Source organism: Rhizobium aethiopicum, assembly GCF_900094625.1.
In the GTDB taxonomy this organism is placed as follows: Bacteria; Pseudomonadota; Alphaproteobacteria; order Rhizobiales; family Rhizobiaceae; genus Rhizobium; species Rhizobium aethiopicum.
On the sequence record NZ_FMAJ01000009.1, the window covers coordinates 114,738 to 170,657 of the forward strand.

Below are 55,920 nucleotides of genomic sequence, written 5' to 3' on the forward strand. Positions count from 1 at the left end.
TTTAAAGTGGTTCACGAGATGCCGGTCACGACCGTCGGACGGACGGCCGCGACAGGCCTCCCCGCTTCTTATTTCTTATCCTTCAGATACGCCTGATAATCCTTGTCCATGGCGTCGACAAAGGCTTCGGGCGTGATATTGCCGGACAAGAGAAGTGGCGTGTTGTCGTCTATTGTCTTCAGCATCGTCGGGCTCGACCAGTCGGGATAATGGCCGAGAGCATCGTTGGCATTGAGGTTCTTCCACAGTTCGATGCCCGACGTAAGCAGTGGCGTGAGCTTCGGCTTTGCGTCCGGCGCCAGCGAAGTTGCCGGGAGGTAGCCGGCATTGGCCCAGGTTTCAGCCGCCTTTTCCGAGACCATATAGTCGATATAGTCCCCGGCCAGGTCCTGCTTGGTCTTGTCGTTGGCAAGGCTGGTTATTGCCCAGGCAAGATCGACGCCGCCGACGCTGAGCGGCTTGGCGATCCCTTTCGGGGCGGGAATGGCCATGAAGCCGATATCGGGATTGTGTTGCATGTCACCGAAATACCAGGTGCCGGAGATCAGGAAGGCGCCCTGCCCTGATATGAAGAGCTGGACGGCGTCATCACCTGAAATGCCTTCGAAACCGGGGAAGAAGTAACCGCCCTGCGCCCATTTTTGTACGAGTTTGGCGGATTCGATATTCCCCTTGGTGTTCCAGGAGCCGCCCCGGCCGTAGATCAGATCATCGAGCTCGGCGCGGTTGCTCGCATCGATATGCGCCTGCTCGATGGCGCCGATCATGTGCAAGGCGAGGTGCTGCTTGGCCGAGCCCATCATGAACGGCGCGACGCCCTTTTCCTTCAGCTGATCGAGACCGGCCAGAAGCTCCTCGAAGGTTTGCGGCACCGCGACTCCCGCGTCGGCAAGAATCTTCTTGTTGTAATAGAGGCCGACAATCTCGGCGAGGCCCGATATGCCGTAGGTCTTGCCGACCCCGAATTTTCCATCTTCCCAGCGGTCTCGGGCAAGCACGGAATCGGACTGCCGCTTATCCCAACCGTATTTCTTGATGTAGTCGTCGACGGGCAGGAGCAGTCCTTCCTTGACCATCGCGCCCATGTCGCCGGCACCCTGGTTGACCTTGGTGACGACGGGGCCGTCACCTGCAGAAACCGCAAGTTTCAGCGTCAGCTTCATGTCGTCGAAGGTGCGGGCGGTGCGTTTGATGGTGACACCGGGATGGGCAGCTTCGAACTCCTTGTTCAGTTGTTCGATGACTGCGCTCTGACCTTCGTAGGTCTGGTCGTCCCATACCGCCAGGTCGTCGGCGCGGGCGGCAGAAAGGGAAAAACTCACAAGCGCCGCGCCGACAAGCGCGACAGCTGCTTTCAATCGGTATGCAGGCAGTATGCTGATCGATTTCACGCTTCTTTTCATCTGCTCCACCTCACTTGGTTTATTCTCCACTCCCCGCTCAGGCCGCGTGCCAGGCACCGGCCGAACGTTTCCTTCCCCAGAGCTTTGCCTGGCCGGCGAATCTGAGGTAATCGTCAATGCATCAACTCTCCTCGCGACCTAAAACGACAAAGCGCCACGCAGGAGGTGGCAAAGTGATGGACACCAGCTGCTTCATCCGTCCCGCGATTGAAGCGGATATCGAAGCCTTTTTTGAAATCTGTCTGAAAACCGCGAATGGCGGCCACGATGCCAGCGCGCTCTATAGCGACCCGCGTCTTCCCGGCTACATCTGGTCGGTGCCATACCTGAACTTCGCCAAAGACTTTGCCTTCGTTCTCGTCCATGACGACCGCCCGGTCGGCTATGTCGTGGGGGCACCCGACACCAGCCAGTTCGACCAGGATTTGGCGGCAAACTGGTGGCCGCTCGTGCGCCGAGAGATCGGTGGACTGGCGCCTAGCCGTCCGCGCGACGGCGACGTCTTGGAACGAATTCAAAATCCGCGCAGCGGGACGGTCTGGCTTCAGGACCAGTACCCGGCGCATCTTCACATCAACATCCTTCCCGGGCTTCAGGCAGGCGGCTGGGGACGAAGGATGATCGACACCGAGCTGCAGGCTCTTCGAGATCATGGGGTCACGGCCGTGCATCTCGGCGTCGACCCCGCCAACGAACGCGCCAAAGGCTTCTACCGTCACCTTGGCTTTTCCGAATTCGAACGCGATGGCGCCGTGGCCTTTGCAATGCGGATCGATGAGGGATCCCGCTAAAACCGCCGACGCCAAGCCGCTCATCACATCGGCTCCGAATTTGCGGCGTCAAGCCCGTATTTCAAAACAACGGCCGCCGGCATCGCGCTCCAGCCCTGAAGCAGCGAGCCGCGTCCATAGGGCGGCGAGAAATATTCCACCGCGCCGATCCAGCCATTGGCGAGGCAGGTTTCCCACCAGCGCGTCAGCGCGTAGCGGGCGCCTCCAAGTCCGAGACGCAGGCGTTCCTCGGCATAGACGCCGTCCCAATAGGGCCAGTCCGAGCCGTTGTGATAGCGGTAGGGAAAGGCGGTTTTTGATCGCAAATCGCCCTGCCGTTTGAACGGCGGATAGGCGCACATCACACCCCAGCTGCCATAGGGCTGCTCTTGATTGTGACGCGTTTCCAACCTGGTTTCAAACGCTCTGAGCAGACCGATGGCCTTCTGCCGCGGAATAGCACCGAAACGCGACAAGGTCAGGCTGTCGAGGGCCAAATGATCTTCGACAAAGGCGCCTGATGTCCCATAGTCGAGATATCCACCCGTTGCCGGCACAAACAACCTGGCCTCGATTTCTGCGCGGGCGAGTTCTGCCGTTTGGCGCGCGCGCTGGGCAAGCGCCGGGTCGAGTTTCTCGCCAAGCCGCGCTACCGCATCCATGGCGCCGACGAAAAGACCAAGATCGTACGAGACAAGCCCTTCGCGAAAGACGTTGTCCGCCCAGTCCCGATCGTTGCGCGGTTTCAGCGGCAGAACGCTATCAGGACCAGCCAGACGGAGGTACCGGTCAGTGATTGCCTTGACTGTTGGCCAGTGCAGCTGCGCCTCGGCTAAATCTTGCGTTGCGCTGACATAGTCATTCAGGAAAAGAATGAAGAACAGCGGGCTGTCGAAGTGGTCGCTCCACCAGTCCTGCGGACGGTTGTGGTATTCCGGAACTGCCCTTTTGTGGGTTTTGGGATTGGCCTTGCAATCCGCGACGAAGCGTTGCCAAGCGTCCGACTGCGCAGGTCCGGTCAAGATTACGCCGCTTGGCGCTTCTCCATCCGGCTGCACCCCCTTGGCGAGAAGGCGAATCTCCTCGCGCACGGCCTCAGGTGCAAGCGTCAGCAGCGGCTGCATCGTCCAGTAGCCGTCACGGTAATAGGTCCGCGCCGGAGCGCTATAGGCCTGTCCGGCGGCAAGACCGGCGAAGGCGCCATTTTCCTCGCGCCTTATGCTTGAAAGGGCTGCATGTATCCCCTGATTGACCATGCTGCGCATCAGCGGGTCGGCGCCGGGCATCATATCGCAACGCGTTACATATTCCGCGGCTTCGGCGATGATGGTTGCATTAGTGAGGTCGAGCGCTTTCTCGGCTTCGTCTCTCGAGGCGCCGACGGCAATCCGCAGGCCGGAATCGAGAGCTTCCACGATAAGGACGCCCCAGCCCATTTCGAAGGCCTGCCAATGATCGCTCCGAGAGACCTTCGCCCTCGCGTCCCGCCCATCCGGCTCGTGCCACCAGGCGCAGCGGCGCGCTGGGTAGATGCCCTGCAGGCTCACTCCGCTGATCAGCATCACAGGCCGCGACTGCGCGACAAACACACCGCCCTGATTCGAGACGAACCGGTTGGGCGCGTAGGTATACGGGCCGGTTATCGGAGAAAACCGCACACGCCCCAGGCTGCCAACGCCCCAAAGGGCGAGATCGGCATATCCGTCCGGATGAACATCCGCCTGAAGACGAGGCGCCATGATCGGCAGCAAGACGGCTGCATCGGCTGAAAGCTGTCCATCCGCCGCGGCCTTTATCATGGGCATGACCCTGGACGGCGGCGTCGACGATCCAGCAAAATGCGAAACGGAAAAATAGCTGAAGCAGCTTGGGCCGGTTGCTCCATGGGCGATCTTGGCGCGTGCCAGGCGACCCAGACAATATGTATGACGCATACTTGTCCTCGACCCTCTTTCAATCGCGCATTTTCATTGCACGTTGATCCCAGCCTACAGGCGGCTCCCCTTTTGTCAAGGACGTAGACAAATTACAGGCTTCCGTGTAGTGAACTCGGCTGAGGAAACGAGCTTTATGACCCCGGCCGATCATTTCATGGTGGTTGAGCCCCAGTGCCCGTTCATCGTTAGGTACAGGCTTCGAACTAATTTGGAGCAGCGGATGGCAATGACGTCCTCTATCACACAGACTCCCATCGCACGGAAAATCTCGACCAACGCAGTCATCCGCACCGTATTAGCCAACGGAAAGATCTCTCGGGCCGATATCGCCAAGCTGACCGGCCTGTCGAAACAGACGATTTCCGATGTCGTGCGCGATCTTGAGGATGATGGGTGGCTGAAACCTGTCGGTCAGACCGATGGTCGCCCCGGTCGGAACGCCATCATCTATGAAATCAACGCAAGGGCTGGCTTGGCTGTCTCCATAGATCTGGGGGGCACCAAGATCGCTGCGGCGATTTGCGATCTCTTAGGAAACGTGGTTGCCGAAACCAAAGTGCCCACCGACCCGCGCGGCGGACCGCATCTCGTCAACCAGTTCAGTGACCTCATCGCTCAACTCGCGCTTGCGGCCGGGACGACCGCCGACAAGCTGCGTCTCGTCGTTCTCGGCAGTCCCGGCGTGCTGGATCCGGCCACCGGACATATCAACGTCGCGCCGAACATTCCCGGCATTGATGCAATGGATCTGCGGCAGGTTTTCAGCGACAGGATGGGCATCCCGGTGGTCGTCGAAAATGACGTCAACCTCGCTGCACAGGGCGAGAGATGGCGGGGGCACGGTGTCGAGGTCGGCAATTTTGCTTTCGTGGCGCTCGGGACGGGAGTCGGCATGGGCATCATCGCCAATGGCGCGCTGCTGCGCGGCGCGCGTGGCGCGGCCGGCGAAATCGCCTATCTTCCACTCGGCGGCGATGCTTTCGATCCCGGCGGTTTTACGCTGGGAACCTTTGAGAGCGCGGTCGGCAGCGTCGCAATGCTGCGCCGATATGCCGGTTTCGGCGGACGCAACGCCTCTACCGTGGCCGATCTCTTCGCTGCGTTCAATGCGGGCAAAACGAGCGCCATCGCCGCAATCGAAGAGACGGCAAGGCTGGTGGCAGTCGCCATTGCCGCCATCGGAGCAACTCTCGACCCTGAACTGGTGATCACCGGCGGCAGCATCGGCGCAAGGCCGGAGCTCGTAAATGCCATCCGGCGTTTTCTCCCACGGTGCACGCCTTACCCGCCGCGCATCGAGATCAGCCGCTTCGGCAACCGCGCCGCCCTCATGGGAGGAATGGGGATCGCCGTCGAGCGCATGCATGACGATCTGTTCGGAGTAAAATTGCGGGAAGCCTGAAGACTGATAGAGGGCGCGAGTGCATTCGCCGTGGCGAACGATCCGCTCCAAACGAGGCGTCCGCACAAGGCAGATCATCCCGCCTGATGAGTCCGCAATCAACTGCCGGGCCACTTGCGCAGCGCGGCAAATGCGCTAGATTTTCCATCATGATAACAGCAACGCAGATACGCGGCGCGCGCGCCATGATCGGAATGAGCATCGAAGAGCTCGCCGCTGCAAGCGGCCTGCCGGTCGATACCGTGACGGCGCTGGAAAAGGGCGAGTTCGAGGGTGAGCCGCATGCGCTGTTCGACGTGCGCAGCACGCTCGAGGCGCACGGCATCATTTTCCTGTCGAGCGGCAACCAGGATGAAGGCGGCCCCGGCATCCGATTGCGGGCACGCACGTCAACGGATGACGGCATTCGGCCGGAAAATCTCAACGCCGCCAACGACGACTGACTGAACAGATCCGACGTCGCGGGAACCGCATGTCAGAGATAGGTCTTGGCAAGATCGGCGAGTTTGCCGCCGTCTCTCACGCCCTGCCTGTAAAGCTGAATAATGACCGCACCGATCCTCTCGGCCTCCGGCGTCGTCCTGACGAGGCCGCGTTCGTCGCAGACCTTGTCGAGCACTTGCGAAAGCAGATCGAGATCTTCCGAAAAGAGCGGTAAATCATGCGGATGAATTGATGATCGTAACATCACGCCGCACATCCCTCCGAGGGCAAACGCATCCACGCTTGCATCGCCGGACGCCCTCCGCAACCGACAATGAAAGTATTATGCGCGAGGGTCCGAATTTTAGCAACTGCGCAAATTCCTGCGGAACAATATTTCCGCACGCACGTTACCGCCGCGTTTCGTAACAGGAATTAGCGAGTGCAAACGTTGAGCGAAAAACGCTTTCCCTCACCCGTCCGAGTCTCTTCTCCAACCAGCAGTCTGATCGTTTCCACCGCCTGGGATGCCGTCGAATATGTGAAACGATGGCCGGGCAAGCGCGGGCGCGATTATCGCGTGGCGCTCCAGCATTGCCTTGATGCGCTCGACGGACTGCGCAGTCCACGCGCCGCACGGGCTTCCTTTGTCACCGCGGCGAAGACGGCCGGGTTGCTGTTGTGAGATGGTTCAAAAGCGTCGCGACATTTCATTTTCGCTTCGCCATTCAATCTTGATCCAACGCGCTTCAGCTGTTGCGGCCACCGCCGGCGACGACGAACGGGGGTGGACCGAAGCCTTCCATGATCACCTTGGCGGCCATTTCGATCACGCGCTCCTCGGCAAGTTCGGCAAGCGCAAGGGCGACGTCGCCCTCCGGCCAGCCGGCCTCGACTGCCTCGTCCGACAGAGCCTGAAAAGCGCCGGCGAGAGCCTGCCGGCAAGTTAGATTCTGGTTCATATCCGCCATGCGCTCGCACCAGGCTATCTTCAAGAGGGAGAATGCTAGTCTACACCTGTTCGCAAAAATGCGAAGCGGTAGAAGGTTCTTTTCAGTTCAAAATCAGGCAATTCAGCGTACATTTCGGTATAGTGTTAGAAAATGAACGATTAATCATCCATCTATTTGACGAACCATCCAAAAGACCGAGAAGAGTTGCTTATCAACGCCCCCTTTTAACGGGCAATTTCATCGCATCATTACTTCAAATGGTCAAAGCCGAAGCCGATGCACCGACCATTTTTCCGCCACAACAGCGCGGTTCCGAATTTCGCCCGTTTCAGCATCTGCACGGCAGCCTGTCAATCAGCTTCGGGAGTATTGCCGGCGCGAGCATGACCATCGATCGCATCGTGATGAAGAGGAGCTTAAAGGATGCGGGCCGATCGGCATCGGAAGATGGCGCTGAAGCGCCGCAAATGATCGACCGCAGCATCAACGGTTGCCGGCTTTAATCACCTTAATACCATAACTGCACCACACTGCAGTCAAACTCCCCCGTACCATTGGCTCCGGCGCGCTCACTTTTTTCAGGAGGTAAAATGTCTGTCGAACTGGACGCTACTAGCTATGTTCACGCCAAGCCAGCGACCGCTCATTCCTATATCTTGCCCACCGTCGTCGATGTTCTTGAAAACAGTTTTAACGAGGCGAACGAAACGGCGGTCTTCGACCTTGGTTGCGGCACCGGCGGCGCGGCCTCCCTGCTTGCGGCGAAGGGCTACGATGTCGTCGGCGTCGATCCGTCAGAAGACGGCATCGCGAAAGCGAAAACGGTGCATCCCGATCTACCGCTGGAAATCGGTTCCGGCTACGAAGATCTTTCCAGCCGATATGGGACCTTCGATGCGGTGATCAGCCTGGAGGTCGTGGAGCATGTTTACGACCCCAAGGCTTTTACTGCGACCATGTACGATCTGGTGAAACCCGGGGGGATCGCGGTCGTATCGACGCCTTTTCACGGTTACTGGAAGAATCTGGCTTTGGCGGTAAGCGGGAAAATGGATGACCACTTCATGCCTCTCAAGGACCACGGCCATATTAAATTCTGGTCCCCTGAGACACTCAGTACGCTGCTGCTCGACACAGGCTTCGAAGACGTCGACTTCGAATATGTCGGCAGAATTCCGCTCCTGGCAAAATCGATGATTGCAATCGCGCAGAAACCGCACTGACGAGCCGTTCTCTACCACGGCCACGCACGCGCGGCACTCACCGTTAGCGTAAAGTTCTGACTGGGATTTCAAGGGGATAAATGGTCGGGGCGACTGGACTCGAACCAGCGACCCCTTGACCCCCAGTCAAGTGCGCTACCGGGCTGCGCTACGCCCCGACCTGCCGAAACGGCTTGCTTCGTTTAGTTTTTCGGCGCGTGCAATGCAAGCAGAAAAAACCTGCTTCCGACAAAAAGCAAGCAGTTCGCCCGTAACGGTCAAATCGCGGCGAGCTTCAGCCGACCTTCGGCGGTCTGGCGGGGTTGCCATGATCGGTAGTTGGCAATCGAAAAATGCGGTGTTTCGAAAGGCGTGGCGTGGGTTTCGGTGATGACGGTGACGTCGGCGCCAGCGGCTTCGCCAGCGAGGATCCCGGCGACCGCGTCTTCGAAGACCAGGCATCTGGTGGGATCGACCCCGAGGCGGCTTGCACCGAGCAGATAACCTTCGGGGCTGGGCTTGCCGGCCCGGACCTCCTGACCGCTGACCATCACCTTCGGCGTCGGAATGCCCGCTGCTGCCATGCGGCGCCTGGCGAGTTCGATCGGCGCCGAGGTGACGATCGCCCATCTGCCATCGGGAATGGCGTCAAGGAAGCGGACGGCATCGGGGATTTCGACGATGCCGGAAACGTCTTCCATCTCCTCGGCCAGCAGCAGATCCGCCTCGTGAGCCGGATCGACGCCCGGCAAGCCGAGGCCGCGGATCACGTCGGAGGCACGGATGCCGTGAATCGTCTTCAGGAAAACCTCGGGCTCGAAACCATAACGTCTCGCCCATTCGCTCCAGACGCGTTCGACGACGGCAATGGAGTTCAGCAGCGTTCCATCCATATCGAAGAGGAAGGCATCATAGGATCTGTCGAGGACGTCATGGCGATCGGGCACGGTTGTTTCCTTGCGAGGACGAGGCAATCGGCAGCCTCTCCGGCAGCCGACTAACCGAGAGCGGCCACCGCGTCAACGTCAGTCGTTGGCGTCCGGATGCGTGACGGCGCGAACATCGGCCAGACCGCGGACGGCGTCGCGGTTGCCGGTCGCGGCGGCGGCTTCGAAGATACGCGTCGAGTCGCCGTACATCTTCAGATTGAGGTAGCAGTAGCCGCGCAGAACCATCAGGTCGATGCGCTCCTGCTGCAGCTGGGCGCGCTGATCGAGATAGATGAGGGTTTCGCGATAACGTCCCGCGTCGAAGGCCGACAACGCACGATCGGCGAGGATTGCCACCTGCAGTTCGGCGGCGCGCTGGCGGGTCTGTGGCGCCTTGGTTGCCGCAACGGCGGCATTGTTGGAAAGGCCAGCGCGCAGATAGGCGAGGCTCTGACCATAGGCTGCGTCCTCGCGGATCTTGCGGACCGGGCTCTGCAATGCCGTCTCGAAGGCTGAGATCGCCTCCATCGGCCGGTTGATATCCATCAGGCACCACCCCCGCGACAGCGCCTCGCCTGGCCCGAGCTGTCCGGCGTCGATGGTCGTCGAGCAACCCCATGCCCGGCGCGAACCACGCTCGACAGTCACCGTCTGCATCGCCGGCCTTAAGGCGCGGACTACGACCTCCGGTTCTGGCGGCCGCACAGCGCGCGGCTCGGTCGTAAGCGGCTCCGTGGCAGCCGCCCGACGCTGCTGCGGCACTACCGGCTGGGCCGGCTGCTGCGGGGCAAGCGGCGGCCTAGAAGCCTGCGTGTCGGCATTCGACGCCGGCAAGGAGGTGTCCCTGAGATTGGCTATCCGCGCCGACCGGCCGGCCCAGGCGCGCTGGAGGTCGAGTACGCCGTTTCGGTCGTTCAGCTGTTCGCGGGTGACGGCAAGGCCGTAGGCGGATGGTTCGTCGTCCGATTTCCAGGCAAGCGCGGTTTCGAACCAGCGCACGGCGGTCTGGAACTGGTTGAGGGAGCGGGCATACCAGCCGAACTGCTGCGCTGTCGGCACATATTTCCGAGCGATGATCTCGGCGGCGATCCGATGAAGCACGTCCTCGGTCAGATCGGCCGGCGGCTGCAACGCCATCAGATTGGCGGTGGCGGCAAGATAGGTCGCCGTCGCCTCATCGGAATCGGCGCGCCAGCGGAACATGACGTCCTCGGCTTCCTGAGGCGCCTTGCGGGCGATCAGCGCCAGCGCCAGCCCCTGCGAGGCGGCCGCCGTATCCTCGTTGGTCCGGGCGGCGCGAAACCACTTCTCTGCATCGGCAGGGTTGTTGCGGCGAAGCTGGTACCAGCCGAGCAGCAAAGCATCGGAGGCAAGCCCCTGGCTCTCGGCGAGCTTTTCGAGGCGAGCAATATAAGCCGGCGCTATGGCGAGCTTCGGGTCGCCATTGCCCTCGGCGACGAAGCGCCGGGCAAGATTGTCGCGGACCGCATCGAATTCCCTGCCGCCGTCGACAACGGGCTTTTCCAGCGCAAGCAGTGCCTGCATCGGCTGGTAGTCGAGCAGCGCCGAGGCTTTTTCGACCGTCGCCTGCCGCTCGGCGGCATTGGTGCAGTTCTTCAGGATGTAAGTGTAGGCATCCTGCCCGCGTTGCGTCCTCTCCGTCCGGATAAAGGCTTCTGCGACGCGCCAGAGCACATCGATCTCGCTGCAGGTAAGCAGGCTCGGCGTCGCAGCCGCGATGTCGACCACCGTTGCATATTGCTTGAGATCCGACGCGTTGATCAGGCGGGAGCGGGCTTCGGCAACACCAAGCCGGTCGATGAGATCGGGCGGCGGCTGCCATCCGGCATCGGCGGCCTGACGGTCGGCGATCGCTTTGCGCAGTTCCGCGTAGCGGCCATCGGAATAAAGTTTCCACATGGCCTCGAGCTGCTTGTCGCCGTTTTGCGGCACGGCGAGTGGATCGGCCGGCGGAACCCAGTCCGGATAAAGCGCCTGCAGCCGAGAGATTTCAGCCTGCAGGCGCACCTTGTCGCCGCGGCTAGCGAAATAGCGCAGCGCGCTTTCATCGACGGCAGGAGGTGGGGCGGCGGCCTGTTGAGGCGCCGGCGGTTCGGAAACGACCGCCGGTGGGACCGCGGCCGGCTCTGCAGCTGTCTGAGGCGCGCCAGGCTGCGGCGCTGCAGGCTGCTCCGCGGCGGCATTCGGCGCGCGCGCGTCCGGTGCGGATTGCGGCGCAGACGTAATCGCTTCGATCTTGTCGGCGACTGTCTCGGCGTTGAATTCGGAATTGCCCGCGGGAGCATCACCAGGCTTGATGCCGCCCATCATCATCAACTCCGGCTTAGCTGCGGAGCCAAGGCCGAACTTTTCCTGCAGGGCGCCACGATCCTTCAGCCCGGTGATGAGGGTCGCCACCACGACTGCCGCTGAAATCGCCACGAGAGAAGATTTCACAGACACTCCGGATGCTTCTCCCCGATATAGGCCAGCCCCAGCAGCTGAAGCGTGGACGGATAATAGAGTGCCGGCGCAAATTGCAGCGCCGAGACCGGCAGCTTGGTCCCGTCGACTACACAGGCCACAACATCGTTAACAATCCTATAACCAGGATCCGGCAACGGCGTCTTCGGCCGGCCGGTGGTCAGATCGATGGTGGCGGGAATGCCGTCCTGGGACATCCCCTTTCGCAGGCGGTTCAACAGCGTCTTGTCCGTGATGCCCCCGCGAGCGAGGTAGAGTGGAATGCGCAGGGCATTATAGGCAAATTCGGCGTCGAAACCCTCTGCCGGCCGCGGCGCGCCGCTGAGGCTGACCCACTCGGCAGGGAGCTTGCGCGGACCGAATTGCATCGTCTTCAGCAGCGCCACGCCATCGTCCGACAGCTCTTTCCAGGCATCGGAGGGAGCTAGCGCCGCCATGACAGGCATCGCCTCGTAAATCCAGTAGGAAGGATTGACGACAGGGCCGTCATCACGGTCGGCGGCGCCAAAACCCTCGCTACCCGGCATCAGCAGCGTCCGGCCCGCCGAGCGCACGACGGTCTCGGCAAGCAGCGCCTGCGCTATACGGGAGGCGGCGAGGATGTAGTCGTTGCGCTTCCATGCGGTGCCGGCAAGCGCCAGGGCATAGGCGATCAGAATGTCGCCATCCGTGGCATTATTGGTGTCGGTCACGTGCGGTTTGACGTTCGGATCCCATTTCCAGACGGCCAGGCCGTCGTCGCGCAATAGTAGTTCGGTGCGCGTAAAATACCAGATCTGCTCGAAATCCGCCGGGCTTGCCGAGAGATAAGCGAGCAGCATGCCATAGCCCTGCCCTTCGCTGTGGCTGATATTGCCATTGCCGTTATCGATGATGCGGCCGCTCGCATCGAGAAACTTTGCCTTGTAGGCGGCCCACGCATCGGCGTTGATCATCGCCTGCTGTGCGATGGCGGACGGGCTCGCGGGGGCGAACGCAGCCGTCGCCGCAAGCAGGAACACGCGCCACCACCTCATTTCGACCGACCCAGCGTTTTGAGCATCCGCGAGGTCGCGACGCCGATCAGCAGCAGGAAGACGACAAGCAGCGAGGCATATGAAAGGATATTCGTCGACAACCAGTTGGCGGCGATCAAGCGGTAGTTGGCGATCGACCAGGGAGTAGACGGGACGAATTCAAAACGAGTGACAGGCACCGTATCGATCTTGCCGGTCTTGCTCGAATAGGTGGTGATATGGCCGGATATTTGCGGCCAGTTCAGCTGACCGGTCAGCACCTCGAGCCCTTCACGCAGGTCCTTGGCCGAAGGCGCCGCCACCACGGTCCACGAGCCATCTCCCAATGGGCTGGAGCCTTGCGCAACCATGAGTGTGTCGACGTTTGACGGGGTGAAGACCTTCTCGGCGCCGGGGATGAATTGCAGCGAACTGCGGGTAATATCGAAATTACGCCCCAGCCATTCACGCAAGGCGGTGATGCGGCTGCGCAAGATACCGCCGCTCACCTTGGAATTCCACTCCTCGAAGGCCGTACCGGTATCGACGACACCGGGCTGGGTGTCGGCCACGGGACGCCAGGAGGCTTGGCTCGCGGTGGAGACATTGGCCTGCGTCAGCGCCGTTGCCGGCATCTGCGAAATCGAGCCGATGAAGATGGCGTCGCGATCCCCGATCGTGTTCGGCGAAGCGACGGTTTCGACGGCGACCGGGTGACCGGCCATCACCGCCATCTGGCCGAGCAGCGTGGCGGCGGCCGAAAGCGTATCGGCATCGACGCGATCGATGAACAGCGGCGTCGGTTCCGTCGTCCGGCCATAGGGATAGGCCGTGCCGGACATCGCGGCCAGGTTCGGACGCTGCCCGACACGTGCAAAATCCGGAATGTGCACCTCGGAGGTATCGAATAGGGCAAAACGAGGATTGGCACCGGCGGTCGCACCGGGAGCGCAAGCGGCATCGTCCTTCGTCATCAGGATCGTCTCGATCGCGACCGTATTGAGACCGGGTTTGAAATGGCGCATCGTCACGCGGATCGGCAGATGGCGGAGAATGCCGCCGGTGGTCGAGGTCAGCGGCACGGTGGAGGCGATGTTATCGTTGACATAGATATCGATGTGGCTGCCGGGCAGCACATTGTCGGTATAGGCGGCATCGAGCAGCACCTTCGCCTCGCCATAGGCATTGGCATAGAAATCAGCCGGCACTGCGATATTGAAACTGGTGCGGAACCGCCGGCCAGAAAATTCCGTGGTCTTCACGCCCAGTTGCGAGAGGGCGATACGGGTGTCGGAAAAGACCAGCGGTGCATTCGGAGCGCTCCAGCGCTCGGTGGTCAGCGCGTCGCGGCGGACGTCCGCCGACCTGTCCGTCGGCGAAACGATCGTGTCGATCGCCGAGGAGACTGCCTGCCAGGACGGGCCGCTGATCAGAAGCACCGGCGAGCCGCCGCGCGGATCGGTCACAAAAGCTGCGAGCGGCGCAGTTTCGGCGCCGGCCGGCAGGCCGGGAAAGAGCGGCCGCAGCTCCGCGGCGGTCCCGACGAGCACCCCGAGCTTGCCAGGACCGGCGGCCGGAAGCGAAGTGGTGCTGAAGGCAAATACCTGGTTCGGCATGCTGCTCAGCACCGACAGACCCTGTGCCAGCCGTAACAGCGGCATGGTCGTCCCCGGCTGCTCCAGCGCCGGCACGACGATGTCAAACTCCGTCCTGCCGGCACCGTCGACGCCGATGGCGCGGATCGCGTCGGCGCTCGAGAGCTCCGCGGCATTGCCGCCGGCAAAGCTCAGATAGGTTCCGGCCGGATCGATATTCGACCATAATTCATAGGTGGACTGGATGCTGCAATCGGTGCGATGGCGTTGCTCTGCCTGGAAGGTCACCAGGTTGGCGCCCGGCTGCAGCAGGCCGGAGGGAACTTCGAAGGTGACGGCGGAGGTGCCGTCCGCCGAGCTGATCCGCTGCTGGCCGATCGGGCGATTATTGAGATAGACGGTCAGCGCCGAGGCTTCAGGCGCGACAACGATCGAATTCTGGTAGGCGAAGGTGAAACTTGCCTTGGCGGCTGCCTGCTCGGGCGTCAGGTAAACAGACCATGACCGGCGGTCATATTCGCCGCCGAGGCTGAATTTCGAAAAGGGCACAAGATAACGTCGGACATCGCTTGAGCGCGGCTGCGAAGCGGCGTTTGCCGCCGCGCCAGACCGAGGTGCCGGCGCCGCGGCCTGCGGCTGGACGGTGATCGGCGCAGGAACGGGCGCACGCGCTGACGGCCCCGCCGGTGCGGGCGTTACCGAGATGGCGGGCGTGACAGGAACCGGCGCGGTCGCTGCGGGCGGAGCGGGCGGCGTCAGCCTCGGGGCCGTGGACGCACCGGGCGGCCGCTCGCCGGACATATCGAAGGGCGCCGTCAGCGCCTGGGCGACAGCGGTAGCATGCAAAAGGAGAAGCGAGGCGGCGACGATCTTTCTCATCCGGCATTGACCTTTGCCGCCTGCTGCTGCGCCTCCCGTTCCGGCCGCATGCTGCGGAAGAGGTAAACAAGGCCGCGGCTGGTCTGATAGAGCGACATGCCGAGGAACCAGATGGTGCCGCGGATCAGGCCGGGATTGCGGCGCCGCGATTCCTGGAACTGTGTCCACTGATCGGAATTGGCAAACATCAGATCGGCAATCAGGCGATGGTCGAGCGCACTTTTCGGTACATACTGGCAGCCGACATTGCTGATATCGCCTGATGGCTCGATGTTGCGGACGATGAGCGGCAGGGTTTCCAGTTCCGCGCCGCTATAGGGTCGGAAGCGCATCTCGCCGGCGGCGCCGACCATCAGCTCATCGAGATGCTTGTTGAAGATATGCAGCCTTGCACCGTGGACGGAGACATCCTCGATCGAGGCCGCATACCACTTGCCGTTGGCGTAGAACTCGCAGCGCCGGTTGACGCGGACGCGGCGCGACAAGGCGCGCTCGCCACGTTCCGACACGACACCGAGCGCGCAGCCGGCCATGATCAGATTGATAATGTTCCACGCGCCGACGACAAGCGTGACGTCGGCCTTATAGGGCTCGGCATAGATCCTGTAGAAGGTGATGACGAGCGCGATGATCTGCACCGCAAAGATCACGAAGAACGGCCGACTAATCTCCGAGAGGCGGCTGACGGCAATCGATTCGTCCTTGGCGGTGACCTTGAAGCTCGGTTTTCTCGGGTTGAGCATGACCGAGACGACGGCCGGCAGCAGATGCACGGTCTGAACATATTCGTAGAGCTCGGAAATCCACGGCCAGCGGAACGACCCGTAAAGGTAATTCTGCATCATCAGATTCACAAGCATATAGGCTAGCGTATAGGCGAGGAACTCGCCGCCGGAGGCCGTGAAGATTTCCAGATCGAAGAACAGGTAGAAGAGCGGCGCGAACAGGAAGATCGTGCGCGGGAACGGGAAGAGCCAGAAAAGCGTGGATGACATGTAGCACAGGCGTTGCGGGATCGACAGACCGCGCTTCAAAAGCGGAAACCGGAAGCGCAGGATCTGCATCATTCCCTGCGCCCAGCGGCTGCGTTGGCCGATGAAGCTTGCGAAGGTAGCGGGCTGCAGGCCGGCGATCAAAGGCTTGTCGACATAGATGCTGTTCCAGCCGCTGCCGTGCAGCGCCAGCGCCGTCTCACAATCCTCGGTAATGCTGATACCGGAAAAGCCGTTCTGGGATTCCAATGCCCTGCGGCTCAGCACCGCGGCCGAGCCGCAAAAGAAGGCCGCGTTCCATTTATCGAGGCCACGCTGAATGATGCCGTAGAACATCTCGTTCTCGCTCGGCATCTTGTCGAAAGTGCGCAGGTTGCGCTCCAGCGGATCGGGATTGATGAAGAAATGCGGGGTCTGGACGAGAAAGAGCTTCGGATCGTCTTCGAAGTAGCCGACGGTCTCGAGCAGGAAGTCGCGGGCCGGAGCGTGGTCCGCGTCGAAGACGGCGATGAGTTCGCCGGTCGAATGTTTCATGCCGTTGTTGAGATTGCCGGCCTTTGCATGCTCGTTGCGGTCGCGTGTGAGATAAGTGACGTCGAGGTCGTGGCAGAGCTGCTTCAGCTCGACGTGGCGAGCCGCGGCCGCCTGGGCCTCCAGCAACTTGCCGGAATTGCGCTTCTGCAGGGTGCCGCCATCGTCCAGCAGCCAGACATGCAGCTTGTCGGCCGGATAGTCCATGGCCTTGGCGGCAGCCAGCGTGTTCCCCAGCAGGCCGGCATCCTCATTGTAGGATGGCACGAAGACGTCGACGTGAGGTAATCGCCCGGGATTGGCGGCGCGCGACGGGCGCGACGGAAGCGGTGTGGCGACGATGAAAAGGCTGAGCGCAAGCATCGCGACGCTGTACATTTCGGCAAGGTAGAGCAGCAGGCCGGGAATGAAATTCTCGGGCTGGTTCAGAGGCGGCAGCGTGTTGGTGGTGCGCCAATAGACGTAGCGCAGCACGATCGACGTGCCGAAGGCCAGCGCCACCAACCGCCACGTCCCCTCGCCCCTCAGAATCTTGATCAGCGCCATCACCGTGACGACCGTGATGCTGGTGATGAGCTGGGTCTGCAGATTAACCGGCAGGGTGATCAGCACGATCATGCAGAGCGTAACCACGGCCCATATGAAGACACTGCGGGCTTTGCGCATCTACGTTCCTTCGAAATTGCTCCACCGGGGCACGGTCAGGCACCCCGGCACGCTCGTTATCTCCGGCAGACGGCCGTCATGGCCGCGTCGCCCATGCAGTCCGGCGAGGGTACGGTGGCGCCGATCGCTCTTGCCGATTGTTCCAGCGGGGCGGCGGCCGCGTCCGGCGCTGCACTCGTCTGTGGCGCCTCGCTCGGCAGCGGCACGCGCGGACCGATGGGCGCGGGCAAGGGTGCGGCGCCTTGAGCCGGTTGCGGGCTCGGGGCGCTGCGAACAGGTGCCTTCCGAGGCAGACGGACTGCGGCGGGCGCCGGCTCATAACCGATCGGCATCGGGCTCGGGCGATATCCGCCCTCATCGGGATAGATCGGTTCACCGGTACGCCCGAGCGCCGCGTCGGCAGGCGGCGGGTTACCGTACGGATTCCAGGTCAGGCCGTCGAAGGTGCCGGTGATGGTATAGCCGTAGACGATGCCGAGCAGCTGGCGCTCGGTTGCGCGGGCATCGCACAGGCGCAGGCGCAGCTGGATCATGCCGAAATTGCGTGCCTGGGTATTGGCGGCCGCGCTCGAGCGGATCTGCTGCCAGGCATAGATGCAGGTGTCCCCGGCGCGGCTGCGGCCGGAGGCATAGCCGAAGGGACCATAGGCGTTCTGCAAGAAAGTCGCCGATGTCGCCATCGGCACGCCCGGGGCCGAACGGGCGACCTCGCGAGCAATGCCGCTCTCGTTGATCATGCTGAATTTGGCATTGCCCATCCCGGGATTGGCTCCCGAAGCGCCAAGGAACTGGGCCTTCAGAAAATTCTGGCCGGGAACGGACGATGAGGTAAACAGCGAGATCGTCTGTTCGACGCCATTGCCGCGCTTGCGCTCGACGACGCTGATAATCGACGGGCCGCCCGGCGGCGGCAGGACCAGCGCCTTCTCAGGCGCCACCATCTCCGGCCCTGAAGGCTGTCGCACACCGCCTGTCGACGTGCAGCCGGACATTACGCCCGCCACGGCCACCAGCGATATCGTCTTCCCCAGGCGCATGTCTCGAGCCGCCGTAATCGTCTTTCCAGATATCCATTCGCAGACCGAACGCGACGGACCTTCGAATCAACGGCCGTCCGGCCGTTCACCTGACATAAATCGCCGACATGGTTAACGAAGAGTAAAGAGCCCGACCCTGACGCCATCGGACGACTCGCCAAACCTGATTCGGACGGCTCAACCGTATGGTGCATAAATCAGTTTAGCAACAAACAATTGGCACCCCGACTCGCCACGAGGGCGAGAGGGTGGCGGAACTATGCCGTAAGGCCGGCGTTGCCTTGATGTCCAAGTTCAAAAAGGAGAACATCCTCATGCGCAAGATCGTGCTGGCCACGGCCGCCATGCTGACCATTTGCTCGACCGCCTTCGCACAGAGCACCGTCGTCGTCACCGACCCCGCACCAACCGGCTCCGTCGTCCTGCCCGGCGAGGTGCGGACCTATGTGATGGAGCAAAACACGCCATCCATCGTCTATGACGGCGAGATCACGGTCGGCGCAACGCTGCCGGATACGGTTGAAGTCCATACCGTGCCCAATGTCGACGGCTATGGCTACACCGTCATCAACGAGCGGCGCGTGATCGTCGAGCCGAAGACGCACCGCGTGATCCAGGTTCTCGAATAGGGGTTTGGGGGCTGGAGACGCGCATTGCGACTTCACGTCCCCTCTTCTCCCGCTCTCACAGGCACGTTCAGGAGTTCGCGGATCTTATGGGCGAGTTGCTCCAGGCTGAAAGGCTTGGCGAGCAGCGAAACGCCGTGATCAAGCACACCATTGTGGACGATGGCGTTTCGAGTGTAGCCCGTCGTGTAAAGGATCCGGATCGCCGGCCATTTTTCTTGAACGGCATCGGCAAGCTGACGTCCGCTCATCTGCGGCATAACGATATCGGTGAAGATCAGGTCGACGTCGCGATTCCCCTCCAGAAGCAGAAGCGCTTCCACGCCGCTTGCCGCTTGCAACACGGTGTAACCGAGTTCGTGCAGGCTTTCGGCGGTCATGGTGCGGACGTGCTCATCGTCCTCCACCACCAGGATAGTGTCGTTGACGCTTCCCTGGGGAATCGGTTGGGCGCCCGCGGCGGCAAGCCGAGCATCCGCCTTGCCGACATGCCGCGGCAGATAGATTTTCAGCGTCGTTCCCCGGTCGATCTCTGAATAGATCTTGATGTGGCCGCCGCTCTGCTTGATGTAGCCGTAGACTTGGCTCAATCCCAGACCGGTCCCCTTGCCGGGTCCTTTGGTGGTGTAAAACGGGTCGAAGGCGCGGTCGATTACATCGGGCGACATGCCGGTGCCAGTGTCGGTAATGCTGATCATCACATACTGGCCAGCCTCGACCTCCGAATGCATACGCGAATATCGCTCGTCAAGTTCGGTGTTGGCGGTCTCGATCGTCAGATGGCCACCGCCGGGCATGGCGTCGCGCGCATTGACGGCAAGATTCAGCATGGCGTTTTCGAGTTGGCTCAGATCCGCGAAAGTCGGCCAGAGGCCGCCAGCAAGCACCGTCTCGATCCGGATATGTTCGCCGAGCGTGCGCCGCAGCAACTCCGACATGCCGCCGACCAGCTTATTGACGTCGATGACCTCCGGGGCCAGTGGCTGCTGGCGCGAGAAGGCGAGAAGACGCGCGGTCAATACAGCGGCCCGCTGAGCTCCGTCTCTGGCATTCTGGAGGGAGTTCAGCAGGCGCGGATCTTCGTGCCCGGTCATCCGCCGCTGAGCGAGATCGAGGTTACCGATGATGATCGCCAGCATGTTGTTGAAATCGTGGGCGACGCCGCCGGTAAGCTGACCGATGGTCTCCATCTTCTGCAGCTGGCGCACCTGTGCCTGGGCGGCGGCGTTCTCGTCCATCTCATGCCGGAGTTCGGCCGTGCGCTGGGCCACCGTCTCTTCAAGGCGCGCGTTGAAGCTGTTGAGTTCGCTGCGCAGGCGGCTCTGCCTGCTGTGGGCGGCAACAATCAACTCCATTAGGCCAACGATGATCACTGCATTGATGAAAAAGGTCGCAAGACCAATCCATTGACTGGCGCTTACCGGCCAGAAAACATCGTGGGGCTCGACGAAAAACTGCTGGACGATGAAACCGGCGAGCATGGCCGCCACAAGGCCCGGTCCGGCACCGCCCATGAAACTTGCGAGCAGGATCGCCGGAAGGAAGCTCAGGAACGGAAAACCGGAGAGATAGTCGCTGGCGGCAAGCCTCAGCAAAAAGGTCAGACCAACAAAGGCAACGGCCAACGGATAAGTAAAGCCCGGCCTGTGACGCAGCCAATCCGTGGCACTCAGAAAATCCATCCCACACCCCTTATCGGCCGTCGCGGAGACGGCATCCAAGCTTTTGCACATCGAATTTCGCCGGGCAATATGCTGTTTCCAAAGCGCGGCACGATCTTTCGGATTCGCTTGCTGCGTCTTAAGCTTTTATGTTTACACATGTCGGCGTCGCAAAACTGCTGCACTGTTTTGCGCGACAGGCTTTACCACCGTTGCGGGTCGCGTCTTGACGCGCTTGGCAAGCGGTCCACATAAATCTTCGTGCCCGGCAAGGGGAATGGGTGGACGGGATCATGAAAGACATATTCATCGTCGAGGACGATGCGCTGATCGCCATGTTGCTCGAGGACATGCTCAGCGATCTCGGCTATCGGGTTTGCGCGAGCGCTCCCGATCTGGAACGAGCACTTGCAACCGCCAGGGACACGGAGTTCGATGCCGCGATCCTCGACGTCTCCCTCGCCGGCCGCAGCTCGCTGCCGGTCGCCAAGCTGCTCGATGAGCGCGGCAAACCCTATCTCTACGCAACGGGTTATGGCAGCGCACCGGAAGGCAGCAGCCCCAGCGCGCTGCCTGTGCTGCGAAAGCCGTTCCAGCTCAGCGAGCTCGAACAGGCGATGAAGCAGCTTACGGAAACCTGAACATTCAGCGCACCTGATCGAGCAAACGCTTGCATTCCAGGAGGTCGTAAAGGGCCTCCTGAAGCAGCGCCCTGTCTTCCTTGCCGACGCTCGATTTGCCGATCGAGACTTCCGGCTGCTCGTCATCGCCGGCGACGAAATTGAAGAACCGGCGGGTAATCGGCGGCTTGGCGCGGCCGACAATCTGGTCCTCTTCGGCCATGCCGACACGCGGTTCCCCTGCGCCCATTTCCTGCGCGCCCGAGGCAAGCGCCTCGACGCTGGCAAGGTCGCCGTGGCCGACCGAGACGACGAACTTGTTGCCGTTGGTCTTTAGAAGCTTCTGCACGCCTTTGATCGTATAGCCGTGATCGTAGAGCAAATGTCGGATGCCCTTGAGGAGGTCGACGTCCTCCGGCCGGTAGTAACGACGTCCGCCGCCACGCTTCATCGGCTTTATCTGAGGGAAACGCGTTTCCCAGAAGCGCAGCACATGCTGCGGCAGATCAAGATCGTCTGCGACTTCGCTGATGGTGCGGAAGGCATCGGGGCTCTTGTCCAACGTCATACTGCTACGCAACCTCGCAGGCTCGATCCAACGGCGACTCATCATATTTCAAAGGTTTGGCGCCGACAATTCAAGTCATGTATCGACGTTGCGCACAGGGGATGGACCAGTGCGAGAAAAAAAGCCGTTCCGAGAAGAGGAAGTCCGATATCAGGGAGCCGGATTCTGCGGCTTCAGCTTGACCTTGCGGGAGACATGCGCCTTGAGGATGCGCGTCTTCAGCACGTTCGAAGCCTTAAAGGTCATCACCCGTCGGGGAGAGATCGGAACCTCCTCGCCGGTCTTCGGGTTGCGGCCGATCCGCTCGTTCTTATCTCGAACCTGAAAAGTGGCGAAGGAGGAAAGTTTGACGGTTTCGCCACGCACGATGGCGTTGCAGATTTCGTCGATGACGGTTTCCACAAGTTCGGCGGATTCGGTCCGGGAAAGGCCAACCTTTCGGAAAACGGATTCCGCCAGGTCTGCTCGCGTCACTGTTTTTCCGGTCATGGTTTCCCCGCCCATTACAAAATATTTTTTGAAAGCGAACGAAGAGTATTTGTCTTGCGCCTCACGGTCAAGCTCTTGTTCGCCGCCAGTTTTTTAGGATTCGTGCTTACCAGCGCAGGAGAACGGCGCCCCAGGTGAAGCCGCCGCCCATCGCTTCGAGCATCACGAGGTCGCCCTTCTTGATGCGGCCGTCGCCGGCGGCGGCCGCAAGCGCGAGCGGGATCGAGGCGGCCGAGGTATTGCCGTGCAGATCGACGGTGACGACGACCTTGTCCGCATCAATGTTCAGCTTCTTCGCCGAACCGTCGATGATTCGGCGATTTGCCTGGTGCGGCACAAGCCAGTCGAGATCGTCGGCCGTGGTACCGGTCGAATCGAAGGCCGCCTGGATCACATCGGTGATCATGCCGACCGCGTATTTGAAGACTTCGCGGCCCTCCATGCGCAGCTTGCCGACGGTTCCCGTGCTCGACGGCCCGCCATCGACATAGAGCTTGTCCTTGTGCGAGCCGTCGGAGCGCAGATGCGCGGTCAGCACGCCGCGATCGGCAGATGTCCCCTCGCCTTCGGCAGCTTCGAGCACGATTGCGCCGGCACCGTCGCCGAAAAGCACGCAAGTGGTGCGGTCGTTCCAGTCGAGGATGCGCGAAAAAGTCTCCGCGCCGATGACGAGAACACGCTTCGCCAAACCGCCGCGGATATAGGCATCGGCGGTTGTGACCGCATAGACGAAACCGGTGCAGACGGCCTGGACGTCGAAGGCAAAGCCGTGGCTCATGCCGAGACGGCTCTGGATGTTGACCGAGGTTGCCGGAAAGGTGTTGTCAGGGGTCGAGGTGGCGCAGATGATAAGATCGATATCGGCGGGCGTCAGGCCGCCATTGGCAAGGGCCGCGCGCGCGGCGGCCTCGCCGAGCGAGGCGGTCGTCTCGTCATCGCCGGCAACATAACGCTGACGAATGCCGGTGCGCTGGACGATCCATTCGTCGGATGTGTCGACGATGGCCTCCATGTCACTATTGGTCATCACGCGCTTCGGAAGTGCGGCTCCGAACCCGCGAACCACTGAACGGATCATATTCGATTGAACCCCATCACTCATGCAGCTTCCGGGCCCATCGGGGGCAAGCGCTTGGCATGATATTTCTTAAGATCGTTTTCTATTTTCTGATTGAGGCCGTTCTTAGCCATGTCGTAGCCGACTTCGATAGCCGCAGCGATACCTTCGGCATTGGCCCCGCCGTGGCTCTTGATGACGATACCGTTCAGACCGAGAAACACGCCGCCGTTGACCTTGCTCGGGTCGAGCTTCTCACGCAGCATGTCGAAAGCGCTTTTGGCGAAAAGATAGCCGATACGGGCGAGCAGGGTGCGAGACATGGCGGCGCGCAGATATTCGGCAATCTGCTTGGCAGTGCCTTCGGCGGTCTTCAACGCGATATTGCCGGAAAACCCTTCGGTGACGACGACGTCGACCGTACCCTTGCCGAGATCGTTACCCTCGACGAAGCCGGAATATTCGAGCGAATCGATGTTCGCCTCGCGAAGCAGCCGGCCGGCTTCCTTGACCTCTTCCTGGCCCTTCACCTCTTCTACTCCGACGTTCAGCAGACCGATCGTCGGACGTTCGATCTCGAAAAGTGCGCGCGCCATGGCGCCGCCCATCAGGGCGAAATCCATCAATTGCTGCGCATCGGCGCCGATCGTCGCACCGACATCGAGCACGATGCTCTCGCCCTTCAGCGTCGGCCAGATCGCCGCGATCGCCGGGCGCTCGATATTGGCCATCGTGCGAAGACAGAATTTCGCCATCGCCATCAGCGCACCGGTATTGCCGGCCGAGACCGCGACATCGGCATCGCCCGTCTTCACCGCCTCGATCGAGCGCCACATGGTGGAGACATAGCGGCCGCGGCGCAACGCCTGGCTCGGCTTTTCTTCCATGCTGACTGCAAGCTCACAGTCGTGAAAGACCGATTTTTCCTTAAGTTTCGGAAACTTGGCGAGAATAGGATCGCATTGTTCCTTAAGCCCGTAGAAAACGAAGGAAATATCGGGATGCCGATCCAACGCCTTGGCGGCGCCGGGGATGACAACCTGGGGACCAAAGTCGCCACCCATGAGGTCGAGAGATATTCTGATCACGCGTCCCTGATCCTTCTTTTCGCCGATGGCGAAATTTGGGCCAAAATACCGGTTTTGGCGTCGCATACAACTGAATTGTGTCAAACGCCAGAGAGGCTTCAATCCTTTTTCCAGTCCTTAAGGACCGCGAAAGCGGAAGGCTTTTTATCGTTCTCGCCGCTATCCTCGATATGACCTTCGAACTCGACGTCTTGCTTGCGCGGATAGGGGTCGATCGCAAGAGCGGCGAATTCCGCGACCACCGCGCCGGCGTCGATCGTATCGCCGACAAAGGGTTCAGGCAGATCAGGACCATCGGGGTCGAGCAGCATCTCGCCGGCGTCATTGCCGGGCTGACGGGCAAGCTTGGAGCCCTCAGGCACGAAGATCTGCTCGAAGCTTTCGTCGATCATGGCTTCGACCGGTTCCAGCGTCACGACGCAGGACTGGACGATCTTCGCCTGCACGCGACCTTTGACGCGCACGCCGTCGCGCTTCCAGCGGGCAATCTGCAGGTCGGCACTGAGACCGTCGACGGAGACGACGCTCCAGGTCTCGGCAAGCGCCTTCAACTCGCCGGAGTCGGCCTCGATATGGACCTCGACGGGGTTGGCGGAGATATGACCGACCTTGACGCGATAGGAGAATGGAACATCGTCCGGATCGTTTTTCATAGTTTCCTCCTTCAGGCGACCGGTGGGCAGGCGACCGGCGGCAGCGTTGCCGAGCCGCCGGCAATCATCTCTTCCGGAACGGCCGACAGATGAGCTTCCGCGGCCACCATCCAAGCGGCAAGGCCGGACATATCGGCCGGCGCCTGGCTTTCGGGGTAGATATTGCGCTGTAGGGCGAGAGCGAGCGCTTCGGGATCGCTGGTATCCATCGCCTTCGAGTAGGCTTCGAGCCGGCCGTAGAACATGCCGGCGAGCTTCTTCATGCGTTTCGGCACGCTGTTGTCGCCGATGCCGAGTTCGCGAATCGAATAGTCGATATCCTGGAAGAAGGCGTCGACGATCTCCTGGGCGATTTCCTGGCCGCTGACGGCTGAGGCGCGCGTGCGCCGAAAAAACAGAATCATGACGATCGACAGCATTTCGAAACGGCCCATGACCGTATCCGGTACATTGAGCCGCTCGTAAAGATCGGGCATGCGCGCGGCCGCTGTCAGCGCCGCATATTGCCTGTCGACGATCGCCTGATTGTTGTTTTTCTTGCGGAAGAGCCCGAAGATCATTGTTTTTTCCGGAAATGCCTCATTCTTCACGCCGGCTGGCGTCTGGCCTTGTTGCATGATTTCGAAAGCTGGTTTACCGAAGCAGGCGCGAATTGCAATGCCGGTCGTGGCCAGTTTCGGGACGACGCCTTCGAGGCGCCAGCGAAGCGAATTCGGGAAATTCGACCCGGAATGGCCACAATGGTTTTGCAGGAGGAAAGCGTGCAAGGCCCAAAATGGCTGCTATCGACACTCAAGGGAGTAGATGTCGTTGAAGAAACGGTATTTCAAGTCTGACATGAAATTCTTCAGCAGCGCGGCCATTGCCTTCATAATCGCCTCCACATCAGCTCTTTCAGGCTGCCAGACCAGCACCGTGCTAAACGGCGGCTATGTCGTGGATCAGCAGTCGCTCGATCTCGTTCCGGAAGGTTCGAGCCGCGAACAGGTCCTGCTTTCGCTCGGCACGCCGTCGACGACGGCGACGTTCGACGGCGAGGTCTTCTATTATATCTCGCAGCGGCGCACGCGCGCTGTCGCCTTCCAGAAGCTCAAGGTCGTCGACCAGACCGTTCTGGCCATCTATTTCGACAAGGAGGGCGTCGTCAGCCGGCGTGCCAACTATACGCTGCAGGACGGGAAGGTCTTCGATACGATCGGGCGCGTTACGCCGACCGGCGGCAAGGAACTCACCTTCCTTCAGCAGATGCTCTCCGGCGGCAGCGCAGCAAGTGCAGCCCGCAGCCTGTTCGGCGGCGGCGCCGGCGGAACGCCGCAGAATCCGAGCAGCCTGCGCTGATCGGACAAGCTTCGAACGAAAAAACCCGCCGGAGCGCTCCGGCGGGTTTTTTGATTCGCCAAGCGCCATTTTTATCCGGCGAGAACGGCAAGCAGCAGCAGCGCAACGATGTTGGTGATCTTGATTGCCGGATTGACGGCGGGGCCGGCGGTGTCCTTGTAGGGATCGCCGACGGTATCACCGGTGACGGAGGCCTTGTGCGCATCCGAGCCCTTCATGTGACGCACGCCGTCCTTGTCGACGAAACCGTCTTCGAAGCTCTTCTTGGCATTGTCCCAGGCGCCGCCGCCTGAAGTCATCGAGATGGCGACGAAGAGACCGTTAATGATGACGCCGAGCAGCGATGCGCCGAGGGCGGCAAAGGCCGAGGCCTTGGAGCCGGAGATCAGAAGCACGCCGAAATAGACGACGACGGGCGCCAACACCGGCAGCAGCGACGGCACGATCATCTCGCGGATCGCAGCCTTTGTCAGAAGATCAACGGCCTTGCCGTAATCCGGCTTCTCCGTTCCCTGCATGATGCCCGGCTTCAGCTTGAACTGCCGGCGCACCTCCTCGACGATCGAGCCGGCGGCGCGGCCGACCGCCGTCATGGCGATGCCGCCGAAAAGATAGGGAATCAGACCGCCGAAAAGCAGACCGGCGACGACATAGGGGTTCGACAGCTCAAACGAGATTTCGCCGATATTGGCAAAGTAGGGATATTGGTCGCCATGGGCCGCGAAATATCGCAGGTCGTTGGCGTAGGCGGCAAAGAGCACCAGGGCGCCGAGACCGGCGGAGCCGATCGCGTAACCTTTGGTGACCGCTTTTGTCGTGTTGCCGACGGCGTCGAGCGCGTCGGTCGACTTGCGCACTTCCGGCGGCAGATGCGACATTTCGGCGATGCCGCCGGCATTGTCGGTGACTGGGCCGAAGGCATCAAGCGCGACGATCATGCCGGCAAGGCCGAGCATGGCGGTGACCGCGATGCCGGTGCCGAAAAGGCCGCCGAGCTGATAGGTGGCGAGAATGCCGCCGACGATGACGATCGCCGGCAGCGCAGTCGATTCCAGCGAGACCGCCAGACCCTGGATGACATTGGTGCCGTGCCCGGTGACCGATGATTGCGCGATCGAAACGACCGGGCGTTTGCCGGTGCCGGTATAATATTCGGTGATGACGACGATCAGCGCGGTGACGACGAGGCCGACGAGACCGCAGATGAAGAGGTTCGTGCCGGTGACGTCGGCGCCGGCGACCATGCCGAGAGAGCCCCAGCCGACTGTCAGCGAGGTGGCGGCGCCGAGACCGACGATCGACAGCAGGCCGGTGACGATGAGGCCCTTGTAGAGCGCGCCCATGATCGAGCCGTTCGATCCGAGCTTGACGAAGAAGGTGCCGATGATCGAGGTGATGATGCAGGCGCCGCAGATCGCCAACGGATAGATCATCGCGGACTGGAGGATTGGCGCGCCGGCAAAGAAGATCGCGGCGAGAACCATGGTGGCGACGACGGAGACCGCATAGGTCTCGAAAAGATCGGCAGCCATGCCGGCACAGTCGCCGACATTGTCGCCGACGTTGTCGGCAATCGTTGCCGGATTGCGCGGATCGTCCTCGGGAATGCCGGCTTCCACCTTGCCGACGAGGTCGCCGCCAACATCGGCACCCTTGGTGAAGATGCCGCCGCCGAGACGGGCGAAGATCGAGATCAGCGAGGCGCCGAAGCCGAGCGCGACCAGCGCATCGATGACTTCGCGCGAGCCGCTCTCATGTCCGAGCCCGAAGGTCAATATCGTATAATAAATGGAGACGCCGAGCAGCGCGAGGCCAGCCACCAGCATGCCGGTGATCGCACCTGACTTGAAGGCAATGTCGAGGCCGGCGGAGAGGCTGGCGGAAGCCGCCTGGGCGGTGCGCACATTGGCGCGGACGGAGACGTGCATGCCGATGAAACCGGCAGCGCCTGAGAGCACAGCGCCGATCAGGAAGCCGATGGCGGCCGTGACGGAGAGAAGCAGCCAGGCAGCGATGAAAACAACAACGCCGACAATGGCAATGGTCTTGTACTGGCGGGTCAGATAGGCCTGAGCGCCCTCGCGGATATAACCCGCGATTTCCTGCATGCGGCTGTTGCCCTGATCGGCGGCAAGCACCGACCGGGTTGCCCAGGCGGCATAGACCACCGAGAGCAGACCGCATGCGATTACGCATAAAAGGATGGTCATTTCGCTCTTTCCTCCCATAGGCCGGAGCTCACTCCTTCTCCGGCAGATACGCCGCCGAATCGCCTTTCCTCTCCACAGAAATGCACAGCTAAGCGGTGCGGAGATTGCGTGGTCGATCACGTGGCGTCAAGACCGCAACGGGCGAAAACCAGTACGGTACGAAGAAAGACGTAGGGAGGTTGTCGGCGGCTAAGAAGTTATTTCTTCGCCTCGCCCCGGACCTGCTTTGCAATGCGGTCGAGTACTGCGTTGACGAGCTTCGGCTCGTCGTCATCGAAAAAGGCCTGGGCGATCTCGACATATTCGGTGACGATTACCGCCACCGGAACGTCCTTGCGATCGAGAAGTTCGAAGACGCCGGCGCGCAGAATGGCGCGCACGGTGCTATCGAGGCGCGACAGGGCCCAATCGTCCTGCAGCGCTGCGGCAATCAGCGGATCGAGACGGACCTGATCCCGCACGACGCCGGAGACGATGGAGCGGAACCAGCCGGCATCGGCCTTCAGATAGGTGGCGCCGTCGATTTCCTGACCAAGGCGGTGCGCCTCGTATTCGGCGACGATTTCCAGGACGCCGGTGCCACCGACATCCATCTGATAAAGCGCCTGAACGGCCGCCAGGCGGGCAGCGCCCCGCTGGTTCGCAGTCTTGACCGGCCGTTCCGTCTTGTCGTCGTTCATTCGTTATGCACCCAATTTCTGCTTCAGCTCGATCATCGTCAGAGCCGCACGAGCGGCAAATCCGCCCTTGTCCTTGTCCGAACGGCGCGCCCGCGCCCAGGCCTGTTCGTCATTCTCCACTGTCAGAATGCCGTTGCCGATGGCAAGGGACTCGCTGACCGCGAGATCCATCAAAGCGCGCGAGGATTCGTTCGATACGATATCGAAATGATAGGTCTCGCCCCGGATGACCATGCCGAGAGCGACATAGCCGTCATAATGCCTACCGCCATTGTCGTCCCCATCGAGCGCCATGGCAATCGCTGCCGGAATTTCCAGCGCGCCGGGAACGGTGACGACCTCATAGGTGGCACCGGCCTGATCGAGCGCAAAGGTTGCGCCCTCGAGCAGCGCGTCGGCCATGTCGTCGTAGAAGCGGGCTTCAACGATCAAAATATGGGGAGCGGTCTCTCTCGACATTGTTTACCTTCGGTTGGCGCGACGTTTTCCACTCGACAGCCCGCGGTCAAAACATGCCTTCATCAGAATGGCAAGCATTTTCGGCCAACGCTGCAATGCGAAAGAGGAAATATCGACAAAGGGATAGCCGCACCATCCGTGCCAAGCCGTCCAGCGCTTGGCGAGGCGCTTTTCCGCAAGCGCGGAAAATGGCAATTCGAAGGCCGTTTTCATGAAGAATTTTTAATGCGTTTTCAGTGGCTTAACCCATTGATTCGCGAATGCGGCGACGCCAATTCCTTGGTCGTGACGCAGACGATCCCCTGCAACGACAGCCGACCGTCAAAGCAGATGAAAGGATAATATCATGAACCGCATGGTCACAATCACCATCGCCGCAGCCCTCTCCTCCCTCGCCTTTGCCGGCGTCAGCCGGGCAGAGAGCATCGGCATGAACTCCGCCCATGGCATAGAGCAGACGCTCAGGACCTTCCAGGGCAATGATTTCAATGTCGAGCAGGTCCGCAACTGGCACAACCTTGATGACGAAACGACCGGTCCGCGCTCGGCCCCGGAACGCTCCGGCCAGGCCATTCGCGGCATCCAGGCCTCGATCGACTCCAACAGGTCGCTTACCCACCGACTGAACAATGAGGGCGTCGATGTCCGCAACATCGTCAACGCCGAACAGGCGGCTGACGGAAGCCTGACCTTCTACGTCCGCTGAGGCTTCCAGCCCATTACACGCAACAGAACGTCCGGCGCGCCCTACCCGAAGCGCGCGGCGCTCGAAGCATGGGCGGCGGTCTCCTCTCCGCCCATGCCGGGAATTTTCCAGGGTGATCGCGCGATCGCCATTGAATTTTCCGGCAAGATGATAGCTTCTCTTCCTGCAACAGGAGGACATCATGGCGGTGGAACCGAAAGCGGTCATCAATATCGCTGATCTCAAGCTCGATCGCTGGAAACAAGGCGAGTTCTACGAAGGCGCCGACGTCTCGTTCGGCACGCTGCTTGGCATGGCAGGCCTCGGCATCAGCTATAATGAGGTGCCATCCGGCAAATCGAGCTGCCCCTTCCACAATCACCACGTCGAAGACGAGCTTTTCTATGTGATATCAGGCACCGGCGAATACCGCTTCGGCGACGAGCGCCACGCGATCAAGCCGGGCGACGTGCTCGGCGCACCTGCCGGCGGGCCGGAAACAGCGCACCAGATCATCAATACCGGCACAGCAACCCTCGTTTATCTCGGCATTTCAACGATGGCGAAGACCGAGATCGTCGAATATCCCGACTCCGGAAAGTTCCTTGCCAAGACAAACAGGGACGCGACAGAAACCGGGCGCTTCCGACATATCAGAAGGACCGAAGGCGAGCTCGACTATTGGGAAGGCGAGCCCGGCGCCTGAACGCGATTTCCACAAGGACTCATCGTGATCGACATACCCACCCTACAAACGGAGCGGCTGACGCTTCGCCCTCACCGCCTCGACGATTTCGAGGCGCATGCGGCGCTGTGGGCGGACGAAAAAGTCGTTCGTTTCATCACCGGCGCGCCGTCGACGCGCGAGCAGAGCTGGAGCCGTATGCTGCGCATTGCCGGCATGTGGCACCATATGGGGTTCGGTTTTCTCGCGATCGTCGAGAAAGAGAGCGGCCGCTTCATCGGCGAAGCCGGTTTCCTCGAAGCCCGCCGCGACATGGAGCCCTCGATCGAAGGAACGCTGGAGGTGGGCTGGGCGCTAATGCCCGCAGCCCACGGCCGCGGTTATGCCACAGAGGCGCTAACGGCTCTGATCGACTGGGCGGAAGCACATTTTCCGGGGAAGCCGATGAGTTGCATCATCAGCCCGGAGAACCTGGCCTCGTTGAAGGTCGCCGCCAAGCTCGGCTTTTGCGAGACGGTGCGCGCGCAGTATAATGGCGAGGTCATTCAGTTTTCCCGTTAGGAAATTCCGCAAGCCGGGCAGCGTAACGCGCCATGGTGTCGACTTCGAAATTGACGAAATCGCCGGGTTTGCGCTCACCCCAGGTGGTGACGTCGAGCGTGTGGCGGATGAGCAGGACGTCGAAATCGGTGCCGTCGACCGCATTGACGGTCAGCGAAGTGCCGTCGAGTGCGATCGACCCTTTCGGGGCGACGAATTTCGCCAGGTGCTCGGGTGCGCGCAGGCGATAGCGCGTGGCGTCGCCCTCCGATGTCACCGAAAGGATTTCCGCCTTGCCGTCGACATGGCCGGAAACGATATGGCCGCCGAGCTCGTCGCCAATCTTCAGCGACCGTTCGAGATTGATGCGGCTGCCTTCCTGCCACGTGCCGATCGTCGTCAGCCGCAGCGCCTCTTCCCAGGCCTCGACCTCGAACCAGCGGCCATTGCTGCCTTCTTCAGGCAGGCCGGTGACGGTGAGGCAGATGCCGGAATGGGAAATCGAGGCGCCCATGTCGATGGTGGCAGGATCGTAACTCGTCGCAACGCGGAGCTTGATGCCCTCCTTAAGGGCGGAAACACTTTCGATCGTACCGATATCAGTGACAATTCCGGTGAACATCAATTCTCTCTTTCATATTCGTCGAGGCGATCAGCGCCGAATAGAGACGTGCCCCTGTGGGCGAAACCGGATGGTATGTCGGTTGCCTGCAACGGGGATTCAATACCGCCCTGACCGATGACGACGGGCGCCTGGTAAAGCTGGATACGGTCGACAAGGCCGGCCTCCAGGAAAAGCCGCGCCGTCTTTGCGCCGCCCTCGACCAGAAGTGAGGAAATACCACGCGTCGCAAGAGCCGGCAGCAGGACCTCGAGGTGATAGGGATTGCAGTAGACAACTTCGACGCCGGCGGCTTCGAGCGCGGTGCGGCGAGATTCAGCGTCAGCGAATGAGGCACCCCCCTCTGCCCTGCCGGGCTTCTCCCCCACAAGGGGGGAGATCGAATCTTGGCCAACTCTAATTCCAGCATCTTCAGATCCTGGTGGTGACAGGTCATCTTCGGAATTCTGACCGCGCTCCTTGCCCATCTCCCCCCTCGTGGGGGAGATGTCCGGCAGGACAAAGGGGGGTAATCCCTCGGCATCCGCCGCCAACGGCGAAACCTCCTCGCTCGCAACCAGGATGACAGGCACCTCCCGTGCCGTCTCAACCAGCTTACTCGTCAACGGCAATGCCAGCGCGGGATCGAGCACGATGCGGATCGGCGACTGTGCTTCGAGGCCTGGCGTGCGCACCGTTAGAAGCGGGTCATCTGCTATCGCGGTACCGATGCCGACGAGGATCGCATCGGTTTCGGCGCGCAGCGCCTGAACCTCAGCGCGGGCTTGCAGACCTGTAATCAGCACCTGCCCTGCCCCCTCACGGCCGATCATGCCATCGGCGGAAACGGCAAGCTTGAGAGTCACATAGGGGCGGTTCTTCGTCTGGCGGGTGAGATAGCCGGCCAGCGAGCGTCGGCCCTCGGCCTCCAGCACGCCAACATCCACCTCGATACCCGCGTTGCGCAGCATCGCGATGCCGCGGCCCGAGACGCGCGGATCGGGATCGGTGACGCTGATGACGACGCGGGCAACGCCATAGGCGATCAGCGCCTCGGCGCAGGGCGGTGTCTTGCCGTGATGCGAGCAGGGTTCGAGGGTCACGTAGGCGGTCGCGCCGCGGGCAAGCTCGCCGGCTTGCGCGAGCGCCTGCGGCTCGGCATGCGGGCGGCCGCCGAGCGCCGTGACTGCACTGCCGACGATGACGCCGTCCCTGACGATCAGGCAGCCGACAGAGGGGTTAGTGGCGGTACGGCCGAGATGACGGCGCGACAGGCGGATCGCCGCCGCCATGAAACCTTCGTCATGCCCCGTGCCGCTCATTGCTCATCTGTCCAGCGGGTCGCGGGCGATCTTGGCGTTGATTTCGGAAATAACCTTCTCGAAATCCTCGGCAAGCGAGAAATCCCGGTAGACGGAGGCGTAGCGCACGAAGCCGACATCGTCGAGGCTCTTCATCGCTTCCAGTACCTGCAGGCCGATCTGCTCGGAGGGGATTTCTGTCTCGCCTGAGCTTTCCAGCCGGCGGACGATGCCGGAAACGGCTCGCTCGATGCGATCACGCTCGACAGGACGCTTGCGCAACGCCACTTCGAAGGAGCGCACCAGCTTATCGCGATCGAAGGGCACCTTGCGGCCAGTCTTCTTGATGACCATCAGCTCGCGCAGCTGGACGCGCTCGAAGGTGGTGAAGCGGCCGCCGCAATCCGGACAGATACGCCGCCGGCGGATGGACGTATTGTCCTCCGCCGGACGCGAATCTTTGACCTGCGTATCTTCCGAACCGCAATAGGGGCAGCGCATCGCTACTCCTTATCCCATGTAGTCATACATTGGGAAGCGGTCCGTGAGGTTGACCACCTTGCCGCGCACAGCGGCTTCGACGGCAGCATTGCCTTCATCGGAATTGGCGACCTTCAGGCCGTCGAGGACCTCGACGATCAGATTGCCGATTTCACGGAATTCGGCTTCCTTGAAGCCGCGCGTCGTGCCGGCCGGCGCGCCCAGGCGCACGCCCGAGGTGACGAAGGGCTTTTCCGGATCGAAGGGAATGCCGTTCTTGTTGCAGGTGACGTAGGCGCGACCGAGCGCGGCCTCGGCGCGCTTGCCGGTGGCGTTCTTCTTGCGCAGGTCGACAAGCATCAGATGGTTGTCGGTGCCGCCGGAGACGACGTCGAGGCCGCCAGCGATCAGTGTCTCGGCAAGCGCCCGGGCGTTCTTGACGATCTGAGCAGCGTAATCCTTGAATTCCGGCTGCAGCGCCTCACCGAAGGCGACGGCCTTGGCGGCGATGATGTGCATCAACGGACCACCCTGCAGACCCGGAAAGACTGCCGAATTGAACTTCTTGGCGAGATCCTCCTCATTGGTGAGGATGACGCCGCCGCGCGGGCCGCGCAACGACTTGTGGGTCGTCGTCGTCGCGACGTGGCAGTGCGGGAACGGCGACGGATGCTGCCCACCGGCGACGAGGCCGGCGATGTGGGCCATGTCAACCATCAGATAGGCGCCGACGCTGTCGGCGATCTCGCGGAAGCGCTTCCAGTCCCAGATACGGGAATAGGCGGTGCCGCCGGCGATGATCAGCTTCGGCTTGTGCTCCTCGGCCTTGCGGGCGACCTCATCCATGTCGAGAAGGTTGTCACCTTCGCGTACGCCGTAGGAGACGACATTGAACCACTTGCCGGACATGTTGACCGGCGAACCATGCGTCAGGTGGCCGCCCGAATTCAGGTCGAGACCCATGAAAGTGTCGCCGGGCTGCAGCAGCGCCAGGAACACGGCCTGGTTCATCTGCGAGCCGGAATTCGGCTGAACGTTGGCGAAATTGACGCCGAACAGCTTCTTGGCGCGCTCGATCGCCAGTTCCTCGGCGATGTCGACGAACTGGCAGCCGCCGTAATAACGCTTGCCGGGATAACCCTCGGCATATTTGTTGGTCATGATGGAGCCCTGGGCTTCCAGCACGGCGCGGGAGACGATGTTCTCGGAAGCGATCAGTTCGATCTCGTGCCGTTGGCGACCGAGTTCCTTTCCGATCGCGCCGAAGATTTCCGGATCGACATCCGCAAGCGAGCGATTGAAGAAGGATTCGGTGGAAGCATTGGTCATGGGCGGGCTCCTCAACTGGAATGCGCTGAGGTATTAGCCTTCCGCCGTGGCAAGGGCAATACGAAGAACGACATTTGCTGGGCAAAGCGCGCGCTCGGGCTGTTTTGTGACGGCGCCGCGCCGAGGCGTGGCGGCCAAGTCGAGCGTCCCCTCCTGTTCATGCAAAAAACCGCGCCCAAAGGCGCGGTTCACAAATCACGATACTGAGGTTGTCGCTTACTGAACCGGCTGTTCCATGCCGGCCGTGGTGTCGAGCGCGAGCTCGGCATTGCCGTCCATCTGATAGATGTCGTCGCGGAACTGGACGATGCCGTCGGGCATGCCCCAGGCGGAGATGTAGACGAAATAGACCGGAACTTCCATGGCGAGCTTGATCGGCGTGTTGACGCCGCTTGCGATCACCTGCTCCATCTGCTGACGGCTCCAGCCCGGAGTCTCGCGCAAGAGCCAATTCGTCAGGTCGCGGACGTTCTGAACACGGACGCAGCCTGAGGATTCGAAACGCATGAGCTTGTTGAACAGGCCCTGCTGCGGCGTGTCGTGCATGTACTCGCCGTTCTTGTTGTAGAAGTTGATCTTCGTCGAGGCCATGGCGTTGATCTTGCCGGGGTCCTGACGGAACATCAGGTTCGGCGCTTCGCCATTCCAGTCGACGGTCTCGGGAGACACTTCGTTACCCTTGCCGTCGATCAGACGGATGGCGTTCTTTTCGAGATAAGTCGGATCCTTGCGCATCAGCGGCATGATGTCCTTCTCGACGATCGAGCGCGGTGCCGTCCAGTACGGGTTGAGGATGACTTCATAGACCTTCGAGTTGACAATATGCGTCGGGCGGCTCAGACGGCCGACAACCGCAGTATGGCGCGTTGCAACACTGCCGTCTTCAACGGCTTCCACATAGGCAGCCGGAATATTGACCATCAAGTGACGGCGGCCGAGGTCTTCCGGGAAGGTCTGCAGGCGGATGAGGTTGGTGTTCAGCTGCTGCAGGCGGACATCGGCGGGGATGTTCATCGCCTTCAGCGTGAATTCGCCGAGCACGCCATCGGCCGGCAGGCCGTGACGCGCCTGGAAGCGCTTGACGGCGCCGTCGACGTAAGAATCGAAGGCGTTGGAGAGGCCTGCCTCGCGCGGCAGGTCGCCGGTGATCGCGAGACGCTGGCGCAATGCCTGGACGGTGGGAGAGGAAACACCGAGCTGCAGGCGCTGATCACCGGGATTGACTTCAGGCCAGCCGCCGGCGGCGGCGATCTGCTGATACTGCATGATCGCCTGCTGGGCGCTCGGCACTGACTGGGGGCCGAGGATCGGCGTGTTGGAAACGACGGCGGTTGCCGTGCGCGAAGCCGCCTTAGCGTCGAACTGGTCGTCCCAGTTGCCGCGGCGCGGCGCATTGATCAGCGTATCGAGCGCCGACTGCGCGAATGCCGGCGCGGCAACCGCGCTGGCGCCAATCGTTGCCGCGGACGCAAGGAAAGCGCGACGTGAGAGAGCTTCATTTCCGTTTTTCTTCGACATAGTCCCAACCACTGAATGCCGCCATGAAGGAAGCGCGGCCCTTTGCGAAATCACTGCGCCGTAACGCAGATCCCTATCCATTCGTTCTCCCGGCGCATCAGACAATCCCGCCCGTCGCATCACAAGATTGCGATGCGAAAGTCTGAACGTTCCTGATCCATTGAAAGCGCCGGTTGTTAACCTTCCGCTGCCACACCAATATGGCCAATTCGTGTTGCCAGGCCGAAGACAGCTGCCGATGGCCGGGTTCATCACGCAACGAACCGTGTGACGGGGTAAATCGTGCCGGTTAATAACGGCTAAAAAACGGCTTGAATACCAGCGCTTACGCTTGCCTGCCATTCGTTGCAAAGATGCCACGGGGAAACGGCAAAACCGGACGCGCAGGGAACGCATCCGGTTTTCTTCAACCCTGAAAGGAGGTCGAGGGTCTTAGAGGCGATACATGATGCTATCGTTCCAGAAGCGGTCCAGGCGCTGGAGCAGCTTGTTCATCTGGGTGAACTCGTCGGTGCCGATGCCGCCGACCTTGTCGATCGAGGCGATATGACGTTCGTAGAGCTTGGCGACCGTTTCGGCGATGTCCTGGCCGGTTTCGGTCAGGCTGATGCGGACCGAGCGGCGGTCGATGCGTGAGCGCTGGTGGTTGATGAAGCCGAGATCGACCAGCTTCTTGACGTTGTAGGAAACGTTGGAGCCGAGATAGTAGCCACGCGAGCGCAGCTCGCCGGCGGTCAGCTCGGAATTGCCGATGTTGAAAAGGAGCAGCGCCTGGATGGCGTTGACGTCGCTGCGGCCCTGACGGTCGAACTCGTCCTTGATGACGTCGAGAAGACGGCGATGAAGACGTTCGACAAGATGAAGGGATTCCATGTAAAGATCACGGATGCCCTGATCCTGCTGGTCGCGAAAGTTAGATACCGCCTGCGGCTTGATTTTCGTATTCATATTGACTGCCTCACTGTTTGATTGGCGGTGTGTTTTCTTCCCGCCTTGAGTGAGACCCTATCGAATACATATAAAATTCGACTTAAACCGCAGGCTTAATGGAGCCTTACCGGAAACTCCACGTTGTCTCAGGGTAAATCAACGCTTACCTGGCGGCGATGCCGGCGCTTTTCCAGCCACAGCAGGAGGCGGAAAATCCAGTAGACGACGGCGACCATCAGGTGCAGCAGAATGATCAGCTGGTTAGAGCCGAAAATGTCAGGCAGCAGCCCATACATCAGGATCTGTCCGCCTGCGGCCAGCACCCAGATGACGGGCCCCCAGGAAACGGTGAGCCACAGGCCGAGGGCGGCGACGGGGAAAAGCACGGCGAGGCTGGTGCTCGCCACCTTCCATGGCAGGCTCAGGAGATCGAAGCGGCCGGCACCGACCAGCGAATAGCCGACGAGCATCGCCCAATATTGCAGCCCGAACCAGAAGCAGGATACGGCGACCAGCCTCAGGAAGAGGATGAAGAGAAGGTCCGCCAGGGTGCGTTTCGGTATTGTCGGGGAATCGGTTTCCATGGCGCAACATCGGTCCCGGATCGGATCGTTACAAGCAGTTTTTCCGCCGCGGCCAATCGTCCGGTTTGGATTTTCCGGGCGCCATGATAATGAGCGCCCCAATAAATGGAATGGGCCAGGGATAGATATCATGCAAGACAAGACGCATCTCGTCGACGAGATCACCGGCCATCGCCGCATGCGGCGCAACCGCAAGGCGGACTGGACGCGCCGCCTCGTGCAGGAGAACCGGCTGACGGTCGACGACCTGATTTGGCCGATCTTCATCGTCCCAGGCTCCGGCATCATCGATCCAATCCCGGCCATGCCGGGCGTCAACCGCATGAGCATCGACAAGGCCGTGGAAGCTGCGCGGGAAGCGGCCGGCCTCGGCATTCCGGCGCTTGCCACCTTTCCGAACATCGAGATGGAGCTGCGCGACGACACCGGGTCGAACAGCCTCGAAGCCAACAACCTGATCAACCAGGCGACAGCGGCGATCAAGAAGGCGGTGCCCAATATCGGCGTCATCACCGACGTCGCGCTCGATCCCTTCACCAGCCACGGCCATGACGGCATCCTGAGAGGCAGCGAGATCGTCAACGACGAAACCGTCGATCAGGTGGCGCGCGCCGCCGTGATGCAGGCGGATGCCGGCGCCGACATTATCGCACCATCGGAAATGATGGACGGGCGCATCGGCGCGATCCGCATGGCGCTCGATGCGGCCGGCCACCAGAACGTCGGCATCATGAGCTATGCGACGAAATTCGCTTCCGCCTTCTATGGCCCCTACCGCGAGGCGATCTCGACCGGCGGGCTGCTGAAAGGCGACAAGAAGACCTATTATATCGATCCGGCCAACGGCACCGAGGCGATCCGCGATGCCGCGCTCGACGTCGATGAAGGCGCCGACATGCTGATGGTCAAGCCCGGCCTGCCCTATCTCGACATCTGCTGGCGTATGAAGGAGGCCTTCGGCCTGCCGACCTTCGCTTATCAAGTGTCAGGCGAATATACGCAGATCAAGGCGGCGGCGATGAATGGCTGGATCGACGGCGAGCGGGCGATGCTGGAAACGTTGCTTTCGTTCAAGCGGGCGGGATGCGACGGCGTCCTCACCTATTTTGCGGTCGAGGTGGCGAAAATTCTCGCAAAGAGGTGATTTCGGGGCGAATGATTGTATTTCGCCCCGTCGACACCATATCAGCGGCGTCGCGTTTGCGAGAGGAGATTGAGATGAGCTACAACCCCAATCCGCTTTATGCTGCACCGGAGGACTGGCGCGCTTATAGCGGCGTGTTGAGCCGCCGTGTCTTTGCTTTCATCCTCGATTACCTCATCGTGGCGCTGCTGTGCATTCCCGCGGCGATCGTTCTGTTCTTCCTGTCGATCGTCACGCTCGGCCTCGGCTTCTTCCTCTACCCTGCCCTCTTCGTCATCGTCGCCGGCGTTTATTTCGGCCTGACCGTCGGCGGGCCGAGCCAAGCCTCGCTCGGCATGCGCGCGATGGGAATCGCGATTGTGCGCGTCGATGGCCGGCCGATGGATTTCCTAACGGCGATCGTGCATCTGGCACTGTTCTGGATCCTTAACTCGGTGCTGACGCCGCTCATCCTGCTTGCCGGCCTGTTTATCGAGCGCAGCCGCCTCATCCACGACCTCCTGGTCGGCACGGTGACGGTGCGCACTGCCTGAGACCCATACGGAGGTCTCGCGGCGGAGACGAAAAAGGTCTCCGCCTTCCCTGCACCCGAGATGACGACGCTCCATTTCGCAAATTAGAAGACTGAAATGTAGGGCGAAGACCGCCGCGCTGTTGACGTTTTCTATTCTTAGGTCATGCTGTCAGAAAACGGCACTGTCTCGACAAGGAAATTTCCGCGACAAATGAATACGCAGGCGACGCCATCCCCGCAGTTTTATCTGACGGCTCCGGCTACGTGCCCGTATCTGCCGCATGAGATGGAGCGCAAGGTGTTCACCCATCTGGTCGGCCCGCGTGCCGCCGAGATGAACGACATCCTGACCCAGGGTGGGTTCCGCCGCTCGCAGAACATTGCCTACCGCCCGGCCTGCGAATCCTGCCGGGCCTGCGTTTCCGTGCGAATCCTCGCCCAGGAATTCGAACCGACGAAATCGATGAAGCGGGTGCTTGCCGCCAATTCCGATGTCATCGCCACCGAATTCGCCGCCCAGCCTTCCAGCGAACAATATTCGCTCTTCCGACGCTATCTCGATTTTCGCCACCAGCAGGGCGGCATGTCAGACATGACCGTGCTCGATTACGCGATCATGGTGGAAGACACGCATGTGAACACGCGAATCGTCGAATACCGCCGACGCGAGGAAGGCTCTGGGCTGGAAGAGCGGCCGAAGGGCGAGTTGCTTGCCGCTGCACTGACCGACACGATGAGCGACGGGCTGTCGATGGTCTATTCCTATTTCAATCCGGCGCTCGACCGTCGGTCGCTTGGCACATTCATGATTCTCGACCATGTCAGGCGCACGAAAGCGCTTGGCCTGCCGCATGTCTACCTCGGCTATTGGGTTCAAGGGTCGCGGAAGATGGACTACAAGACGCGTTTTCAGCCGCAGGAGCATCTGACGCCGCGCGGCTGGGAGCGTTTCGACCCCACATCCATGCCCGAAAGCACCCACGACTGAATGTCCGCCACCGCTTCCGAGCACAGGAAGGGCCTGCTGCTGACGGCGATCGGCGGCCTGGCGCTGTCGATCGATATCCCGCTTGTTCGCCTTGGCGATGGCGACATCTGGTCGATTCTCGGAATGCGGAGCGCAGCAACGGTTCTCGCCACGCTGGTCATCCTTGGAGCAATGCGCCTTGCCTCGGGCAAATGGCCGGTCCTCGTTCCGGGGCAACCCGGCCTGTTCGCTGGTCTGCTCTACGGCTTCTCCTCCCTCACCTTCGTGCTGGCCGTCTTCAATACGACCACAGCCAATGTCGTCTTCATCGTCGCTTTCAACCCGATGTTCGGAGCGCTTCTTTCCTGGATTTTCCTCAAGGAGAGGCCATCGGCCGCAACGCATATCGCCATGCTGTTCATGATATCAGGCGTCGGACTGATCGTGAGCGAGGGGCTTTCCAGCGGCCATTTTTTTGGCGACGCCATGGCGCTTCTCAGCGCCCTTATTCTTGCCGCAGCCATCACGATCGGCCGGGCGTCGCGCCGGGAAATGGGCTTCGTGCCATTGCTTGCCGCCGTCCTGCCAGCTGCGCTTGGCTTCGCGCAAGTGCTGCCCGCGGGGCTTTCCATCACCCATCCCGGCTGGATCCTTTTCAACGGCGCCATCGTGATGCCGGTCGCCTTCTGGTGCCTCGCGACCGGGCCGCGCTATCTTTCCGCGCCTGAAGTCGGAATGTTCTACCTGCTCGAAACGGTGCTCGCGCCCATCTGGGTCTGGCTGATCTTTGCCGAAACGCCTGCGACGATGACGCTCGTCGGCGGCAGCATCCTCGTGGCGACCATTGCCGCGCATTCCCTCTGGATGGCGCGGCGGAAGAGTATCAGGCAAGGGTTGATGTGACGTTGTCGCCTGCTCGGCGCCATCTTGCAACGGCGTTATCACAGAGGACAGAGCGATGAACGTCACGATCCGCAAGATCGGAAATTCCGATGGTGTCATCATTCCCAAAGAGGTGTTGGATCGCCTTGGACTAAAAGCAGGCGACTTGCTGGAATTGCAAATGGAAAACGGCGTTATCATTTTGAAACCGGCCGATGAGGATCTGTCCCGTCAGCTTGAGGCGGCGCGCTATTTCATGGACAAATATAAGCTTGCCCTGAAGAAGCTGGGCCGAATAATGGCCGTGAAATTCCTGCCTAGGCCGTTCGTGGAGAGCCTGCAGACAATGCAGATCGAGCGGTTCGGCGGGCTTGCCGGACCGGGTGACGAAGGCGCGCTGGAATCGCTCTCGGCCGGCCAACGCATAAAGCCTACTACGGCTGCAAAGACGTCATCGAACTCGCCGCCGCATATCTTTTCGGCATTTCCCGCAACCACGCATTCTAAGGCAACAAGCGCATCGCGATCGTCACCGCCGGTGTATTCCTCCTCGAAAATGGCTACGAGGTAGAGACCACTGACGCCCATCTCTACGCTTTCGTCCTTGCCGTCGCCGCCGGCGAGATCGACGAGGAAGGCGCGACCCGCTTCCTTCGGGATTTCAGCGTGCCGCTCAACCCGTAGCCTTCAACTGCTGCTGTTCCAATTCCCGGTCCAGCGCCTCGACCACATGCGCCCAGCCTTGCCGGGTCTTTTCCTCGTGTTCGGCCCACTCGGCGCACATTATGTGGGTCAATGTCAGGCGGCTGCCATTGCCGAGAGACTCGATATCGATCTCGACGCGGTCGCAGTTATGATCATGTTCCTCGACTGAGAAGCTGAACGCCATGTGCCGAGGGCGCTTCAACTCCAGGAACATGCCCTGGTGAAAAGCGTCTCCTGTCGGTCGGCGATCGACGATGAAAAAGCGTCCGCCGACGCGCGGATCGATATCGGCTCGGATGACATGGCCATCGTCGGTCGCAAACAGGAAGCGCCGGGCGATTTCGGGGTTGAGCCAGGCGTCATAGACGACAGCCGGCGGCGTCTTATAGGTGTGGCTGACGCGGCATTTGATCGTGTTGGCGGCGAGCATCGAATTTCCTCCGTTAAAGGCGCACGCGTCTTCCCTAAGCGCACGGCCCACAGCCGCTCCGTCCGCCCACGGAACCGGCTTTCTCTTATTTTTGGTAACAGGAGTGAGATAGAGAGGTTCCGGAACTCGCCAAGAGCCGAGCGCAGAATTTACTGCGCATCCTTGAATCCGCCTCGATAAATCTAAAATTTGCAGGTAATCAATGAGTTACGGGGCCGGCGCCTGATAGCACACGCGGCCCCGTGAAAGCTCAGCCGGCAAATTTGCCGCTGCGCGGAAAACCCTTCGGCACGGTGCGGCCGGCGCTCGCGCGGTCGGCCAACCATTCGGCAAGCTCGTCCTTGTTCTTCGTGAAGGTGCGGCCGGCGCTGTCCTCCCAGACGAGGCCCTCCGCTATTGCGAAGCAGCGGACATCGGATATGCCGCCGTCCTTGTAGCGCTGCAGGCGAACGCCCTTGCCGCGCGACATTTCCGGCACCTGCGCGAGCGGGAAGACCAGCAGCTTGCGATTTTCGCCGACGACGGCGACATGGTCACCGCTGACGGGCACGAGCAGTTGCGTTTCCTCGGGCAGCGCGACGTTCATGATCTGCTTGCCCTTACGCGTATTGGCGACCAGCTCGGCTTCGGGAACGACGAAGCCGTTGCCGGCTGTGGAAACGATCAGTTGCTTGCGCGAGGGATCATGGACGAAAGCGGTCAGCACCGCCTGATCATTGTCCATATCCACCATGATGCGCAGCGGCTCGCCATGGCCACGGCCACCCGGCAGCTTGTCGCCACCGAGCGTGAAGGCCTTGCCGCCCGTGGTGACGATCAGGATCTTGTCCGTCGTCTGCGCCGGGAAGGCCACCTTCAGGCCGTCGCCTTCCTTGAAGGTCAGCGTCGCCGTATCGGCGATATGACCCTTCAGCGCGCGGATCCAACCCTTTTCGGAAATGACGACCGTGATCGGTTCCTTCTCGATCATCGCCTGCTGGATCGCTTCCTCATCGGCCTCAGGCGCATCGGCGAACTGGGTGCGGCGGCGGCCGACCTCGGTCGCCTTGGCGAATTTCTTCTTCACCTCGCCGATTTCCCAGGCGACTGTCTGCCACTGCTTGTCGTCGGAGGCGAGCAGCGCCTCGATCTCGCCCTTTTCCTTGGTGAGCTCGTCGAATTCCTTGCGGATCTCGAACTCTTCGAGCTTGCGCAGGGCGCGCAGCCGCATGTTAAGGATCGCCTCGACCTGGTTGTCGGTCAGATCCCATCGCGCCATCATGACGGGCTTCGGCTCGTCTTCCTCTCGGATGATCCGGATCACTTCATCGATATTCAGATAGGCGACCAGAAGACCGCCGAGGATTTCGAGACGTCTTTCGATCGCCGCCAGACGGAAACGGGAGCGCCGCTGCAAGACCTCGCGACGGTGGTCCAGCCACTCCTTCAGCACTTCGTTCAGCGCCATGACCCTGGGGATGCGGCCCATGGACAGGACGTTCATGTTGAGCGGGAAGCGGCTTTCGAGCTCCGTCAGCTTGAACATCGATTCCATCAGGATCGTCGGGTCGACGCTGCGCGACTTCGGCACCAGGACGACGCGGATGTCCTCGGCCGATTCGTCGCGGATATCTTCCAGGAGCGGCAGCTTGCGGGCGATGAGCAGCTCGGCGATCTTTTCGATCAGGCGCGATTTCTGCACCTGGAAGGGAATTTCGGTGATGACGATCTGATAGCCGCCGCGGCCGAGATCTTCCGTCTGCCATTTTGCCCGCACGCGGAAACCGCCGCGGCCGGTGCGGTAGCTCTCGATGATGCTGTCGCGGCTGTCGATAATGATGCCGCCGGTTGGGAAATCCGGGCCGGGAATGAATTCGACGAGCTTCTCGACTGTGGCATCGGGATGCTTGATCAGATGCAGCGCCGCGTCGCAAAGCTCGTGGGCATTATGCGACGGGATCGAGGTCGCCATGCCGACGGCGATGCCGGAGGAGCCGTTGGCAAGCAGGTTCGGAAAGGCGCCGGGAAGGACCACCGGCTCGGAATTCGATTCATCATAGGTGTCACGGAAATCGACGGCGTCCTGATCGATGCCTTCGAGCAGCAGTTCGGAGACCGCCGTCATCTTCGATTCGGTGTAACGCATGGCGGCGGGACTGTCGCCATCGATATTGCCGAAATTGCCCTGGCCGTTGACCAGCGTATAACGCTGCGAGAAATCCTGGGCGAGACGGGCAAGCGCGTCATAGATCGATTGGTCGCCGTGCGGATGGTAGTTACCCATCACTTCGCCGACGATCTTGGCGCATTTCCTGAAGGCCGAGGTCGGCCTCAGTCCCATCTCGTTCATCGCATAGACGATGCGACGATGGACAGGCTTCAGCCCGTCGCGCACGTCGGGCAAAGCGCGGTGCATGATGGTCGACAGCGCATAGGCGAGATACCGCTGCTCGAGCGCCGCCTTGAGGTCGACCGGCTGGATGTTGTCGTCGTCTCCGCCAGAAGGCGGCAAAATCTCTTGTCCCATGGGTCCTGACTAGCTCAGAAGAGCCCGACGGGCAAGGAATCCAGGCCATTGCAGCTGTGGATGAAGTCTACCGATCGACATTGAAGAATTGAGACAAGCTCATCACCCGCAATTTGGATTTCGTTTGCCCTTCCTTTCAACAAAAAATTAGTGGGCCGCAATATAAAGCCGACCTAATCCGTAGTAGCGTAACTGCAGATTTCCAAACCGCCACACGCCACCAGAGGAATCACCCCATGAACTTTCACCGGACAACGCGGCTGATGCTGTCGGGCGCAGCCTTTTTCTCACTCGCCGGCTCGGCTTTCGCCCTCGATGGCAACGATCTGCTGAAGAAGCTCAATGCCGCCTATGCCGCGCAGGGCGGAACCATCTCGGCTGACGGCGTCGATATCAACGGCACGACCGTCACCCTGAAGAATGTCAGCGTCAAACCGACCGGCGGCGAGAGCCTCCCCATCGGCGAAGTCACCCTGTCCGGCGTGGAAGAAGACGAGGACGGCGGCTATTACATCGAAGAGGCCGCCTTCCCCGATATCAACACCACGAAAGACGGCGTCACCGTGACCGCACAGGAGCTGACGCTCGGCGGCATTTCCGTTCCGGCCACACCGGGCGGTGACAGCCTCGATACGATGATGCTCTATGAAACCGCCCATACCGGCCCGTTGAAGGTAGTCAAGGACGGTGCGGAAGTGTTTTCCGTGCTCGAAAGCGACATGAATCTGACGCTGCGCGAAGATGAATCCGGCTTTGATTTCGACGGCGCCTTCAAAAGCATGAAGGCCGACCTCAGCAAGGCAGAGGATCCCCAGAGCAAGGATGCGATCGAGAAACTCGCCCTGCAGCACGTCCAAGGCGACATCACTATGAAAGGTGCCTGGGAACTCGCGCCGGGCACAATCGACATTTCGGAATTCGCGCTGGACTTCAACAATATCGGCAAGCTCAATCTGGGCTTCAAAATCTCCGGCTACACGATGGCCTTCATAAAATCGATGCAGGATGCGATGAAGGAATCCGAAGCCAATCCGAACAAGGAACAGGCGCAGCAGGCGCTCGGCCTTGCTATGCTCGGCCTGATGCAGCAGCTGTCCTTCGAGGGTGCGCAGATACGTTTCGAAGATGCTTCGATCACCAAGCGCGCGCTCGATTATGCCGGCGCACAGCAGAATATGTCGGGCAAGCAGATGGCGGATTCACTGAAGGCGATGACACCGATCATGCTGGCGCAGTTCAATGTGCCGGAGTTGCAGAACGCCGTTTCAGCCGCCGTCAACACCTACCTCGACGACCCGAAGAGCCTGACGGTCAAGGCCGCGCCTGCAAAGCCGGTGCCGTTCCCGACGATCGTGGGTGCTGCGATGGGCGCACCGAACACGCTGCCGCAGGTGCTCGGCGTCAAGGTTTCGGCCAACGACTAATCGTCCGGTCTTACCGACGATTGGCCCGGCAGTGTGTGACTGACCCCAGCAGCTGGTGTCAGTCACGAGCTGTCGGGCCTTTTTCGTTTTCAGGCACGATGGCGGGAGAGTTCGGTGATGGCCAGCGCTGCGATATCGAGCAGATCCTCATGTGACGCCCCATCCCTTGCCTGCACCGACATTCCCTGAACAATAGCGGCGAGAAATCGCGCCAGTGCGCGGGCATTGGTCCCGGACTTGATATCGCCCTCGCGGATGCCGCGCTCGATCCTGGCTGCGAAGCCATCGAGCGACTGGCGGCGCAGCGCCGCGACATGATCGGCAACGACCTCGTTCTCGCTGGCGCAGTTCAGCACCGCCGTCGAGATCATGCAGCCTTTCGGATGCTCCGGCGCCGAAAAGATCGCGGCCGAACCTTTCAGTATACGCTCGAAGGCGGACACGGTGTCGATCGGTTCGGCAAGCGCCGAAAACGTGTTGGCGCCCAGCGTCCGGTATTGCTGCAGCGCCTCGCGATAAAGATCGGCCTTCGAGCTGAAGGCCGCATAAAGGCTTTGCGGCGTGATGCCCATGGCCGCAGTGAGATCGGCGATCGAGGCACCCTCATAGCCGTGCGCCCAGAAGGTCTCGCGGGCGGCGGACAGGACGGCCTCGCGGTCGAAAGCCGGTGGGCGGCCGCGGCGGCGGGCGGGAGGGTTTTTCACGTCCTCGCTATTTTTCACAATGGTCACTCTAGAAAGTTGATCGGCGAGGATGCGGTGGTCATGTCTTTGATCGGCCCATTCGCTTCGCGCCGAACCGCATCTTCGATCCGGCCTCCTATCATTCAGGCGGCGCCGGTATGGCGGGAACGGCAGGTGAGGTCCTGGCCATCCTCGAAACCATCCGCAAGTGCGGTGCGCCGCTGCTCTCAAACGAAACCGTACGAATAATGATGGCTGACCAGGCCGGCGGCTACCGCCAGCAATACGAACCCGGCTCAGGCTTTGGCTTCGGATGGTCCGTTATCACCGACCCGGCCGAGGCAGGCGTTCCCTTCCCCGCCGGCACGCTGAAATGGGGCGGTGTCTACGGCCATAGCTGGTTCATCGACCCGGTCAACCGACTGACGGTCGTTGCGCTGACGAACACGACGCTCGAAGGCATGTGGGGCAAATTCACAGTCGATCTTCGCGAGGCGATCTATGCGGCATTATGAGCGACCGAGATAAAAAAGCCCGGCGACAACAATCGCCGGGCTTTTGCATTCAAGCTGAGAACCGTCAGTCCTTTTTCACCGGCGGGATCGGCCGGATCGCGAGTTCGCGCAGCTGCGTCGGCGTTGCCGGGCTCGGCGCGCCCATCAGGAGATCCTGGGCCTGCTGATTCATCGGGAAGAGCGAGATTTCGCGCAGGTTCTTCGCGCCGACGAGCAGCATGATGATGCGGTCGATGCCGAAGGCGGCGCCGCCATGCGGAGGCGCGCCATACTGGAAGGCGCGGTAGAGGCCGCCGAAACGATCCTCGACATCCTGCTGGCTGAGCCCCACCTTCTCGAAGGCGGCGACCATGGTTTCCGGCGACTGGTTACGGATCGAACCGGATGCGATTTCAAAGCCGTTACAGACGGCGTCATACTGGAAAGCCTTGATCGTCAGGGGATCCTGGTTCTGCAGCGCTTCAAGGCCGCCCTGCGGCATCGAGAACGGGTTGTGGGCGAAATCGACCTTCTTCTCCTCTTCGCTCCATTCGAAGAAGGGGAAGTCGACGATCCAGCATAGCTCGAAGCGATCGCGGTCGACGAGGTTCAGTTCTTCGCCGGCCTTGGTGCGAGCCTCGCCCGCAAACTTGTAGAATTTTTCCGGTTCGCCAGCGACGAAGAAGCAGGCATCGCCGTCATCGAGGCCGAGCTGGGTGCGGATGGCGTCGGTGCGCTCCTCGCCGATGTTCTTGGCAAGCGGTCCGGCGCCTTCGAGCTTGTCGCCTTCCTTACGCCAGAAGATGTAGCCGAGACCGGGCTGGCCCTGGCTCTGCGCCCAGGCGTTCATACGGTCGCAGAAGGCGCGCGAACCGCCTGTTTTGGCCGGGATTGCCCAGACCTGGACCTTCGGGTTGGAGGCGATCATGCCGGCGAAGACCTTGAAGCCGGAACCGGCGAAATGCTCGGTCACCGCTTCCATGACGATCGGGTTGCGCAGATCGGGCTTGTCGGAGCCGTATTTGCGGATCGCCTCGTCATAGGGGATGCGCGGCCATTCCTTGGTGACCGGCTTGCCTTCGGCGAACTCCTCGAACACCTTGGTCATCAGCGGACCCATCGTGTTCCAGACATCTTCCTGGGTTACGAAGCTCATTTCGAGGTCGAGCTGGTAGAATTCGCCCGGCAGGCGGTCGGCGCGCGGGTCTTCGTCGCGGAAGCACGGCGCAATCTGGAAATAGCGGTCGAAGCCGGCGACCATCAAGAGCTGCTTGTACTGCTGCGGCGCCTGCGGCAAGGCGTAGAAGGTGCCGGGATGAATACGGCTCGGCACGAGGAAGTCGCGCGCGCCCTCCGGCGAGGAGGCCGTCAGGATCGGCGTCGTATATTCGGTGAAACCCGCGCCGCCCATTTCACGGCGCATGGCCGAAATTACCTGGGTGCGTTTGACGATGTTCTTGTGCAGGGTCTCGCGGCGAAGATCGAGGAAGCGATATTTGAGGCGGACGTCCTCCGGATATTCGGGCTCGCCGAACACCGGCAGCGGCAGTTCCTTGGCGGCGGAGAGCACTTCGATCTCCTGGGCATAGAGCTCGATTTCGCCAGTCGCCATGGTCTTGTTGACGGTGTCTTCGGTACGGGCCTTGACGAGGCCGTCGATGCGGATGACCCATTCGCCGCGCACGGTTTCGGCCATTTTGAAGGCCGGGCTGTCCGGGTCAGCGACGACCTGGGTGATGCCGTAATGGTCGCGAAGATCGATGAAGAGAACGCCGCCATGGTCGCGAACGCGGTGGACCCAGCCGGCGATGCGGACGGTCGAGCCGACATCCGTCTTGCGGAGGGCGGCGCATGTGTGGCTGCGGTAGCGATGCATGATCTCAAATCCTGGCATGTGGTGAGACGGCTGCAAGGGCTCCGAGACCCTCAAGCGCCGACAAGAAAATCGGGCGGAAAAGCGCATGGACGCTCCGATTTGTCAAGGCTTGGCACGCGCAGCCGGGTGTTTGGCACGGGTTTATGGCGAGGCTGCGACGTCTGCGCTGCGGCAGTTTGGCCCGCGCCTGCCGTATTGATGAAAATACCGGTCAACTTTAAAAGGACGCATTCTCGTCATGGAGCGCCCGATGCCCCTCGTTACCCGCCGCAACCTGCTGAAAGCTTCCGCCGTCGCAGGCGCCTATGGCGCAGGCATGGCGATTGCCGGCAAATTCGGACTTGCCGAGGCGGCACCGGAGCCGCAGCTGCTGACGGCGCTAAAGACCGAGGCCATGCTGACCGAGGCGGGACCGACCAGAGATGTCATGAGCTGGGGCCATGGCAGCATGCCGCCGGTTCTGAGGATGATCAAGGGGCGGCCCTACGCGGCGCGACTGAAAAATGGGCTCGACGAGCCGACGACGATCCATTGGCACGGGCTTCGCATCGACAACCGCATGGACGGCGTGCCCTTCGTGACGCAGCCCTATATCTATACCGGTGACAGCTTCGATTACGCCTTCACGCCGCCCGATGCCGGCACCTTCTGGTATCATCCGCATTGCAATACGCTGACGCAGATGGGACACGGTATGACCGGCATGCTCGTCGTCGAGGATCCCGCCGATCCGGAGTTCGACGCGGAGGTGGTGCTGAACCTGCGCGACTGGCGGCTCGGCGGCGACGGACAGTTCATCGCGCCTTTCCGGCCGCGCGATGCTGCCAAAGGCGGCACCTACGGCACGGTGCGCACCGCCAACTGGCGCCAGGAGCCACAATATGACGCGCCGGCCGGCGGGTTGGTGCGGCTGCGGATCGCCATCACCGACGTCACGCGCGTTTTCTCGCTGAGGATGGAAGGAGCCGAGGCGACGGTCATCGCCGTCGATGGCAATCCGGTGCCGAAGCGCTTCCCCCTCGACCTCCTGCAGATCGGGCCTGGCCAGCGGCTCGATCTTGCCGTGCGCATGCCCGATGGAGAAGGCGCCCTCGCTACGCTGGAAGACATCCGCGGCACGGCGCCGAAGACGATCGCCAGCCTGCGTGCGGTCGGAGCATCGTTGAAGCGCGATATCGACGATCTCGGACCTCTTGGTCAAAATCCTGTTCCGAAGGCCGATCTTTCCGCTGCTGAACAAATCCCGCTGGTACTGAGCGCCACCGCCGAAAACGCCGCCGTAGAGAGTATCTGTGGCACGCTCGGTTACAGCTTCTGGGCGATCAACAAGGTGCCGTGGCCGGGCGACACGCCCGATCCGACCGCGCCGCTGGCGGAACTGAAGCTCGGCAAGAGCTATGTGTTCAACCTCGAGAACACCACGCCGCACCCGCATCCGATCCACCTGCACGGAATGAGCTTCACGGCAATCTCTTCATCGACGCGGGAGGTGATGCCGCTGGTGTCCGATACCTATCTCGTCCAGCCGGACGAGAAGGTGCAATTGGCCTTCGTCGCCGATAATCCCGGCGACTGGGTGCTGCATTGCCACATCATCGAGCACCAGAAGACGGGGATGACGAGTTATGTCAGAGTGAGCTGAGGCGCTTGGCTGCCACAGTTTGGACGTGATTCTTCGCCAGCAATGCGCGAAGCCTATGCTGTTGTATTGACATATTGAAGCGAAAGGAGAAGGAAGGTTCAACCGACCTTTTCCTTGCGAATGAATGATATGATCGAAACCACCGCCGATTTGGCGGCCGCCTGCAAAGAGCTGGCCAAGTCCGACTTCATTACCATCGACACCGAATTCCTGCGCGAAACGACCTTCTGGCCGGAGCTTTGCCTGATCCAGATGGCGAGCCCGACATTGGAAGTGCTCGTCGATCCGCTGGCGAAGGGCATCGATCTCGCCCCCTTCTTCGAGCTGATGGCCGACACCAAGGTGTTGAAGGTTTTTCACGCTGCGCGCCAGGACATCGAAATCATCTTCAATCGCGGCAATCTCATTCCGCATCCGATATTCGACACGCAGGTCGCGGCGATGGTCTGCGGCTTCGGCGACAGCGTCTCCTACGATCAGCTGGTCAGCCGCATCAAGAACGTCCATATCGACAAGTCGTCGCGTTTCACAGACTGGAGCCGCCGGCCGCTCTCCGAAAAGCAGCTGGAATACGCGCTGGCCGACGTCACCCACCTGCGCGACGTCTACGTGTCGCTGAAGGCGGAACTCGAGCGTGAAGGCCGCACCTCGTGGCTCCGCGAAGAAATGGACATTCTCGAAGCGCGCGAAACCTACGACATGCATCCCGACGATGCTTGGCAGCGGCTGAAGATGCGTCTGCGCAAGCCGCAGGAGCTGGCGATCCTGAAATATGTCGCCGCCTGGCGCGAGCGTGAGGCACGGGCCCGCAATGTGCCGCGTTCACGCGTATTGAAGGACGATGCGATCTATGAGGTCGCCCAGCAGCAGCCCAAGGACGCCGAGGCGCTCGGGCGCTTGCGCACCATTCCGAAGGGCTGGGAGCGCTCGGCCGCCGGCAGCGCGGTCGTCGAAGCGGTCAACGCGGCGCTCGCTATTCCGAAGGCCGAGATGCCGCATGTGCCGCGCCAGTCGCAGGCGCCCGAGGGTGCAGCTGCCGCCGTCGAGCTCTTGAAGGTGCTGTTGAAGCTGATCTCGGAAAAACATGGCGTGGCGCCGAAGGTGATCGCCAATAGCGAGGATCTCGATAAGATCGCCGCCGACGGCGAAAAGGCCGAGGTCGCCGCCCTGCACGGCTGGCGGCGCGACCTTTTCGGCGAGCCGGCGCTGCAGCTGATCCAAGGCCAGATCGGGCTGCGTTTCGCCGGCCGGAAGGTTGAAACGGTTACGCTCTGAAGTCTAAAGCGCGTCGCATCGAACTTCAGCCAAGCGACGCGCTTCAGCTCCTTGTTTTCATAGATGTCGTCATCCCGGAACCGCTGCGCACTTCGGGCCGATATGCATTAATTCGAATTCGCTTGACGCTATTTTACCAACTGAAACAATGGCCAGGAGAAATTTCGGAGCGAGAAGAGGCGGCATGCGGGAAATATCTCCGACGCAGAACTGGATCCTGATTACGATCGTGCTGGCTGCCAGCGGCGTCGTCTACGATATGATGTTCTACTCCAATCAGACGCCTGTTATCGGGGCGATCTTCGCGCTCTTCATCGGCATGCCGATCCTCGCCTTCGAGCGCAAGGTCCTGTTTCGCACTCTCTACAGACGCATCCACAAACTGCCGACCCCCGTTTTCATCTTCACGGAGCTGGTGATCTACGAGATCCTGATGAGCATCGGCTTCGCCTGCGCCGGCCTGCTGCTTTGGTCCCTCGGCATGGTGAAGCCGTCGTCTCTCCTCGATCTCGTCATCATGCCGTTCGAGGTCTTCCTCTATGCGCTTGCCGTCTGTTCGGCGCTGATCTTCATCCTGCGCGTGCGGGAATTGCTCGGCCGCGAGGTATTCCTCAGCATGCTCGTCAGCCGCTACCGCAATCCGGTCAAGGAAGAACGCGTCTTTCTGTTCATCGATCTCGTCGATTCGACGGCTTTTGCGGAAAAGCACGGCGACCTCAGGGCACAGCAGCTGCTGAGCTCGCTGTTTGCGACCTTTGCCGAGCCTGTCCGGCGTCACAAGGGCATGATCAATGACTATGTCGGCGACGCGGCGATCATTACCTGGCCGCTTGCCCGCGGCGTCAAGGATGCGCGATGCGTTCGCTGCATCTTCGACATTCTTGCCGATATCGAAGCCAATGCGGCCGGCTGGCGGAAAAGCTACGGACAGGTGCCGAAGCTTCGCGCCGCCCTTCACGGCGGCGAGATCATTACGGCGGAAGTCGGCGTCGACCACCACAAGATCAGTTATTTCGGGGACACGGTGAATACGACCGCTCGGCTGGAAACGCTCTGCCGCAGCTTGAACCGGCAGGTCCTGATCTCTGCCGAGCTTGCCCGGCGCATGGAGTTTCCAGACGACGTCGCCTGTGAGGATCTCGGCATTCATGCCGTCAAGGGACGCGGCCAGGCACTCGGCGTCATGGCGCTTTCCTCGCGCGCGGTGACCGTGCTGAACACGCCCGCGGTCATTCTGCACGGCTGAGCAAGGCACGTCACCAAAGCTTCACCCAATCGTCAATTCACCGACACGGAAGCCCTGTTAAGCGAGTGCATTCGCATCCGTTCCATGGGGATATTATGAAGAACGTCCTTCTTGCTTCCGTATCGCTTTTCATTCTGATTGCCGGCCCCGTTTCGGCCAACCAGCAGGAATTTCCGGCAAAGCTCGCGGGCCAGGCCATCCTGCCTGCCAACACCATGGTTCCGGCTCCGGCCGACGCCCCTGAATTCCTCAAGCATTCCGGCAAGTTCACGACGGCGGACCGCAAGCGCACCGAAGGGCTCGGCAGCGTTCCCGGCAAGGACGGCGCCCGCGTCACCGACCTCAAGCTTCCCTTCGACGGCCAACCGGTCCAAGGTTTCTCCGGCATCAAGACGATGGCCGACGGCACCTTCTGGACGCTCTCCGACAACGGCTTCGGCTCCAAGGCCAACTCGTCCGACTCCATGCTGTTCCTGCACCAGATGAAGTTCGACTGGGCGACCAACAAGGCTGAGGTTGTCAAGAACCTCTTCCTTTCCGACCCCAACAAGATCGCTCCGTTCCCGATCGTGCTCGAAGGCACCGATACGCGCTACCTCACCGGCACCGACTTCGACATCGAATCGATCCAGCCGGTTGCCGACGGATTCTGGCTCGGCGACGAATTCGGCCCCTATATCCTGAAGGTCGATACCGAAGGTCGCCTGACGGACGTGATCCCGACCACGCTCGACGGCAAGCCGGTGCTTTCGCCCGACAACCCGCTGATCCAGCTGCCGAGCAATCCAGCCGCCAAGATGCCGGTCTTCAATCTGAAGCGCTCCGGCGGCTTCGAAGGCCTTGCCGTGTCGGAGGATGGTTCCAAACTCTACGGCCTGCTCGAAGGCGCCGTCTATAAGGATGACGGCACGATGGAAACAGCCGACGGTCACACCGCCATCCGTGTCCTCGAGTTCGACGTCGCCTCCAAGAAGTGGACGGGCCGGAGCTGGCTTTATCCGTTCGAGGACAAAGGCGTGTCGATCGGCGACTTCAACATGCTCGACGACACGACTGCTCTCGTTATCGAGCGCGACAGCGGCGCCGGCACCAGCGACAAGGCCTGCGCCGACCCGAAGCAGCCGAAGCCGGATTGCTTCGAAGCTCCGGCGGTGCTGAAGCGCGTCTACAAGATCGAGTTCAACGACGCCAATATCGGCAAGGCCGTCCGCAAGATCGGTTATATCGACCTGATGAACATCCACGACCCCGACAACAAGAAGAAGGCCGGCAGCAAGGACGGCGTCTACGACATGCCCTTCGTCACGATCGAAAACGTCGACCGCGTCGACGCCACGCACATCATCATCGGCAATGACAACAACCTGCCCTTCTCGGCCGGCCGCGCCGTCGACAAGGCCGACAATAACGAGTTCAGCTTGCTCGAAGTTGGCGAGTTTTTGAACGCTAAGTAATTCTGGTTTAATGTGAAATAGAGAGGGCGGTGCGAGAGCGCCGCCCTTTTTGTTGAGGGGGTGCGGTGGGGCACAACGGCCGCAAATCAGGCTACTCGAACCGAAACGCCAGCCTCTTGTTCGTCAGCCGCGACAGCTGCTGCAAACGACCATCCAGACGCTCGCCGGCGAAATCGCGATATTCAGGCGGCACGACGAATTCGAGGTCGAAGTCGGGGTTCGACGATTTGCGGAAGGTCAGGTTCTTGACGATACCGGGCATCGAGGCCGAGAAGAGGTAGATGACGCGCAGCATGCCGCCGAGCAGCTTGGCGCGCTCGATGAACTGCGGCGTGGCGATCTGCGCCAGCGGGCCGGTAGCGCCGTCGTCGTGCAGGC

The 55,920-nt window shown here is 61.2% G+C and carries 53 protein-coding genes, 1 tRNA gene and 3 pseudogenes (1 of these 57 cut by a window edge); 24 read left to right on the plus strand and 33 right to left on the minus strand.

Annotated features, from left to right (window positions below; translation table 11 throughout):
• Positions 1–68: 68 nt before the first annotated feature.
• Positions 69–1,403 carry an extracellular solute-binding protein gene (locus GA0061105_RS19865; RefSeq protein WP_092752377.1) on the minus strand — a complete coding sequence of 445 codons (1,335 nt, stop codon included), beginning with the start codon at positions 1,401–1,403 and terminating at the stop codon, positions 69–71.
• A gap of 176 nt (positions 1,404–1,579) precedes the next feature.
• Between GA0061105_RS19865 and GA0061105_RS19870 the strand changes: the two genes are divergently transcribed.
• Positions 1,580–2,194 carry a GNAT family N-acetyltransferase gene (locus tag GA0061105_RS19870; protein ID WP_092752379.1) on the plus strand — a complete coding sequence of 205 codons (615 nt, stop codon included), beginning with the start codon at positions 1,580–1,582 and terminating at the stop codon, positions 2,192–2,194.
• Between the two features lie 23 nt (positions 2,195–2,217).
• On the opposite strand, the gene GA0061105_RS19875 is transcribed toward GA0061105_RS19870, so the two are convergent.
• Complete coding sequence (locus GA0061105_RS19875) at positions 2,218–3,912, minus strand: glucosidase family protein (RefSeq protein WP_245304381.1); 1,695 nt, start codon at positions 3,910–3,912, stop codon at positions 2,218–2,220.
• A gap of 418 nt (positions 3,913–4,330) precedes the next feature.
• Between GA0061105_RS19875 and GA0061105_RS19880 the strand changes: the two genes are divergently transcribed.
• Complete coding sequence (locus tag GA0061105_RS19880; protein WP_092752381.1) at positions 4,331–5,512, plus strand: ROK family transcriptional regulator; 1,182 nt, start codon at positions 4,331–4,333, stop codon at positions 5,510–5,512.
• 149 nt (positions 5,513–5,661) lie between these two features.
• Positions 5,662–5,955, plus strand: a complete 294-nt coding sequence (locus tag GA0061105_RS19885; RefSeq protein ID WP_064692543.1) for a helix-turn-helix domain-containing protein — start codon at positions 5,662–5,664, stop codon at positions 5,953–5,955.
• Positions 5,956–5,987: 32 nt separating this feature from the next.
• Here the strand turns inward: GA0061105_RS19885 and GA0061105_RS19890 are convergent, their stop codons facing one another.
• On the minus strand, positions 5,988–6,200 hold the full coding sequence (locus GA0061105_RS19890; protein WP_064801730.1) for a hypothetical protein: 213 nt from the start codon (positions 6,198–6,200) through the stop codon (positions 5,988–5,990).
• A gap of 186 nt (positions 6,201–6,386) precedes the next feature.
• Between GA0061105_RS19890 and GA0061105_RS19895 the strand changes: the two genes are divergently transcribed.
• A complete protein-coding gene (locus tag GA0061105_RS19895) occupies positions 6,387–6,620 on the plus strand; it encodes a DUF982 domain-containing protein (RefSeq protein ID WP_092752383.1) in 234 nt (77 codons plus the stop codon).
• A gap of 64 nt (positions 6,621–6,684) precedes the next feature.
• On the opposite strand, the gene GA0061105_RS19900 is transcribed toward GA0061105_RS19895, so the two are convergent.
• Positions 6,685–6,906, minus strand: coding sequence for a hypothetical protein (locus GA0061105_RS19900; RefSeq protein WP_092752385.1), 222 nt, complete (start codon positions 6,904–6,906; stop codon positions 6,685–6,687).
• A 32-nt stretch (positions 6,907–6,938) separates the two neighbouring features.
• Here GA0061105_RS19900 and GA0061105_RS32485 point away from each other — a divergent pair, with 32 nt between their 5' ends.
• Complete coding sequence (locus GA0061105_RS32485; RefSeq protein ID WP_141130222.1) at positions 6,939–7,391, plus strand: hypothetical protein; 453 nt, start codon at positions 6,939–6,941, stop codon at positions 7,389–7,391.
• Positions 7,392–7,478: 87 nt separating this feature from the next.
• Positions 7,479–8,111: a class I SAM-dependent methyltransferase gene (locus GA0061105_RS19910; protein WP_092752389.1), complete on the plus strand. Its 633-nt coding sequence runs from the start codon at positions 7,479–7,481 to the stop codon at positions 8,109–8,111.
• An 81-nt stretch (positions 8,112–8,192) separates the two neighbouring features.
• Here the strand turns inward: GA0061105_RS19910 and GA0061105_RS19915 are convergent.
• The 7 genes from GA0061105_RS19915 to bcsN form a co-directional block, all read right to left on the minus strand.
• Positions 8,193–8,269, minus strand: a tRNA-Pro gene (locus tag GA0061105_RS19915).
• Between the two features lie 99 nt (positions 8,270–8,368).
• Positions 8,369–9,037 carry an HAD family hydrolase gene (locus tag GA0061105_RS19920; RefSeq protein WP_092752391.1) on the minus strand — a complete coding sequence of 223 codons (669 nt, stop codon included), beginning with the start codon at positions 9,035–9,037 and terminating at the stop codon, positions 8,369–8,371.
• Positions 9,038–9,115: 78 nt separating this feature from the next.
• Entirely contained in the window at positions 9,116–11,476 is a 2,361-nt protein-coding gene (locus GA0061105_RS19925) for a cellulose synthase (RefSeq protein ID WP_092752393.1), read from the minus strand.
• Complete coding sequence (locus tag GA0061105_RS19930) at positions 11,473–12,519, minus strand: family 8 glycosyl hydrolase (protein ID WP_092752395.1); 1,047 nt, start codon at positions 12,517–12,519, stop codon at positions 11,473–11,475. Before GA0061105_RS19930 ends, GA0061105_RS19925 begins: the two co-directional genes overlap by 4 nt.
• Positions 12,516–14,972 (minus strand): cellulose biosynthesis cyclic di-GMP-binding regulatory protein BcsB, encoded by a 2,457-nt coding sequence (locus GA0061105_RS19935; protein ID WP_092752397.1) that lies wholly within the window; start codon positions 14,970–14,972, stop codon positions 12,516–12,518. Before GA0061105_RS19935 ends, GA0061105_RS19930 begins: the two co-directional genes overlap by 4 nt.
• Positions 14,969–17,161, minus strand: coding sequence for a UDP-forming cellulose synthase catalytic subunit (gene bcsA, locus GA0061105_RS19940; protein ID WP_064692534.1), 2,193 nt, complete (start codon positions 17,159–17,161; stop codon positions 14,969–14,971). The genes GA0061105_RS19935 and bcsA overlap by 4 nt, the downstream gene beginning before the upstream one ends.
• A gap of 56 nt (positions 17,162–17,217) precedes the next feature.
• Positions 17,218–18,198, minus strand: coding sequence for a cellulose biosynthesis protein BcsN (gene bcsN / locus GA0061105_RS19945; protein ID WP_092752399.1), 981 nt, complete (start codon positions 18,196–18,198; stop codon positions 17,218–17,220).
• Between the two features lie 314 nt (positions 18,199–18,512).
• Between bcsN and GA0061105_RS19950 the strand changes: the two genes are divergently transcribed.
• Positions 18,513–18,827: a DUF1236 domain-containing protein gene (locus tag GA0061105_RS19950; protein ID WP_064692696.1), complete on the plus strand. Its 315-nt coding sequence runs from the start codon at positions 18,513–18,515 to the stop codon at positions 18,825–18,827.
• A 32-nt stretch (positions 18,828–18,859) separates the two neighbouring features.
• Here GA0061105_RS19950 and GA0061105_RS19955 read toward each other — a convergent pair whose 3' ends face one another.
• Positions 18,860–20,506 (minus strand): ATP-binding protein, encoded by a 1,647-nt coding sequence (locus tag GA0061105_RS19955; RefSeq protein ID WP_092752526.1) that lies wholly within the window; start codon positions 20,504–20,506, stop codon positions 18,860–18,862.
• Positions 20,507–20,778: 272 nt separating this feature from the next.
• Here GA0061105_RS19955 and GA0061105_RS19960 point away from each other — a divergent pair, with 272 nt between their 5' ends.
• Positions 20,779–21,126 carry a response regulator gene (locus GA0061105_RS19960; protein ID WP_064692532.1) on the plus strand — a complete coding sequence of 116 codons (348 nt, stop codon included), beginning with the start codon at positions 20,779–20,781 and terminating at the stop codon, positions 21,124–21,126.
• Positions 21,127–21,130: 4 nt separating this feature from the next.
• Here GA0061105_RS19960 and GA0061105_RS19965 read toward each other — a convergent pair whose 3' ends face one another.
• From GA0061105_RS19965 to GA0061105_RS19990, 6 genes are all read right to left on the minus strand, one after another.
• Positions 21,131–21,673 (minus strand): MerR family transcriptional regulator, encoded by a 543-nt coding sequence (locus GA0061105_RS19965; protein WP_064692531.1) that lies wholly within the window; start codon positions 21,671–21,673, stop codon positions 21,131–21,133.
• A 150-nt stretch (positions 21,674–21,823) separates the two neighbouring features.
• Positions 21,824–22,162 (minus strand): integration host factor subunit alpha, encoded by a 339-nt coding sequence (locus GA0061105_RS19970; protein ID WP_010019728.1) that lies wholly within the window; start codon positions 22,160–22,162, stop codon positions 21,824–21,826.
• Between the two features lie 106 nt (positions 22,163–22,268).
• Complete coding sequence (locus GA0061105_RS19975) at positions 22,269–23,240, minus strand: beta-ketoacyl-ACP synthase III (RefSeq protein WP_092752401.1); 972 nt, start codon at positions 23,238–23,240, stop codon at positions 22,269–22,271.
• A 20-nt stretch (positions 23,241–23,260) separates the two neighbouring features.
• Complete coding sequence (gene plsX / locus GA0061105_RS19980; protein ID WP_064692694.1) at positions 23,261–24,307, minus strand: phosphate acyltransferase PlsX; 1,047 nt, start codon at positions 24,305–24,307, stop codon at positions 23,261–23,263.
• 98 nt (positions 24,308–24,405) lie between these two features.
• On the minus strand, positions 24,406–24,960 hold the full coding sequence (locus GA0061105_RS19985; RefSeq protein ID WP_092752403.1) for a YceD family protein: 555 nt from the start codon (positions 24,958–24,960) through the stop codon (positions 24,406–24,408).
• 11 nt (positions 24,961–24,971) lie between these two features.
• The gene (locus GA0061105_RS19990) at positions 24,972–25,577 is read right to left on the minus strand and encodes a ubiquinol-cytochrome C chaperone family protein (RefSeq protein ID WP_064692692.1); all 606 of its coding nucleotides are present in this window, start codon (positions 25,575–25,577) and stop codon (positions 24,972–24,974) included.
• Positions 25,578–25,764: 187 nt separating this feature from the next.
• On the opposite strand from GA0061105_RS19990, the gene GA0061105_RS19995 reads away from it, so the two are divergent.
• On the plus strand, positions 25,765–26,298 hold the full coding sequence (locus tag GA0061105_RS19995; RefSeq protein ID WP_064692529.1) for an outer membrane protein assembly factor BamE: 534 nt from the start codon (positions 25,765–25,767) through the stop codon (positions 26,296–26,298).
• A 71-nt stretch (positions 26,299–26,369) separates the two neighbouring features.
• Here GA0061105_RS19995 and GA0061105_RS20000 read toward each other — a convergent pair whose 3' ends face one another.
• From GA0061105_RS20000 to GA0061105_RS20010, 3 genes are all read right to left on the minus strand, one after another.
• On the minus strand, positions 26,370–28,508 hold the full coding sequence (locus GA0061105_RS20000; RefSeq protein WP_064692691.1) for a sodium-translocating pyrophosphatase: 2,139 nt from the start codon (positions 28,506–28,508) through the stop codon (positions 26,370–26,372).
• A 197-nt stretch (positions 28,509–28,705) separates the two neighbouring features.
• Entirely contained in the window at positions 28,706–29,188 is a 483-nt protein-coding gene (nusB, locus tag GA0061105_RS20005; protein ID WP_064692528.1) for a transcription antitermination factor NusB, read from the minus strand.
• Positions 29,189–29,191: 3 nt separating this feature from the next.
• Entirely contained in the window at positions 29,192–29,647 is a 456-nt protein-coding gene (locus GA0061105_RS20010) for a 6,7-dimethyl-8-ribityllumazine synthase (RefSeq protein ID WP_064692527.1), read from the minus strand.
• A 346-nt stretch (positions 29,648–29,993) separates the two neighbouring features.
• On the opposite strand from GA0061105_RS20010, the gene GA0061105_RS20020 reads away from it, so the two are divergent.
• The 3 genes from GA0061105_RS20020 (at position 29,994) to GA0061105_RS20030 (ending at position 31,578) form a co-directional block, all read left to right on the plus strand.
• Positions 29,994–30,353: a hypothetical protein gene (locus GA0061105_RS20020; protein WP_092752407.1), complete on the plus strand. Its 360-nt coding sequence runs from the start codon at positions 29,994–29,996 to the stop codon at positions 30,351–30,353.
• 181 nt (positions 30,354–30,534) lie between these two features.
• Complete coding sequence (locus tag GA0061105_RS20025; protein ID WP_092752409.1) at positions 30,535–31,038, plus strand: cupin domain-containing protein; 504 nt, start codon at positions 30,535–30,537, stop codon at positions 31,036–31,038.
• A 24-nt stretch (positions 31,039–31,062) separates the two neighbouring features.
• Positions 31,063–31,578, plus strand: coding sequence for a GNAT family N-acetyltransferase (locus GA0061105_RS20030; protein WP_092752410.1), 516 nt, complete (start codon positions 31,063–31,065; stop codon positions 31,576–31,578).
• Here the strand turns inward: GA0061105_RS20030 and GA0061105_RS20035 are convergent.
• The 7 genes from GA0061105_RS20035 to GA0061105_RS20065 form a co-directional block, all read right to left on the minus strand.
• Positions 31,559–32,179: a riboflavin synthase gene (locus GA0061105_RS20035; protein WP_092752412.1), complete on the minus strand. Its 621-nt coding sequence runs from the start codon at positions 32,177–32,179 to the stop codon at positions 31,559–31,561. The two genes, GA0061105_RS20030 and GA0061105_RS20035, sit on opposite strands and share 20 nt — an antisense overlap.
• Entirely contained in the window at positions 32,179–33,480 is a 1,302-nt protein-coding gene (gene ribD / locus GA0061105_RS20040) for a bifunctional diaminohydroxyphosphoribosylaminopyrimidine deaminase/5-amino-6-(5-phosphoribosylamino)uracil reductase RibD (protein ID WP_092752414.1), read from the minus strand. The genes GA0061105_RS20035 and ribD overlap by 1 nt, the downstream gene beginning before the upstream one ends.
• A 3-nt stretch (positions 33,481–33,483) precedes the next feature.
• A complete protein-coding gene (nrdR, locus tag GA0061105_RS20045) occupies positions 33,484–33,960 on the minus strand; it encodes a transcriptional regulator NrdR (protein WP_092752416.1) in 477 nt (158 codons plus the stop codon).
• Between the two features lie 9 nt (positions 33,961–33,969).
• Entirely contained in the window at positions 33,970–35,268 is a 1,299-nt protein-coding gene (gene glyA / locus GA0061105_RS20050; protein ID WP_064692520.1) for a serine hydroxymethyltransferase, read from the minus strand.
• 216 nt (positions 35,269–35,484) lie between these two features.
• Positions 35,485–36,786, minus strand: a complete 1,302-nt coding sequence (locus GA0061105_RS20055) for a L,D-transpeptidase family protein (RefSeq protein ID WP_064692519.1) — start codon at positions 36,784–36,786, stop codon at positions 35,485–35,487.
• Between the two features lie 432 nt (positions 36,787–37,218).
• Positions 37,219–37,734 (minus strand): transcriptional regulator LdtR, encoded by a 516-nt coding sequence (gene ldtR / locus GA0061105_RS20060; protein WP_004673822.1) that lies wholly within the window; start codon positions 37,732–37,734, stop codon positions 37,219–37,221.
• Between the two features lie 128 nt (positions 37,735–37,862).
• Positions 37,863–38,300 (minus strand): DUF6163 family protein, encoded by a 438-nt coding sequence (locus GA0061105_RS20065; RefSeq protein WP_064692518.1) that lies wholly within the window; start codon positions 38,298–38,300, stop codon positions 37,863–37,865.
• 130 nt (positions 38,301–38,430) lie between these two features.
• Between GA0061105_RS20065 and hemB the strand changes: the two genes are divergently transcribed.
• From hemB to GA0061105_RS20095, 6 genes and pseudogenes are all read left to right on the plus strand, one after another.
• Positions 38,431–39,444, plus strand: a complete 1,014-nt coding sequence (gene hemB / locus GA0061105_RS20070) for a porphobilinogen synthase (protein ID WP_064692517.1) — start codon at positions 38,431–38,433, stop codon at positions 39,442–39,444.
• Between the two features lie 74 nt (positions 39,445–39,518).
• Entirely contained in the window at positions 39,519–39,977 is a 459-nt protein-coding gene (locus tag GA0061105_RS20075) for an RDD family protein (protein ID WP_064692516.1), read from the plus strand.
• Positions 39,978–40,169: 192 nt separating this feature from the next.
• Positions 40,170–40,946, plus strand: coding sequence for an arginyltransferase (locus tag GA0061105_RS20080; protein ID WP_064692515.1), 777 nt, complete (start codon positions 40,170–40,172; stop codon positions 40,944–40,946).
• Positions 40,947–41,828 (plus strand): DMT family transporter, encoded by an 882-nt coding sequence (locus GA0061105_RS20085; RefSeq protein ID WP_092752418.1) that lies wholly within the window; start codon positions 40,947–40,949, stop codon positions 41,826–41,828.
• Positions 41,829–41,883: 55 nt separating this feature from the next.
• Positions 41,884–42,096, plus strand: a pseudogene (locus tag GA0061105_RS20090) (AbrB/MazE/SpoVT family DNA-binding domain-containing protein); the annotation flags it as partial.
• A gap of 9 nt (positions 42,097–42,105) precedes the next feature.
• Positions 42,106–42,491 (plus strand): annotated as a pseudogene (locus GA0061105_RS20095) (type II toxin-antitoxin system death-on-curing family toxin).
• Here GA0061105_RS20095 and GA0061105_RS20100 read toward each other — a convergent pair.
• Together GA0061105_RS20100 and parC are read right to left on the minus strand one after the other, a co-directional pair.
• Complete coding sequence (locus GA0061105_RS20100; protein WP_092752420.1) at positions 42,481–42,942, minus strand: SRPBCC family protein; 462 nt, start codon at positions 42,940–42,942, stop codon at positions 42,481–42,483. The pseudogene GA0061105_RS20095 and the gene GA0061105_RS20100 sit on opposite strands and share 11 nt — an antisense overlap.
• Before the next feature lie 250 nt (positions 42,943–43,192).
• On the minus strand, positions 43,193–45,448 hold the full coding sequence (parC, locus tag GA0061105_RS20105) for a DNA topoisomerase IV subunit A (protein WP_092752422.1): 2,256 nt from the start codon (positions 45,446–45,448) through the stop codon (positions 43,193–43,195).
• Positions 45,449–45,684: 236 nt separating this feature from the next.
• Between parC and GA0061105_RS20110 the strand changes: the two genes are divergently transcribed.
• The gene (locus tag GA0061105_RS20110; protein ID WP_064692510.1) at positions 45,685–46,872 is read left to right on the plus strand and encodes a YdgA family protein; all 1,188 of its coding nucleotides are present in this window, start codon (positions 45,685–45,687) and stop codon (positions 46,870–46,872) included.
• A gap of 89 nt (positions 46,873–46,961) precedes the next feature.
• Here the strand turns inward: GA0061105_RS20110 and GA0061105_RS20115 are convergent, their stop codons facing one another.
• Positions 46,962–47,603, minus strand: a complete 642-nt coding sequence (locus GA0061105_RS20115) for a TetR/AcrR family transcriptional regulator (protein WP_092752424.1) — start codon at positions 47,601–47,603, stop codon at positions 46,962–46,964.
• Positions 47,604–47,612: 9 nt separating this feature from the next.
• Here GA0061105_RS20115 and GA0061105_RS20120 point away from each other — a divergent pair.
• Positions 47,613–48,070: pseudogene (locus tag GA0061105_RS20120) on the plus strand (serine hydrolase); the annotation flags it as partial.
• A gap of 64 nt (positions 48,071–48,134) precedes the next feature.
• Here the strand turns inward: GA0061105_RS20120 and aspS are convergent.
• Complete coding sequence (aspS, locus tag GA0061105_RS20125; protein ID WP_092752426.1) at positions 48,135–49,925, minus strand: aspartate--tRNA ligase; 1,791 nt, start codon at positions 49,923–49,925, stop codon at positions 48,135–48,137.
• 250 nt (positions 49,926–50,175) lie between these two features.
• On the opposite strand from aspS, the gene GA0061105_RS20135 reads away from it, so the two are divergent.
• The 4 genes from GA0061105_RS20135 (at position 50,176) to GA0061105_RS20150 (ending at position 55,542) form a co-directional block, all read left to right on the plus strand.
• Positions 50,176–51,567 (plus strand): multicopper oxidase family protein, encoded by a 1,392-nt coding sequence (locus GA0061105_RS20135; protein ID WP_092752528.1) that lies wholly within the window; start codon positions 50,176–50,178, stop codon positions 51,565–51,567.
• Between the two features lie 129 nt (positions 51,568–51,696).
• The gene (rnd, locus tag GA0061105_RS20140; protein ID WP_064692689.1) at positions 51,697–52,842 is read left to right on the plus strand and encodes a ribonuclease D; all 1,146 of its coding nucleotides are present in this window, start codon (positions 51,697–51,699) and stop codon (positions 52,840–52,842) included.
• A gap of 184 nt (positions 52,843–53,026) precedes the next feature.
• Positions 53,027–54,088 (plus strand): adenylate/guanylate cyclase domain-containing protein, encoded by a 1,062-nt coding sequence (locus tag GA0061105_RS20145; RefSeq protein WP_092752427.1) that lies wholly within the window; start codon positions 53,027–53,029, stop codon positions 54,086–54,088.
• A 95-nt stretch (positions 54,089–54,183) separates the two neighbouring features.
• Positions 54,184–55,542, plus strand: a complete 1,359-nt coding sequence (locus GA0061105_RS20150) for an esterase-like activity of phytase family protein (RefSeq protein WP_092752429.1) — start codon at positions 54,184–54,186, stop codon at positions 55,540–55,542.
• A 91-nt stretch (positions 55,543–55,633) separates the two neighbouring features.
• Here the strand turns inward: GA0061105_RS20150 and ppx are convergent, their stop codons facing one another.
• A protein-coding gene (ppx, locus tag GA0061105_RS20155; protein ID WP_064692506.1) for an exopolyphosphatase crosses the window boundary here: on the minus strand, positions 55,634–55,920 show its final stretch. Its footprint extends 1,234 nt past the window's final position; the window shows 287 of its 1,521 coding nt (coding positions 1,235–1,521); its start codon lies off the right edge, out of view; its stop codon occupies positions 55,634–55,636.

What these genes read in the sequence shown, in the direction of transcription:
- GA0061105_RS19865 (WP_092752377.1), bottom strand. Translation starts at nt 1,403, where the DNA reads ATGAAAAGAAGCGTGAAATCGATCAGCATACTGCCTGCATACCGATTG.
- GA0061105_RS19870 (WP_092752379.1), top strand. Translation starts at nt 1,580, where the DNA reads ATGGACACCAGCTGCTTCATCCGTCCCGCGATTGAAGCGGATATCGAA.
- GA0061105_RS19875 (WP_245304381.1), bottom strand. Translation starts at nt 3,912, where the DNA reads ATGGCGCCTCGTCTTCAGGCGGATGTTCATCCGGACGGATATGCCGAT.
- GA0061105_RS19880 (WP_092752381.1), top strand. Translation starts at nt 4,331, where the DNA reads ATGGCAATGACGTCCTCTATCACACAGACTCCCATCGCACGGAAAATC.
- GA0061105_RS19885 (WP_064692543.1), top strand. Translation starts at nt 5,662, where the DNA reads ATGATAACAGCAACGCAGATACGCGGCGCGCGCGCCATGATCGGAATG.
- GA0061105_RS19890 (WP_064801730.1), bottom strand. Translation starts at nt 6,200, where the DNA reads ATGTTACGATCATCAATTCATCCGCATGATTTACCGCTCTTTTCGGAA.
- GA0061105_RS19900 (WP_092752385.1), bottom strand. Translation starts at nt 6,906, where the DNA reads ATGGCGGATATGAACCAGAATCTAACTTGCCGGCAGGCTCTCGCCGGC.
- GA0061105_RS32485 (WP_141130222.1), top strand. Translation starts at nt 6,939, where the DNA reads ATGCTAGTCTACACCTGTTCGCAAAAATGCGAAGCGGTAGAAGGTTCT.
- GA0061105_RS19910 (WP_092752389.1), top strand. Translation starts at nt 7,479, where the DNA reads ATGTCTGTCGAACTGGACGCTACTAGCTATGTTCACGCCAAGCCAGCG.
- GA0061105_RS19930 (WP_092752395.1), bottom strand. Translation starts at nt 12,519, where the DNA reads ATGAGGTGGTGGCGCGTGTTCCTGCTTGCGGCGACGGCTGCGTTCGCC.
- GA0061105_RS19935 (WP_092752397.1), bottom strand. Translation starts at nt 14,972, where the DNA reads ATGAGAAAGATCGTCGCCGCCTCGCTTCTCCTTTTGCATGCTACCGCT.
- bcsA (WP_064692534.1), bottom strand. Translation starts at nt 17,161, where the DNA reads ATGCGCAAAGCCCGCAGTGTCTTCATATGGGCCGTGGTTACGCTCTGC.
- bcsN (WP_092752399.1), bottom strand. Translation starts at nt 18,198, where the DNA reads ATGCGCCTGGGGAAGACGATATCGCTGGTGGCCGTGGCGGGCGTAATG.
- GA0061105_RS19950 (WP_064692696.1), top strand. Translation starts at nt 18,513, where the DNA reads ATGCGCAAGATCGTGCTGGCCACGGCCGCCATGCTGACCATTTGCTCG.
- GA0061105_RS19955 (WP_092752526.1), bottom strand. Translation starts at nt 20,506, where the DNA reads ATGGATTTTCTGAGTGCCACGGATTGGCTGCGTCACAGGCCGGGCTTT.
- GA0061105_RS19960 (WP_064692532.1), top strand. Translation starts at nt 20,779, where the DNA reads ATGAAAGACATATTCATCGTCGAGGACGATGCGCTGATCGCCATGTTG.
- GA0061105_RS19965 (WP_064692531.1), bottom strand. Translation starts at nt 21,673, where the DNA reads ATGACGTTGGACAAGAGCCCCGATGCCTTCCGCACCATCAGCGAAGTC.
- GA0061105_RS19970 (WP_010019728.1), bottom strand. Translation starts at nt 22,162, where the DNA reads ATGACCGGAAAAACAGTGACGCGAGCAGACCTGGCGGAATCCGTTTTC.
- GA0061105_RS19975 (WP_092752401.1), bottom strand. Translation starts at nt 23,240, where the DNA reads ATGATCCGTTCAGTGGTTCGCGGGTTCGGAGCCGCACTTCCGAAGCGC.
- GA0061105_RS19985 (WP_092752403.1), bottom strand. Translation starts at nt 24,960, where the DNA reads ATGAAAAACGATCCGGACGATGTTCCATTCTCCTATCGCGTCAAGGTC.
- GA0061105_RS19990 (WP_064692692.1), bottom strand. Translation starts at nt 25,577, where the DNA reads ATGCAACAAGGCCAGACGCCAGCCGGCGTGAAGAATGAGGCATTTCCG.
- GA0061105_RS19995 (WP_064692529.1), top strand. Translation starts at nt 25,765, where the DNA reads ATGTCGTTGAAGAAACGGTATTTCAAGTCTGACATGAAATTCTTCAGC.
- GA0061105_RS20000 (WP_064692691.1), bottom strand. Translation starts at nt 28,508, where the DNA reads ATGACCATCCTTTTATGCGTAATCGCATGCGGTCTGCTCTCGGTGGTC.
- nusB (WP_064692528.1), bottom strand. Translation starts at nt 29,188, where the DNA reads ATGAACGACGACAAGACGGAACGGCCGGTCAAGACTGCGAACCAGCGG.
- GA0061105_RS20010 (WP_064692527.1), bottom strand. Translation starts at nt 29,647, where the DNA reads ATGTCGAGAGAGACCGCTCCCCATATTTTGATCGTTGAAGCCCGCTTC.
- GA0061105_RS20020 (WP_092752407.1), top strand. Translation starts at nt 29,994, where the DNA reads ATGAACCGCATGGTCACAATCACCATCGCCGCAGCCCTCTCCTCCCTC.
- GA0061105_RS20025 (WP_092752409.1), top strand. Translation starts at nt 30,535, where the DNA reads ATGGCGGTGGAACCGAAAGCGGTCATCAATATCGCTGATCTCAAGCTC.
- GA0061105_RS20035 (WP_092752412.1), bottom strand. Translation starts at nt 32,179, where the DNA reads ATGTTCACCGGAATTGTCACTGATATCGGTACGATCGAAAGTGTTTCC.
- ribD (WP_092752414.1), bottom strand. Translation starts at nt 33,480, where the DNA reads ATGAGCGGCACGGGGCATGACGAAGGTTTCATGGCGGCGGCGATCCGC.
- nrdR (WP_092752416.1), bottom strand. Translation starts at nt 33,960, where the DNA reads ATGCGCTGCCCCTATTGCGGTTCGGAAGATACGCAGGTCAAAGATTCG.
- glyA (WP_064692520.1), bottom strand. Translation starts at nt 35,268, where the DNA reads ATGACCAATGCTTCCACCGAATCCTTCTTCAATCGCTCGCTTGCGGAT.
- GA0061105_RS20055 (WP_064692519.1), bottom strand. Translation starts at nt 36,786, where the DNA reads ATGTCGAAGAAAAACGGAAATGAAGCTCTCTCACGTCGCGCTTTCCTT.
- ldtR (WP_004673822.1), bottom strand. Translation starts at nt 37,734, where the DNA reads ATGAATACGAAAATCAAGCCGCAGGCGGTATCTAACTTTCGCGACCAG.
- GA0061105_RS20065 (WP_064692518.1), bottom strand. Translation starts at nt 38,300, where the DNA reads ATGGAAACCGATTCCCCGACAATACCGAAACGCACCCTGGCGGACCTT.
- hemB (WP_064692517.1), top strand. Translation starts at nt 38,431, where the DNA reads ATGCAAGACAAGACGCATCTCGTCGACGAGATCACCGGCCATCGCCGC.
- GA0061105_RS20075 (WP_064692516.1), top strand. Translation starts at nt 39,519, where the DNA reads ATGAGCTACAACCCCAATCCGCTTTATGCTGCACCGGAGGACTGGCGC.
- GA0061105_RS20080 (WP_064692515.1), top strand. Translation starts at nt 40,170, where the DNA reads ATGAATACGCAGGCGACGCCATCCCCGCAGTTTTATCTGACGGCTCCG.
- GA0061105_RS20085 (WP_092752418.1), top strand. Translation starts at nt 40,947, where the DNA reads ATGTCCGCCACCGCTTCCGAGCACAGGAAGGGCCTGCTGCTGACGGCG.
- GA0061105_RS20100 (WP_092752420.1), bottom strand. Translation starts at nt 42,942, where the DNA reads ATGCTCGCCGCCAACACGATCAAATGCCGCGTCAGCCACACCTATAAG.
- parC (WP_092752422.1), bottom strand. Translation starts at nt 45,448, where the DNA reads ATGGGACAAGAGATTTTGCCGCCTTCTGGCGGAGACGACGACAACATC.
- GA0061105_RS20110 (WP_064692510.1), top strand. Translation starts at nt 45,685, where the DNA reads ATGAACTTTCACCGGACAACGCGGCTGATGCTGTCGGGCGCAGCCTTT.
- aspS (WP_092752426.1), bottom strand. Translation starts at nt 49,925, where the DNA reads ATGCATCGCTACCGCAGCCACACATGCGCCGCCCTCCGCAAGACGGAT.
- GA0061105_RS20135 (WP_092752528.1), top strand. Translation starts at nt 50,176, where the DNA reads ATGCCCCTCGTTACCCGCCGCAACCTGCTGAAAGCTTCCGCCGTCGCA.
- rnd (WP_064692689.1), top strand. Translation starts at nt 51,697, where the DNA reads ATGATCGAAACCACCGCCGATTTGGCGGCCGCCTGCAAAGAGCTGGCC.
- GA0061105_RS20145 (WP_092752427.1), top strand. Translation starts at nt 53,027, where the DNA reads ATGCGGGAAATATCTCCGACGCAGAACTGGATCCTGATTACGATCGTG.
- GA0061105_RS20150 (WP_092752429.1), top strand. Translation starts at nt 54,184, where the DNA reads ATGAAGAACGTCCTTCTTGCTTCCGTATCGCTTTTCATTCTGATTGCC.